The organism is Mesorhizobium sp. M0306, assembly GCF_040321655.1.
GTDB lineage: Bacteria > Pseudomonadota > Alphaproteobacteria > Rhizobiales > Rhizobiaceae > Mesorhizobium.
Window position 1 is genome coordinate 54,784 of the sequence record NZ_JAMYRY010000009.1, and the last position, 56,220, is coordinate 111,003.

Below are 56,220 nucleotides of genomic sequence, written 5' to 3' on the forward strand. Positions count from 1 at the left end.
AGATGTTGCGCGAGCGCGGCGGCAGGTCGTTGACCATGCGGCCGCCGATCTCGATGACCCCGTCGCTGATCGCCTCGAGGCCGGCGATCATGCGCAGGGTCGTCGACTTGCCGCAGCCGGACGGCCCGACAAGCGCGATGAATTCGCGGTCGGCGACCTCGAGGTCGATGCCGTGCACCACCGCCACCGGACCATAGCTCTTGGTGAGTTTCTTGAGCGATACAGTTGCCATGTCAGCCTTTCACCGCGCCGGAAGTGAGGCCGCCGACGAGATGTTTCTGGACGATGAAGGTAAGCGTGAGCGCCGGTATGATCATGACCACGGCCAGCGCGCACATGCCGCGCCAGTCGATGGTGAATTCGGCCGTATAGTCGAGCAGGCCGACCGGCAGGGTCTTGGAGTTGATCGAGCGTGTCAGCTGCGAGGCGAGCGCGAACTCGTTCCAGGAGGTGAGGAAGGCAAAGATGCCGGCCGAGGCGATGCCGGGGCCGGCGAGCGGAAACTCGACCTGCCAGAAGGCCTGCCAGCGCGTGCAGCCGTCGATCTGCGCCGCCTCGGCGAGGTCTTTCGGCACCTGGCGGAAAAAGCCGTCGATCAGCCAGACGGTGAAGGGCACGTTGAGTGCGACATAGACCAGGATCAGCCCGAAATGCGTATCGATGATGCCGAGCCGCGCAAAGACGAAGAACAGCGGCAGCGACAGTGCGATGCCGGGCACCGTGCGCGTCAGCATCAGGCCGAGGAACATCGCCGATTTGGCGCGGAAGCGATAGCGCGCAAAGGCATAGCCGCCGGCCATGCCGATGACGATGGCGATCACCGTCGAGGTCACCGAGATGATCAGCGAATTGCGGAAGTAGTCGAGCACCGGAATGCCGCCCTGGCCGACGCCGCTGAACATGGCGATGTAGGCGTCGAGCGAGAGTTGCTGCGGGATCCACACCGGCGGCTTGGCCATGATCTCGACGGTCGGCCGCAGCGACGAGAGCACGATCCAGATGCCGGGCAGGCAGATGACCAGCATGGCCAGGAACAGTCCGATGCCGTGAACGATGCCGAGCGCTTTGTTGCCGACGCGATGCAGGCTGTTCTGGTCCATCCTCACCACTCCGCCGCGATCTGCGTGCGCGCCGCGGCGAGCTTGCGGTAGAAATAGACGGTGAACAGGATGGACAGCAGGATCGAGAAATAGGCCATGGCGTTGGCCATGCCCATCCTGGCGTCGCCGTAGGCGGTGCGGGCGACCAGCGTCCAGACCAGTTCGGTGCGGCCGGCAGGGCCGCCGTCGGTCATGATCTTGACGATGTCATAGGCGCGCGCGACGTCGAGCGAGCGGATGGTCATGGCGATGAAGGCAAACGGCATGATGAACGGCCAGGTGACATAGCGGAATGTCTGCCACGGCGTGCAGCCGTCGACGCGGGCCGCCTCGACCGGTTCGCGCGGCATCGCCAGCAGCCCGGCAAGGATCAGGATCGCGAACACCGAAGTCGACGACCAGATCTCGGCGGTCAGGATGGCGATGAAGGCGAGATTGCCGTCGATTAGCCACGGGATGGCGCGGTCGGTCAGGCCGAGCCCCTGCAGGGCGTTGTTCACCAGGCCGATATTGTCGTTGAACATGAATTTGAACTGGAAGCCGACGAGGATCGGCGAAAACATCATCGGAAACATCATGATGGTGCGCAGAACCCGCTGGCCGCGCGACGCTTTCTCAACCAGCAGTGCCAGCCCGAGCCCGATCAGCATTTCCAGGTTGAGCGCGACCGTCAGCAGCACCACGGTGCGGGCGAAGGCGATCCAGAAAGCGCGGCTGGTCAGGATGGCGACGTAGTTGCGCGCGCCGATGAAGACCCAGAACGTCTCCGGCCTGGTCAGCCGGAACGGTGTGAAGCTGGAGTAGAGCGATAGCAGCAACGGCACCACCACCACCGCCGCCAGCACGATCACCGCTGGCAGCAGGAGCAGCAATGGTGGCGATGGTCTCCAGCCTTTCATGTCGATCCGGTTCTGGTTGGCGCCCGGACACCGAAGGCCGCCATTGGCGAGCTGGGATCAAGACAAAGCGTGTTGCGCATGGTTCGAAAAAAAATGCGGGGCGCCGCTCTTCGATAAGCGCGGCGCCCCTTGGGAGAATGGTCAAAGCTTGCCGGCGTCCTCGAGGATCTGGGTGGCCTTGGCGGCAGCGTCGTCCAGCGCCTGCTTGGAGGTCTTGTCGCCAAGGATGGCGGCCTGCAATTCGGGATAGACGGCGTTGGAGATTTCGATCCATTCAGGTGTCTGCGGCACGGCAAAAGCGTGCTTTGCCTCTTCCTGGAAAGCCGCCAGCACTTCCTTCTTGTAAGGATCGCTGGCCGCCTGCTGGATGTCCCAGTCCCACACCGCCGTGCGGGTCGGCAGTGGGCCGCTTGCCGCCTCGAGCTTCTGGCTGTCCTCATTGGTCAGGAACCAGACCAGCGACGCCGCAGCTTCCTTGCTGGCGCAGTTTTCGGTGACCGAAAATCCGTGGTGCCCCGACCAGCCGGTGCGAATGCCGGCCGATCCCTTCGGCGCCACCTTCACCCCGACATTGCCGGCGACCTTCGACGACTTTGGATCGTTGAAGAAGCCTGCCCAGCCCGGCCAGTCGAGGTTGATGGCGACGGTGCCTGAGGCAAAGCCCTGGCCGAGATCGTCCCATAGATAATTGGTGGTGCCGGCCGGCACCGCCTTGGCCTTATAGAGATTGACGAACCAGTCGAGCGCGTGCACGCCGGCTTCCGAGTTGAAGGCCGGCTTGCCATCCTTGTCGAGGTATTCGCCGCCGTCGGCGATGAGCATCTCGTAAAAGCGGCCGTTGATCGCCTCTTCCTTGCCGGCGAACTGGGTGCCGTAGAAATCGGGCGGGCTGGCGAAGAATTCCGCCTGCTGGGCGACCTCGTCCCAGGTGTCGGGCGGTGTCAGTTCCTTGCCGTACTTGGCCTTGTAGGCGGCCTTCTTGGCTTCGTCCTGGTAGAGGCTCTTCTGGTAGTAGAGCGCCGAGACGTCGAACTGCGCGCGCGGCAGCATTACCAGCTTGCCGTCGAGCGTCGAGGCCTTGATCGTCGACGGCACGAAGGCGTCGATCTCCTCCTTCGGCAGCAGCTTGTTCAGATCGGTGTAGATATCGGGATATTGCGGCGCGAAGGACGAGTGGTTCGAGCCGACGCACCAGTTGATGCTGCCGGAGGCGATATCCGACTTGATTTCCTTGTCGAGCTCGAAATGGTTTTTCTTCGAGATCACGTTGACCTTGGCGCCGGTCAGTTTTTCCCATTCGCCGATGCGCGCGTAGAGCCCTTCATATTGCTGGCCGCCGATCAGCTTGGCGTCGATGGTGACGCCGTCGAATTTACCGGGCAGGTCGGCAGCAAGGGCAGCACTCGCACCCAGTGCGAGCAGCGTTACGCCGGCCGACAGGCCGCAAAACAGTTTCGTCATTGGTATCCTCCCAAGAGTCTGCGTCGATCCATAGCGAGGGCTGATCGGCAGCTTCATTCATATACAAACAAAATATTTATAGGATCGTCAAGCCGAAAGTTCTTCCGGAAGCAACCATTATGCGTATATGAAATGTGAAATTCACTGGAGAAGCCCAATGGCAGAGGACGAGGAAGACGAGCGCTATCGAGCCCCGGCGTTGGACAAGGGGCTCGACATCCTCGAGCTGCTGGCCGGCGTCGACGGCGGCCTGACGCAGGCGGAAATCGCCAAGAAACTCGACCGCAGCCCGAACGAGTTCTACCGCATGCTGGATCGGCTGGTGCGTCGCGGCTACGTCACGCGCCCGGACGGCGACCGTTACTCGCTGACGCTCAAGCTGTTTGGCCTGGCGCAGCTGCACGCGCCGGTGCGCCGGCTGGCTTCGTATGCGACGCCGCTGATGCGCGAACTGGCCGAAACCACACAGCAGGCAAATCAGCTGGTCGTCTTCGACCGCGGTTCCGCGGTGGTGATCGCACAGCAGGAGGCGCCGGATTACTGGGGCATCTCCATCCGCGTCGGCTCGCATATCAGCCTGTTCCACACCGGGTCCGGCCATGTGCTGCTGGCGTTCCGCCCGCCGGGAGAGCGGCAGATGATGATTTCCGAACATCTGCGCAGCACCGACAAGCCACCGCAATCGCCAGAGTTTTTCGCTCGCCTCGATCAGATCCGGGAACGCGGCTACGAGATGATGGCGTCGATGCAGACCGCCGGTGTGTTCAACCTGTCGACACCCGTTCTCGGCTCGGACGGCAAGGCAATCGCCGCACTGTCGATCCCCTACATAACCCTGGTCAACGCACCCAAGGCGCCCGACATCACCAGGACGATAGAGCTGCTGCTGGCAGCGACCGAAAAGCTGTCGCAACTGGCGGGTTCGACCGTCAAGCAATCGAGATGAATTCTTATTTGAATGAAGAATTTCTCCGTGAGATGATCCCGAACTCGCCAAGGAGGAGCGCCGCCATGATCTTCGACACCCATCTGCACCTGATCGACCAGTCCGCGCTGCGCTATCCCTGGCTCTCCGGCGTGCCGGCGCTCAACCGCGATTTCTCCTACGACGAATATGCAGTCCAGGCCCGCCGCGCCGGCATCGAGGGCGCGTTGCATATGGAGGTCGATGTCGATCCAGCCGACATCGAGGCTGAAACCAGCCGTGTCAAAGCGCTAGCGCGGCACAAGGCCAGCTTGCTACGCGGAGCGATTGCCTCCTGCCGTCCGGAAGAGCCAGGCTTTGCCGCCTATCTCGAGCGCGAGCGCGCCGATCCTTTCGTCAAAGGCTTTCGCCGCGTGCTGCACGTCATGCCGGATGAGCTCTCGGAAGGCGCGCTGTTCCGCGAAAACATCAAGCGGCTAGCCGGCAGCGGCCTGACCTTCGACCTCGTCGTTCTACCTCACCAGATCCCCAAGGCGATTGCGCTCGCCGACCTCGCGCCCGATGTGCAGTTCGTGCTCGACCATTGCGGTGTGCCCGACATCAAGGGCGGTTCCGAGCATCCGTGGCGCGAGCATATGGCGGAGATCGCGCGGCGCCCGAACGTCGTCGGCAAAATTTCCGGTGTTGTCGCCTATGCGGATGCCGGATCCTGGACTGTCGATACGCTGCGTTCCTATGTCGAGCACACCATCGCATGCTTCGGCTGGGACCGCGTCGTCTGGGGCAGCGACTGGCCGGTCTGCACGCTTGGCGGCGGCCTTGCGACCTGGATTGCGGCAACGCACGCGCTGCTTGCCGGCACCAGCGCCGATGAGCGGCAAAAACTGCTGTCAGGCAACGCCAAGCGGCTGTGGAGGTTGTAAGCGCCTCAGATCGTCGCCGACACGTGCCGCTCGCGACCGTAGAGCGAAACCAGGAGCACGATGACCAGGCCAAGTGCCGCCTGCACCGTCGAGGGCCGGAAGCCGAGCCCGATCAGCAGCGTGTTGATCTCCGTCAGCACCAGCACACCGGCAACGGTGCCGAAATAGCTGCCGCGGCCACCGACAAGGGCGGCGCCGCCGACCACCACTGCCGCGATCGTCTGGAACAGATAGGGCTGGCCGACATCGCCATAGGCCGAACCGGTGAAGCCGAGCAGCAGCACGCCGGCAGCGGCGGCAAAGAAGGCGCTCGCGGCATAGGTGACCGTCCACATGCGGACCGGATCGATCAGCGCCAGCGGCGCAGCACCTGGATTGCTGCCCAGCGCATAGAGACGGCGGCCGTATGGCGTGCGCGCCAGCACCAGCGCCACCAGCAAGGTCAGTACCGCGACGCATGGCACCAGCCCCGGCACCGGCAGCGGTCCGACCGAACCGCCGATCGAAACGAAGGCGGAAACCGCTGCAGGCGCCGATCCCGATGGAAAGCCGCCGGTCCACAACAGCACGGCACCTTGCACGATCATGCCGACGCCGAGCGTGACGATCAGCGGGTGGATATCGAGCCCACGCGAGATCAGGCCGTTCAGTGCCCCGATCAGTATGGCGAGCGCGACGACGACCGCGCAGACAAGAGCAAAATTCCAGCCGCCGCCGTAGAGCTGTGCGGCAACGACATTGGCAAAGCCGATGATGAAGGGGATCGACAGATCGATGCCGCCGAGAATGACGACGAGGGTCTGGCCGATCGATGCCACCGCCAGCAGCGAGGCGATCACCAACAGTGCCCGAATGGCGAAGGGCTGGGAGTAGCCGGGGATGAGCAAGGTGCCAAGGAGATGCAAGGCGCCAGCGACGGCAAAGGCACCGGCGACGCGGGCATTGGTGGATTGGAACCAGCTCTGGCGCATGCTTCTCAGCCTTTCCGCCCTGATAGCCGCTCCTGCAGCGCCGTCATGATCACGGCCACAACCAGGATCGCGCCATAGGCGATCTGCAGCACATAGGTGGAGACGTTGAAGGCGGTCAGCACGCTCTGCAGCAGGAAGATGTCGATAGCGCCGATCGCGGCCCCGGCGAGCCCGCCGCGTCCGCCGGCAAGACTGACGCCGCCGAGCGCCACCGCGGCAATCGCTATCAGCGTGTAGGTTGGCCCGATATTGGGGTCGGCCGAACCGATCAAGGCGGTCAGCATCAGGCCGGCACAGGCGGCAAGTATGCCGGTCATGACATAGGCGATGAAACGCACTTTGGTGACTGGAACGCCGGCCGTGTAAGCGGCGCGGTCGTCGCTGCCCACCGCCATCAGCTGGTCGTAATAAGGCGTCTGCCGCACCAGCCACCAGAACAGGAAGATCAGCGCCAGCGGCAGTGCCGACCAGGGTCCAGCCATCGCCTTCAGCCAGCCCGGCGCCGGCCCGATCGGCGCCGGCAGGATGGTCAGCGTCATGCCGGTGAGGATCAGATAGGTGCCGAGCGTCGCAACGATCGGCTGGATGCGGACGATGGTCGCCAGAAAGCCGTTGGCGGCGCCGACGATCGCGCCGATCAAAAGCGCCGCCGGCACGATGACCAGCGGCGAAGACATGCCAAGCCTGAGAAACAGCACCTGGATCACCATCGCATTGACGAAGCCCATCAATGGCCCGACGGAAATGTCGATGCCGCCGCGCCCGGCGAGGATTACTGGAGCCGAGGCGAGCGCTGCGCCGATCAGCGGCGCGGCGAGCCCGATCAGCGCGCCCCAGGCGGCAGGATGGAAGCGCGCCGGATTGAGCAGCAGATTGACCGCGATCAGGATCACCAACAGCACTGCCGCAAAGCCAGCGCCGCGCCATCGCGCCGCCATGCGCCGCAACCCGCTCATGCGGCGCGTCCGAACATGGCGGCGATCACCGCATCGCTTTTCATCGCGTCTCCGGTGATTTCAGCCGCCACCTGCTGTTCGCGGAACACCAGCACACGATGGCAAAGCAGCAGGATCTCCTCGATCTCGCTCGACAGGATGACAAGCGCCATCCCGTCCGCCGCAAGGCTGCGGAACACGTCATAAAGGACATGGCGCGTCGCCACGTCGACACCACGCGTGGGATCATTGAGCAGCAGGATCGCCGGTTCCAGCGCCAGTGCACGGGCCAGCAGGATTTTCTGCTGGTTGCCACCGGAAAGCGTGGTGATCGGGGCGTCCGGCCGTGGCGCGATGATCGACAGTCTGTCCCGATAGCTCTCATAGCGCTGCCGCCGCGCGGCGAAGCTGAGCAGGCCAAAACGCATATCGCGCGACAGCGTCGAGACGGCAAAATTGTCGAGCACCGATTGGGTCGGAAAAATGCCGGTGGTGCGCCGGTCGCGCGGCAAATAGGCGATGCCGCCGGCGACCGCCTTGCGGAAATTGGTGATCGCGCGCGCTCCGGTTGGCGCCTCGACGGTCACCTCGCCGCCAGCCGAGCGTTCCAGACCGGCTAGCACTTTCAGGAACCGCTCCTGTCCATGGCCGTCGAGACCTGCAAGGCCGACGATCTCGCCCGGCGCAATGGTTTGCGTCATGGGGCTTGCGCCCGGCGCGATCACCAGGCCGCGCACCGAAAGGCTGGCGCGATCAGCCATGCGCCAGCACCGCCGCCGTGCGTGGCGCCATCGCCTTGAGAAGCTCGGATGCGGTGGACGTGCCGCGTTCCTCAGTCGTCACCACGCTGCCGCCGCGCAGCACGGAAATCCGGTCCGAAAGCGCCATCACCTCGTCCATGCGATGGGTGATGAACAGGATCAGGCAGCCTTCCGAGGCAAGCTTGCGCATCATGGCAAAGACCGCCTCGCGGTCGGCAAAGTCGAGCGCCGCCGTAACCTCGTCGAGGATGAGAATGCGCGGGCTACGGACCACGGCGCGGGCGAGCACCACCAATTGCTGAACCGCAAGCGGCAATTGCCCGGTCAACTGGTCGAGCGGGATCTCGGTCACAGCGAAGCGCTTCAGCACCGCTTGCGCGCATCGCCGCCGCTCGGCGCGCGGCACGGTGCGCGTCAGCAGGCCGTCGAGGCCGAGCAGGATGTTGTCGGTGACCGAACGGTCAGGCGCGATCAGCACTTCCTGGAACACGGTGGCGAACCCGGCGGCCTGGAACGCCGCCGGCGAGAGGCCGGCAAAGGGCACTCCGTCGAGCAGGATCGCGCCGTTGTCCGGCTGGACGATTCCCGACAGCAGCTTGACCAGCGTGCTCTTGCCCGAACCATTCTCGCCCAGGATGGTGTGGATCGTGCCGGCGCGGAATGCGATTGAGGCATCGGCCAGCGCAATCGTCTCACCGTAGCGTTTCGAGATGGCCTGGACTTCCAGCATGAGCAATCCTGATGGAGAAAGCCGGCACCGCTGGTGCGGAGCCGGCTTTCATATCCTACTTGGCGCAGGCGTCCGGCACCTTCGAATAATCCCAGCCCTTGGTCGGTGCCGGATTGGCGAAGTAGGCATCGAGCCATTCCTCCGGCATCGGGTCCTTCGGCGGGACCGGGAAGATCGAGACGGCGTCTGGCGTCATGCAGTCCTTGTACCAGGCGCCGAGGTCGGCATTGTGCACCGGCGGAATCGGGATCAGCAGCGTGTTGAGCTTGGGCTTCTGTCCATCCAGCATGCGCACGCCGACACGAAACAGCGTCTCGGCCGTCCAGTGCGGCAGCACCGCATGGCCTTCGAAGCGGTATTTGTCGGGATTGGCCTTCCAGTAACCGAGCGCATCGCCGGTGATCGAGCCGGTGATCAGTGGGGCGGGGCGGCCGGCCTCGGCAAAGGCCTCGGCAACGACACGGCTTTCGCTGCCCGTCGTCCACACCGCATCGATCGGCGCCGGATTGGTGGCGATCGCCTGCAGAACCGCCGTCTTGGTGACGTTCGCAGTCCAGTTGCCGTTGACGCTGCGCGAGACCTTGAGCTTCGTGTTCTCGGCCAGTGCCTTGTCGGCGCCCTGGCGCTCCTGCACGACGATCGGGTGACCGGCAATGCCTTCGACCAGAAGCACGCTGCCGCCGTCCGGCATTGCTTTGCCGATCGCCGTCATCATGTCGTAGCCCCAGCGCGCATAGTTGGAATCGACGTTGATGGCATTCGGGCTGGTCACCGACCCGGCTGCCGTGATGAAGGGGATGCCGGCTTTGGCTGCGGCATCGATGGCATCGTCCAGCGCCGTCGCCGAGCCGGGGATCGAGGTGATGATCGAGCATTTCTTGTCGATGAAGGCGCGGATCTGGTTGATCTGCTGACTGGCGTCGTTGTTGGAATCCGACACTTCGAAGCTCGCCACGGTGCCGTCGGCGATCAGCCCGTCGACCAGCCGCTTCAACTCCTTGGTGACGGTGACGCGCCACGGATTGCCCTGGTAGGACTCGGAGTGACACCATTTCCACGGCTTTGGCGGCGGCGTGAAATTATCCCAGGCCGACGGCAGCACCTTCTGAGGCGCGCCGTCATATTGTGCCTTCAGTTCGGTCGGCAATCCAGCAATCACGCCCGAAACGTCTTGAGCGCAGGCTATGGTCGTGACCGATGCAAGTGCGGTTGCGGCCATAAGGCCGCGGATCAGGCTGTTCATGTTCTCCTCCGTTCGGTTGTTTCAGGCTCCTCCGCCGGCAACGCCGGACACCTGCGTCGAAAGATTTTCCCGAAACAGGCGATTGAGATCGGCAACGACGCGAGCGGCATTGTGCCCTTCGCTCAGGCCGAGATTGATGCGATCGGACGCCGCCTGCTGGAACGCCATGTAGCCGTCGTGCCGCGGCCTGACCCAGGCACCTTCGAGCGTGGCCCGCGTGTCCTTGTAGAAATTGCCGGTGGCTGCATTGACGGCGGCATCCTCCCAGGCCGCGGCGTGGCCGGGCTGGCCGCCGGCCGACGCATAGGGGCCGCGCTGCACCTCGCCGCTGGTGATCCAGTAAGCGAAGTCGATTGCTGCCTGCCTGGCCTTCGAAAACGCCGACACGGCAATGCCGGTCCCGCCGAGCGCCGAGCCTTTGGGGCCGGCATTGCCCGCGGCCGGGATATCCGCGAAAGCGAGGCGGTTCGCTCGAAACCCGGCGATGGCATAGGAGACATAGCCATAGATCAGCGGTGCGCAGGCGATCCGCGAGACGGATCCGGCCATTTGCTCCAGAACCGCGATCGGATCCATGTCAAGACAGGCCGGGTCGACGAGGGCCGCGATCTCGCGCATCATCTCGAAGACTTGCTTGCCCGTTGCCGGATCCACATGGTCGCCAGGGCCTTCACCGGCGGGCCGGCCGAGATTGCCGGCAAGCGTGTAGAACACCATCAGCGAATGCGGCGGCCTCAGCGGCAACAACACGCGGCCTTGCCGCGCCAGATCGAGCGCATCGGCCCAGCTCGCCGGCGCAGCCGAAAGCATGTCGGGCCGCCATGCCTGCACCTGGCTGGCCGCGTCGATCGGAAACGCCCACTGCCGGCCTTGCCAGTTGTAGCTCGGAAAGGACCGGCCGACACTGCCCGCCGCAAGTGCTGCACGTTCGGCTTCCCGGCCGGCGACATCGAGCGGCGCCAAGCAATTCTCGGCGGTGATCTGGCCGACATGCGGATGATCGATGACGATCAGATCATAGGTACGGGCCAGTTCCTCGACCGGGAAGGATTCGAAATCCTGCAGCGAGCGCTTGTCCCATTCGATAGTGGCGCCGGTCCGTTCCTTCCACAGCGCCGAACAGGCGACCATTGGGTCATAGCCGCGCGGATGGCTCCAGGTCATGCCTTTGAGCGTGACGTCGCTCACAGCCCGAATTCCTCGCGGATTTTTGCGCTGTGCTCGCCGATGCGTGGCGCGGCCCGCTCGACCTTGGCGCGGATGCCGTCGACCCTGAGCGGCGAGCGCGTGGTGAGGATCGAAACGTCATCCTCGCGCGTCACCGTCTGCAACATGTCGAGGACCTGGAAGCCTTCGCTGGCCATCATTTCCGGCCAGGTCAAAACCTTGGCGCACCAGATGTCGGCGGGCTCGAGGATACCGAGCCACTCATCGACCGTCCTGGTCGCGATTTTTTGCGCGATGATTGCCTTGATCTCGTCGCGTGCGGTGAACCATGTCGACGGCTGATCGCGATAGGGCGCAAGCTCTTCGAGCTCCAGAAGGTCGGCGAGCTTCGAGATCGGCGTCATGGCGATCGCCAGATAGCCGTCCTTGGCTGGATAGACGCCGTAGGGCGCCGACAGATAGGCGTGGGCACTGCGGAAGGCCGATCGCCGCGGCAGGCGGCGCCCGTCATTGAGATGGGTGGTCAGCACCTCGAACTGGAAGTCGACCAGCGCTTCGAGCAGGCTGGTCTCGACATGGCTGCCCGTGCCGGTCACACCGCGCCGCACCAGCGCGGCAAGGATGCCTTGCGCGGCGGCAGAGCCCGCCAGCATGTCGGCGATCGCCAGGCCGAAAGGGACCGGTCCCTGGTCCTCGTCGCCGTTGAGCCACATCACGCCGGAACGGGCTTGCGCCAGCAGGTCCTGCCCGGGTCGCTTGACCCAAGGGCCTTCCTCGCCATAGCCACTGATCGAGGCGTAGACCAGGCGCGGATTGATCTTGCGCACCGCCTCGTAATCGAAGCCCAGTCGTTCGATGACGCCGGGCCTGAAATTCTGGATCAGCACGTCGGCCTTGGCCAGCAGGCCGCGCAGTGCCGCAAGATCGGCCTCGTCCTTCAAGTCGATTGCAAGGCTTTCCTTGGCGCGGTTGATCGCATGGAAAATGGTGGAATCGCCGCCGATCTCGGTGTCGCTGAGATAGAGCCGGCGCGACAGGTCGCCGCCATCCGGCCGTTCGATCTTGATGACGCGGGCGCCGAGGTCGAGCAGTCTGAGCGAGCAGTAGGGCCCGGACAGGAACTGGCTCATATCGACAACGATGAGCCCGGTCAGCGGCAGTTCGGCAATGGCAGCCATTGCCTATTTCTCCGTCTTGCCGGCGAAATCGGCCGGATTGCGGTACTTCACCGTCTGCAGGTGCTCGCAATAAAGCACGAGCTCGCCTTCACCCTTGAAGACTTCATAGCTGGCGCGGATCAGCCCCATCTCCGTGTATTTTGGCTTCTTGTCGAGGTTGGAGCGGATCGAATAAATCGTGTCGCCGATGAACACGGGCTTGATGAAGCGCAATTTGTCGTAGCCATACGAAAAGGCGTTGATGCAATTGGTGGCGACGAGCCCGAGCCCGGCCGAGAACACGAAGGCGCCAGCGACCAGCCGCTTGCCGAAAATGCCTTCCGTTTCGGCAAACATCTGGTCCTGCACGTATGGATGGATGTCGAGCACCAGCGTGTTGAAGAGATGGCTGTCGCCCTCGGCAATGGTCCGGCGCAGCGAACGGATCTTCTGGCCGACCGGCCAGTCTTCGTAGAACCAGTTCTCCGCGTTCCAGACGGGAAGGTCGGCGTGATCCCTAGGCATGTTGGCGGGGTGTGTCGATGCCACGCCAACGGTCGGCGCGAAGCCGCTCATGACGACTTCCTCTGGGAGCGGGAATCGTCCATCAGGGCGCGCCGCAGACCAGCGAAATGCATGATCGATCCTCCCGTCAATCTTCTTTTGTGAATAGTATTTTCACATATGGGGTTGTGTTGCAAGCGAGTCTCGGCGAAATTTTGCCCGCTCCGTCGCGGCCAATGCCGGCGGAACAAGGGAGGAAGTGATGCAGAATGCCTGTCTGGTTTTCGTCGGCAGCCTCAATCGCGACGCCCCGTATTTTCAGGGCGCGCGCGGTGTCGGGCTCAGTGTCTACAGTTTCGACGAGGAGACGCTCGAGACGCGGAAACTGGCCGAGACAGGTGACGTCGACAATCCGACGTTTCTGTCGGTGACGCCGGACGGCTCCCAGATCTATGCCAATTCCGAAGTGTTCGCCTGGCGCGAAGGCGTGGTCTCGGCCTACCGCTTCGACAGGCAGACCGCCGCGCTTTCCTACATCAACAAGCAGCCGACCCTTGGCAGTATCACGGCGCACAACACCATCACGCGCGACGGAACGAAGCTGCTGGTCGCCAATTACGGCATCGGCGAAGGCGGCCCCGATCGTTCGGTCGTGGTTTACGGGCTGCGCGAGGATGGCGGCCTGACCGCGCCATTGTCGAGCGTCGCCCATGCCGGAACTGGTCCCGACACAGCTCGTCAGGAACGCCCCCATGCTCACAGCGTCACCGAGACGATTAGCGGCGGCGTGGCGGTCGTTGCCGATCTCGGCATCGACCGGCTTGTCTCGTACCGCATCGGGCCTGACGGCAGCCTGACCAGACTGGCGGAGTCGGTGCTTGCCTCAGGCGCCGGCCCACGCCATGTGGCGCTGCATCCGGGTGGGCGCTTCGTGTTCGTCATGAACGAGCTGGATTCGACGGTCGTCTCGCTGGCGCTGGACGAAGGATCAGGCAAGCTTACGGTGATCGACAGCAAGCCGGCCGTGCCGCCCGAGGCGCGCGACGGCAATCACTGCGCCGACATCCAGATCTCGCCTGACGGCCGCTTTCTCTACGGCTCCAACCGCGGCCATGACAGCATCGTGGTGTTTTCGATCGACCAGCAAACCGGCAGGCTTGCCCTTGTCGGCTATACGCCTTGCGGCGGTGCCACGCCGCGCAATCTGGCACTGACGCCCTCGGGCGGCCATCTGTTCTCGGCCAACCAGAATGCCGACCGCATCTCGATTTTCGCCCGTGATGCCGCAACCGGCCGGCTGAGCGACACCGGCCGCTCCATCGACATCGGCACACCGATGTGCGTGAGGATCGTGCGTTGACGTGATCTCAGAACTCGAGCGCCTGCCTGAGTGCCGGGCCGCTCCTGACGCGCAGATCGAGGTCGGCTTCGATATGGTCGATGTGGTGCAGCATCAGCGCGCTGGCGCGTTCGGCATTGCCATTTTCCAGCGCCTCGAGGATCTGCGTGTGTTCGTTGTGGCCGCAGCTCGAGATGCCCGAGCGGCCATAGAGTGCGATCACCAGCGATGAACGAGCGACCAGCTCCTCCATGAAGCGCTGCAGGATGACGTTTCCCGCGACCGACGCCAGAAGCAGGTGAAAATCCCCCGACGCCTTGATCTCCGATCGCCTTGCGTTCGGTCCGCGTTCGGCGATGAAACGGCCTTCTTCGTCGAGCTGGGCCTTGAACGCGGCGACATGTGCCGGCGTCATCCGTCCGGCGGCGGCAATCGCGATGCCTGGTTCGATGAGGCGGCGCGAAGCAAAAACCTGCCGCGCCTCCTCCGGCGACGGATTGGCGACGAAGGCGCCGCGATTGCGCTCGGTACGCACCAATCCCTCGAAGGAAAGCATCTGCAGTGCGGCGCGCGCCACGGTGCGACTGACATCGAACAGCGTGCCGACTTCGCCTTCGGAAAGCTTGGTTCCCGGCGCCAGCCGGCGATCGACGATCGCGTCGCGCAACTGGTCGCGGATCGCCTGCGCGCGATCCTCGTTGGCGGCCTCGATAGCAGGGAAAGTCTGGTCGGCAATGTTCATGGCGGTGATCCTGCGTACTTCTACCCTGAATCGCATCGCTTGGACGAGAGACAAAGTGAATACAGGGATGAAAAAGATTGCATACGATTTTTGCGAGGATCGGCGGCAATCGCCTATAATTTGTGCATTGCACAAGGATGCCGTATCGGCAGCCACGTAGATGCAGCCCCGATTTCTTCGAGGATTCAGTCGGTTGGTGCGGCGGCGCGCAACTGGCACGCATGATGCTTTGGCTAATCCGACCAAAGGGGAAGCTGGATGTCCAAAGCCGCCGAAATCGACATTGTGTCCGTTTCGAAAGTCTATGGCGCGACGACTGCTGTCGAAGGGATCAGCCTGAAAATCCCTGCGGGTACCTATTGCTGCCTGCTCGGTCCCTCCGGCTGTGGCAAGACCTCGACGCTGCGCATGATCGCCGGGCACGAGAGCATATCGAGCGGCGACGTGCGTCTCGGCAACACAGTGGTCACCGACCTGCCGCCGGCCAGGCGCGGCACCGCCATGATGTTCCAGTCCTACGCACTGTTTCCGCATCTCGACCTGATCGACAATGTCGCGTTCAGCCTGAAGATGAAAGGCGTCGGCAAGGAGGAGCGCCGCGCCAAGGCACTCGACATGCTGAAGCTGATGCAGATGGAAGCCTATGCCGGCCGCCGTCCGGTGCAGCTTTCCGGCGGCCAGCAGCAGCGCGTTGCTCTCGCCCGCGCGCTGATCACCGATCCCGAGGCGCTGTTGCTCGATGAACCGCTCTCGGCACTCGATCCGTTCCTGAAGATCCGCATGCGGGCCGAACTGAAGAAGCTGCAGACGTCGCTCGGCATCACGTTCGTCCACGTCACCCACAGCCAGGAAGAGGCGATGGCACTGGCCGACCTGATCGTGGTCATGAACGACGGCCGTATCGAGCAGGCGGCGCATCCCCGCATCGTGTTCGAGCGGCCGGCCACCGCCTTCGTCGCTCGTTTCATGGGCGACCACAATGTCATCTCCGGCCGCGTCAGCGGCAGTCGCGACGGCATGGTCGTTTTCGACGTGCCCGGAGGCGTCGCGCTCGCCGCGAGCGGGCAGGGCAGGGAGACCGGGGAACCCATCGACATCGCCATTCGCACCGACCACGTGCGCATCGGTGAGCCGCCGGCAGCCGGGCTCGGCTTCACCGGCATCGTTTCAAACGTCGAGTACCGCGGTTCGACCGTGAAGCTCTCGGTCAATGGCGCCGGCATCGAGGATTTCACGGTGATCGTCGACGACACCAGCTTCTTCGCCAGGCCGGTTGCTGTCGGCGACGCCGTGCCGATCGCCTGGGACGCTGAGGACGCGATCGTCCTTGGCCGTCTCGATTCCTGAAACCCAGCATAACCAATCAAAACAGGGGAACTGAACATGACCAACACCACCGACAAGAAGACTGGAATATCGCGTCGTTCGCTGCTCAAGACAGGTGCCGCCGCCGTCGGTTTCGCCGCCGGTTCCGGCGCCATATCAGGCTTTCCGACCATCTGGGCGCAATCGAACATCACGCTGCGCCAGTTCGGCACCGGCGTGTCCAACCTCAATGCCATCGCCGACAAGTGCAAAGCCGACCTCGGCATCACGCTGGAGATGACGGCAACCGATTCCGACGCCGCCGCGCAGCGCGCCGTGACGCAGCCCGACAGCTACGACATCGCCGACATCGAATACTGGATCTGCAAGAAGGTGTTCCCGACAGGCGTCCTGCAGCCGATGGATGTCACCAAGCTGAAATATTACGACGAGCTCGTGCCGCTGTTCAAAACCGGCAAGCTGACGCCGGACAGCGTCATCGCCCAGGGCACCGCGCCGCATACGGTCGGTTACGTCGAGGCGCAGGACAGCAAGGTCTTCGCCAAGGCACCGACCAATTGGTTCACCATGGTGCCGACGATCTACAATGCCGATACGCTTGGCATCCGCCCCGACCTCGTCGGCCGTGACATCACCACCTGGGCCGACATCATGGATCCTGCCTTCAAGGGCAAGACCGCTATCCTCAACATCCCGTCGATCGGCATCATGGATGCGGCAATGATCATGGAAGCCACAGGCAATATCAAATATGCCGACAAGGGCAACATGACCAAGGAGGAGATCGACAAGACAATCGACTTCCTGATCAAGGCCAAGCAGGACGGCCAGTTCCGTGCCTTCTGGAAGTCCTTCGACGAAAGCGTCAACCTGATGGCTTCAGGCGAAGTGGTGATCCAGTCGATGTGGTCGCCGGCCGTGGCCGCGGTCCGCTCCAAGGGCATCGCGTGCCGGTTCCAGCCGCTCAAGGAAGGCTACCGGTCCTGGGGTGGCGGGCTTGGCCTGGCAGCCCATCTCTCCGGCGCCGAACTCGATGCCGCCTATGAATACATCAACTGGTACACGTCCGGCTGGGTTGGCGGCTATCTCAACCGCCAGGGCTATTACTCGGCCAACATGGTGTCGGCCAAGAAGTTCATGTCCGAGGACGAGTGGGGCTACTGGATCGAAGGCAAGCCGGCAAAGGGCGATATCCTGTCGCCGGACGGCAAGGTCATGGAAAAGGCCGGCGCCGTGCGTGACGGCGGCTCGTTCGAAGAGCGCATGGGCAAGGTCGCCTGCTGGAACTCGGTCATGGACGAAGACCGCTACATGGTGAAGCGCTGGAACGAGTTCATCGCTGCTTGATGCAGCCGGGCAACAACTGAGATGCCTCATTCCTTCCCACCCCCCTCTGTCCTGCCGGACATCTCCCCCGCAAGGGGGGAGATTGCGCCGTCATTTCTGCTTTCGCCAATCTCCAAGGTTTCAAAAGGAGAGCCAGCGGCGAAATTGCTGATCTCCCCCCTTGCGGGGGAGATGTCCGGCAGGACAGAGGGGGGTGGGAAGGATCACGGTTTGCCAGATTATCGGCCTTGTGCGACACCTTTGGGCTGTTCCAGATGACAGTGGCACTCGATCAGCCCGCAACCATTGCCACAAAGCCGGCCAGACATAAGCACTCCTTTGCCGGCGTCGCACCCTATCTCCAGGCGGCACCGCTGGCGCTGATCCTCGGCGCGTTCCTCCTGCTGCCGATCCTGATGATCGCCGTGGTCTCATTCTGGGACTACGATTTCGCGGCGATGTATCCGGATTTCCTGACCACCAACTACGCCGACACGCTCGGCTCCTGGGTCACCTGGAAAACCTACCTGAACACGCTGAAATACGCCGCCATCGTCTGGGCGCTGACGCTGTTCATCGGTTTCTGGGTCGCCTATTTCCTCGCCTTCCACATCAGGACCACGGCCATGCAGATGGTGCTGTTCCTTGTCTGCACGGTGCCGTTCCTGACCTCCAACATCATCCGCATGATCTCGTGGATTCCCGTGCTTGGCCGCAACGGCCTGGTCAACTCGACGCTGGTGCAAATGGGGCTGATCCCGAAGCCGATTGAGTGGCTGCTCTATTCCGAATTCGCCGTGGTTCTGGCCATGGTGCATCTCTACACGCTGTTCATGGTGACGCCGATCTTCAACACGCTGATGCGCATAGACAAGTCGCTGATCGAAGCCGCACGCGATGCCGGCGCTTCCGGCTGGCAGGTGCTCTGGAACGTCGTCATTCCGCTCGCCAAGCCCGGCATGGCGATCGGCACCATCTTCGTCGTGACGCTGGTGATGGCCGACTTTTCGACGGTGCAGGTGATGTCCGGCGGGCAGAGCGCCTCCGTCGCGCTAATGATGAAGAACCAGATGTCGCTGCTGCAGTATCCGGCGGCGGCTGCCAACGCCGTCGTGCTCTTGGTGCTGGTGCTGCTGATGGTCGCGGGTATCCTGCGCATCGTCGACATTCGCAAGGAGCTGTGAGGCCATGAGCCGCGACAAGCGCAGCCTTGAATTCTATGTGTTGGCGGCGTTCTTCGCGCTTTTCGTGCTGTTCCTCTACGGCCCGCTTTCGGCGATCCTGATCCTCTCTTTCCAGGGCGAGAATGGCGGTCTGACATTCCCGCTGAACGGCGTCTCGCTGCACTGGTTTGCCAACCTGTTCGAGCGCCAGGCGGTCGGCGACTTCGGCGGCAGCTTCAGGCGCTCGCTCGTCCTTGGCCTGATGGTGATGGTGGTGACTGTTGTCGTGTCGTTGCTTGCCGGCCTCGCCTTCCGGCAGAAATTTCGCGGCGCAACCGCACTGTTCTATCTGGCCGTCGCCAGCCTCGTCGTGCCCTCGATCATCATCAGCCTCGGCATTGGCGTCGTCTTCCAGCAGATCGGCTTCCGCCCCGCCTGGTACACGTCCGCTTTCGGCGCCCATCTGACCTGGACCTTGCCTTTCGGCGTGCTGATCATGTTTGCTGTCTTCAACCGGTTCTCGCCGGCCTATGAGGAAGCCGCGCGGGATCTCGGAGCATCGTCCTGGCAAACCTTCGCCCATGTCGTGTTGCCGATGATCGCACCCAGCCTGATCGGCGTCGGCCTGTTCGGCTTCACTCTGTCATATGACGAGTTCGCCCGCACGCTGATGACCTCGGGCACGTTCAACACGCTGCCGCTCGAAATCTACGGCATGACGACCAATGTGACGACACCGGTGCTCTATGCGCTGGGCACAGTGACGACCGTGTTTTCCTTCCTGGTGATCTTGCTGACGCTCGGCGCGATCGTCTATGTCGGCCGCCGCCGCGAGCGTGCCTGACAGTGCAGATCCTCGTCGTCAATCCGAACACCACCGCCAGCATGACCGAGACTATTGCGGCGGCGGCCCGATCGGTCGCTGCTCAATCGACGACGATCGTTGCCGTCACCTCGTCGATGGGACCGGTGTCGATCGAAGGCTATTACGATGAAGCACTTGCCGTGCCCGGCCTGCTGGTGGAGATCGCTGCCGGCGAACGCTCGGGCGCACAGGCTGCGATCATTGCCTGTTTCGACGACACCGGCCTCGATGCCGCGCGCGCCATGGCCAACATTCCGGTCATCGGCATTTGCGAGGCATCGCTCAGCACGGCCTCGTTCATCGCCCAGCGCTTTACCGTCGTCACCACCACTGGACGTTCGCGCGTGCCGGTCGAAGGGCTGGTGCAGCGCTATGGCATGGCGGGGCGCGCGCGCGTGCGCGCTGCCGATATCCCGGTTCTTGCCCTCGAAGATCCGGCGTCCGGCGCACTCCCCAGGCTGCGCAACGAGATTGCGCGCGCCATAGACGAGGATCGCGCCGAGGCGATCGTGCTCGGCTGCGCCGGCATGGCCGATCTGGCGGCGGCGCTGCAGCGGGAATTCGGGCTTCCAGTCGTCGACGGCGTCGGCGCGGCGGTGAAACAGGCCGAGGCATTGATCGCGCTTGGCCTGACGACATCCAAGCGCGGCGCCTATGCAAGCCCATTGGCAAAGCCCTATCATGGCGCGTTGAAATCCTTCGCGCCTGGTGCCGCCGAGTGATCGCAATGCCCCGAACGATCCGAACGCTCGCGCTTGAAGAAGTGCAAACCCTTGTCGATTGGGCGGCGGCGGAAGGCTGGAACCCCGGCCTCGGCGACGCCGCGCTGTTCCAGGCAGCCGACCCGCAAGGCTTCATCGGCGCCTTTGTCGACGGCGAACTGGCGGCCGGTATTTCGGCCGTTGCCTATGGCGACGATTTCGGCTTCATCGGCCTCTACATCTGCCGGCCGGACAGGCGTGGCCAAGGCCACGGTAAGGCCGTCTGGGATGCCGGCATGGCGCGGCTCGGCAACCGCACGATCGGCCTCGACGGTGTCGTCGAACAGCAGGCCAACTACCGCAGCATGGGTTTTGCATCGGCCTACCGGACGGTCCGGTGCATGGGGTCGCCCAATGTCCCGGCAGCTGCCGGCAACGACATTCGCGCCATAGGGCCGGAGCTCGTGCCGGACATACTGGACTATGACCGCCGCTTCTTTCCCGGCCCGAGGCGATCCTTCCTGGAACACTGGCTGCGCCCGCCGCATATGGCGCTTGCGATCATCAAGGACGGCGCCATTGCGGGATACGGTGTCGCGCGCCAATGCCGGGACGGCTACAAGATCGGCCCGCTCTTTGCCGACGATCTGGACGCGGCAAGCCATCTCTTTACCGCGCTCGCGCACATGTCCGGTCCTGGAAACGTCCATCTCGACGTTCCCGAAACCAGCGGACAATTTGCAGATTTGCTGTCGTCCGCCGGCCTTCAACCGGGCTTCGAGACCGCTCGAATGTACAAGGGAAGGGCGCCGCAGCTCATGCAGTCCGGGGTTTTTGCGATAACGACGCTGGAGTTGGGGTGAGGCGGTGCAGCCGACGTCTAGCGCGCAAGGTCGAGCAACAGGAATACGTGGTCTATTTTTCCTGAACTGAAATGCCGGTATCGTCGATACGAAGTTCCACGCCTTTCGGCTTAGTCTCCTCGCGATAAACGTAAATGCCCAAGGCAATGACGGCGACGACCAAAGCGCCGATGATGAGATAAAGATAGTTCTGCTTCATCCGCTGTCGTTAACAACATGATTTGAGCGAGTCTAGCAGTTCGAGATCAGGACGGCGGACGGACACGCACGATCAGCCCCGGTAATCCTAAGCGCGCGGCGAGGGCGAGCTAGCCTGCCTCGTCCAGCCGGTCGCGCAGCATGCTCCAGGGGAGCAACACGTTTGGCGCATGCCGCATCAGGCTACGGAACGGGATTGGCGACGGCGGTCCAAACGGTAGCGGCAAATCCTGAGGCTTTGTTCCATCAGCCCAATCCGCAAGCACCTTGCCCATGGCAGTGGTCATGGCGATTCCGCGCCCATTACAGGCAAAGCCCGCGATCAGGCCGGGGCCGAGATCGACGAGGTGTGGCAGGAAGTCGGGCTCGACTGCAGCCATCCCCGACCAGCTGTATTCAAGCGGCGGGATTTCCTGGAGATGGAGCTGCTTCGCTAGCCGCCGCCAGATCGCCCGCGGCACCCGCGTGTCGGCACCGGGGCCAAAAACATGCATGCCGCCGGTGATCAGCCTGTTTCCGCTGTCGAAGCGGAAGGTGAAAAGATTGCGCCTGGTGTCGCCGACGCCTTGCCCGCCCGGAAGCAACCGGGTGCGTACTTCGCGCGGCAGCGGCGCCGTCGCGATCTGGAAGATTTTCAGCGGGATGTAGGTTCGCTGCAGCGTGCGCTCGAGATGTCCGCCATAGGCGTTGGTGGCGATCAACACTTTTCCGGCGCGCACCGAGCCGGAGGCCGTCTTCAAAACCCAGCCATCCCCTGTGCGACCGATCGATGCAACGCGCGTATGCTCGAAGATGCGTGCTCCGGCTTTTTCCGCCGCGTCGGCCAGCCCGCGCGCATATTCGACCGGGTTGAGGACACCGCCCAACCTGTCCATCCAGCCGCCGAGATAGCCGCGAACACCGGTCAGCTCTTCGACCGCCTGACTATCCAGCCCAACAGTCGGTCTTCCGCGTCGTGCCCATTGCTCGGCGCGCGATCTGGTCTTTTGCAAAGCGGCCGGCGAATGGGCTGGTTGTATCCAGCCGCTCTGGACGGCATCGCATTCGATGGCATGCCGCTTGATCAGGTCGAAGACGAGGTCGGCGCTGCCGGCGGCGAAATCGACAAGGCGTTCGCCGCGTTCGGGTCCGAGCTGGGCAATGATATCGTCCGGGTCCCGCTTGGCAAAATTCGGCACCACGAAGCCGGCATTCCTGCCGGTCGCGCCCCAGGCGATGAGTTCCGCTTCGAGGACGACGACCGAGATGCCTTTTTCGGCGGTGTGCAGCGCTGTGGAAAGGCCCAAGAATCCGCCGCCGACAATCGCCAGATCGACATCGAGTGGGCCTTCGAGGGCGGGCCGTTCGCGGCGATTGCGGCCGACGGCGTGCCAGAGGGAAAGGCCGGAAGACCCGGCAACGTCGATCATGACGTTGTTCCGCTCTCACCCGTAGTCACTCGGACACGCTTGCCGAAGCTTGGACGCCGCGGCCTGCCGCCGAACAGGCCATTCGGCCTGACCAGCAGGATGACGCACAGCATCACGCCGATGGCGACGATCTGCAGCGAGGCGGCGCGGGCCTGTTGTTCGGGCGAGAACAACATACTGGTCAAGGCTCCTGATCCGGCCCATATCGCCCAGACCAGGATGCTGCCGGTGACGGCGCCGATATTGCTGCCGGAGCCACCGACGATCAGCATCACCCAGACCTGGAAAGTCAGCGCCGGCAAATAATTGTCCGGAGCGATGAAGCCGGTGAAATGCGCCTGCAGCGCACCGGCAAGCGCCATGATGGCGCCGCCGACGGCAAAGGCCTGGACGCGGTAGAACCGCGCGCTTTTGCCCAGGGATATCGCGGCCCGCTCATCCTCGCGAAGCGCCTTCAACACGCGCCCCCACGGGCTGCGCGACAGATGCTCCAGCGCGAGATAGACGATCAGCGTCACTACCGAGACGACGGCAAGGTTCGACAGATTGAACAGCAACGGCGTTTCGGCGAGGTCGCCGAAGGGACGCGGGATGAAGCCGATGCCGAACGGGCCGCCGGTCAGCGTCTGGGCATTGAGCGCTACCAGTTGCACGACGACGGCGACGCCGAAAGTAGTGATCGCCAGATAGTCCGATCTCAGGCGCAGCGTGGCAATGCCGGTAATGGCGGCCGCGACGCCGCCAACGACCATTGCACCGAGCCAGCCGACAAGGATAGGCAGACCGAAGCCGCCCAGTCGCGCGGCATCGTCGGGCGTGGTCAGCAACGCCGAGGTGTAGGCGCCGATGGCAACGAAGCCGGCGACCCCGACATTGAAAAGCCCGGTCAGCCCCCATTGCAGGTTGAGCCCGAGCGTGATGAGCGAAAAGATCAGCGCGGTGGTCAGGAAGAAGGCGCCGTAGCCGAGCAGATCCATCAGCGTTCCCTCACTCCGAAAAGGCCGATGGGCCGCACGAACAGCACCGCCATCAGGATGATGAACGAGACGGCCGCCCGCCATTCGGCGCCGATCAATTGCACGGCACCCGCTTCGGCCAGACCGATGATCAGGCCGCCGAGAACGGCCCCGGGCACGCTGCCGATGCCGCCGAGGATGGCGGCCGCGAACATCGGCAGCAGCATCTCGAAACCCATGAATGGGCGGATCTGGATGAGAATGCCGATCATGACGCCGGCGACGCAGGCCAGCGCTCCGCCGATGATCCAGGTGACGCGCACCACCCTGGCGACGTCGATGCCGACCATGCGGGCAAGTGCTGCGTTCTGGCTCAACGCCTGCATCGAGCGGCCGGTCTGGGTCCGCGTCATCAGGAGATGCACGCCGAGCACCAGAACGGCGGTCAGCAGCAGCAGCGCGATCTGGTCGGGGGTAATGCGAATGCCGAAGCCTATCGGCATCGCGATCTGGATGGCCCGGCTGAAATAGGTCGGACGCGAGGTGAAGATGAATTCGAGTAGGCTTCTCAGCGCCATCGAGGCGCCGAAGCTCGCCATCACCACGATGATCGCCTGGCCCTTGGCTCGCAGCCGCGCGAACAGCACCATGTCGAGCGCTAGCGCCAGCAGGCCGGTGGCCGCCATGCCGATGATGAGCGCGGCGATCAGCGGCCAGCCGAAGGAGAGGGGAGCGATCGGCGCGATCTTGCCGAACATCGCGCCGATGGCGCCAACCACGGCGAGCGTCGCATAGGCGCCCCAGGCCATGAAGTCGCCATGGGCGAAGTTCGAGAAGCGCAGGATTGAATAGGTGAGTGTCACGCCGATGGCGCCGAGGCCGATCATCGAACCCGCAAGCAGTCCGTCAACGACAAATTGCAGGTTCATGCCGCGCCTCCTTTCCCAAGTTTGGGGCGGCGCTGGCCAAGGTAGAGCTCGGCGACGACAGGATCGTTCCAGAGCTCGGAGGCGATGCCCTGGTGCCAGTCCTTGCCCTCGACCAGCACATAGGCGCGGTCTCCAATGGTAAGCGCTGCCTTGGCGTTCTGTTCGACCAGCAGGATGGTGACGCCGGACTTGCGGATGCCGGCCAGCATCTCGAACACCATCGCCACGAATTTCGGCGACAGGCCGGCCGACGGCTCGTCGAGCACCAGCACCTTGGGATGGACGATCAACGCCCGCGCGACCGCCAGCATCTGCCGCTGTCCGCCCGAGAGATTGCCCGCGGCCGTTCTGCGCTGACGGGCGAGATCGGGAAAGGCCGCATACATTTCCGCGATGCGGGCAGGGACCTCGCGCGGCTTCAGGATGCCGCAGGCGACCTTGAGATTGTCCTCGACGGACATCAGCGGGAAGATGTTCTCTGTCTGTGGCACGAAGGCAAGGCCAAGGCGGACCATGGTGTGGGCGGGCGACGCCGTGATATCTTTGCCGTCCAGCAGAACCGTGCCGCCGGTGACAGGGACAAGGCCGGCGATCGCCTTGATAAGGCTCGACTTGCCGGCGCCGTTGGGACCGAGAACGACGACGATCTCGCCTTGGTCGACGGTGATCGAAGCGCCGCGCACGATCGGAACGCCAGGCTCGTAGCCGGCTTCGAGATCGCGGACATCAAGTACCGTTTGTCTCATGCCGCGCCCCCGAGGTAGGCCTCGATGACGCGCGGGTCGCGCGCCACCTCGTCCGGGGTGCCTTCGCACAGCAGTTGCCCGCTCGCCATGACCAGCACGCGGTGGCACAGCCGCGTCACCATGTCGATATTGTGCTCGATCAGCAGGAAGGTGATGCCGCGCGCATTGATGTCGCGGATGCGGTCGATAATGATCTCGAGCAGGGTTGCGTTGACCCCGGCCGCCGGCTCGTCGAGCAGGATGATCGCCGGGTCGGCCATCATGACGCGGGCGAGTTCGAGCAGCTTGCGCTGGCCGCCGGAAAGCACCCGCGCCGGTTCATGTGCGAGGCGGGCAAGCGTCACGAGTTCGAGCAGCTCGATGGCCCTCGTCTCGGCCGTCCGCTCTTCGGCGGCGACCCGCCGAGGTGTCAGGAAGTTGGCGAGCAGTCTTTCGCCGGCCTGTCCCTGCGCGGCCAGCATGACGTTTTCGATCAGCGTCAAGTTGGGCAGCGGCCGAGGAATCTGGAAGGTGCGGCCAAGGCCGCGGCCGATGCGGCGATGGGCTGCCTCTCCCGAAACGAGTACGCCATTGAGAAAGATTTCGCCGCTGGTCGGCAGGATGCTGCCGGCCAGCAGGTCGAACATCGTCGTCTTGCCGGCACCGTTCGGGCCGATAAGGCCGAGTATTTCGCCCGGCTGGACGTCAAACGAGACATTGTTGACCGCGACAAGGCCGCCAAAACGCCGGACGACATTTCTGGCTGTCAGAACCGGCGTACGGGTGTCCGCCCTCTGTTGTGCGGTTGTGTCACTCATGGAACCCTCTGGCCGAAAGCGATCGTCGCCGCCTTCTGGTTTTGATTTGTGATCACACTTGCTTTGATCACGCTATTCGGCTTTAATTTCTTCCGCAAGCCGAAAACGGCCAAGACCGGGACTGCCCATGCAGAAGGCCGCCATCGAACGGAACAACGAAACGCTCGCAGCCCAGCTTACGCCGGTCGGCCGCGAGACTGTGCAGGATCGCGTCTATTCGGAGCTGCGTCGCGCCTTGATCGGCGGCCTTTTTGAGCCGAGCCAGGTTCTGACCATCCGCGGCCTCGCCGATGCGCTGGTCACAAGCACCATGCCGGTGCGCGAGGCGCTCGGACGGCTGATCACGGAAAAGGCGCTGGAGGCGCTTCCCAACCGCTCCGTGCGCGTGCCGCCGATCACGCTGGAGCGTATCGACGATCTCTTGCGCGCCCGCTCTTTGATCGAGGGCGAAGCGATCGCGCTGGCCGCCACGCGCATGAACCCGCGCCAGATTGCTTCGGTCGAGGCCATGCTCGGCGAGTGGGACGAGATGCGGGCGCTGAAGCACAAGAAGGACATCGACCGCGAGGCGACGCTCAACCAGAGCTTCCACTTCGAGATTTACCGCTGCTGCGGTTCCGCCGTGCTGATCCCGATGATCGAGAGCCTGTGGCTGCAATCAGGACCCTGCATCCGCGTTGCCATCTATGCCTTTTCGGATGCCGGCGAAGTCGATACCGCCCACTACCATCGCAGCATCGTCGCAGCGCTTGCGAGGCAGGATGCGCAAGCGGCGCGCGAGGCGCTGGTGGCCGACATCAGCCGGCCCTTCGCCTTCCTGCGCGACAAGCTGCAATCGGCGAAAGGCCAGACATGACCATGCCCGCTATCAGGATCACCGAGCCACGCTCGGAGCTTTCGGTGACGGCGCTGCTGTTGCCTGAAAAGGCGCCCGACAACGCTGCCTTCCTGCTGGCCTATCTCGACAAGCCGCGCGTCGTTGCCGGCATCCATGCGATGTGGACGGGGCCGGAAATCTCCTGCCCGGTTCCATCAGCGGATATTGAGGGCCAAGCCTATGCCAGGCCGTTGCCGGCGGAGAATGCAACGCTGACGCCGCAGCCGGGCGACATCGTGCTATCCTACGTGCCGCCCCGCATGTGGGGCGGCAGTCCGAATGCGATTTTCGACATCGGCTTGTTTTATGGCCAGGGGGCGCGCCTGCTGTTCCCGATCGGCTGGCTTGCCGGCAGCGTGGTCGCGCAGGTGCGTCCCGAGGAGCGCGACCGGTTCGCCGCCACCTGCGGTGTGATCCGCCGCAACGGCGCTTGCGATATCACCTTCACGCGTGTGGAGATCTGAATGGCCGGACCAGACGACAGTTTTGAACTCTTCGACCTTCGCGTCGAGGCGGTCATTCCTGAGGGCAAGCCGATCTATTGCGGCGCCAAATCAGGTGATTATTTCGAGCTCAAGGGTGAGATGCTGTCGATGCCGGCGGGGCAGGGTTTTTCGATCTATTCCATCGCGGCTGTGTTGCCGCTTCTAGCAGCAAAGCAGCGCCCGACCCACAGGAACGACTGGATGACGTCGGACGCCGAGATCGCCTGTCCCGATCCCAATTGCGCCAGCCGGCTGCGAATCGTCAGGACCGGCAAGCGGCGGTTCAGTCATTCAGAGACCACGGCGGTGCCGCTGCCCAGGGAGAGTGACCAAAGATGACCGCCAAGGCATTCGAGCTCAGCCCCGGCTACACGATCTCGCGCGTCATTCGCGGCGGCTGGCAGCTTGCCGGCGGGCACGGCGCGATCGACCGCCAACAGGCAGTGACCGACCTGATCGCCACGTTCGACGCCGGCATCCAGACCTATGATTGCGCCGATATCTATACCGGCGTCGAGGAACTGATCGGTGCGGCGCGGCTGCGGCTTGCCAATGAGCGCGGCCTTGATGCAGCCGCCAAAATGAAGGTTCACACCAAGCTGGTGCCTGACCTCGAAAGGCTTTCCAGCATCAGCCGTGACTACATCAGAGGCATCGTCGACCAGTCGCTGCGGCGGCTGAAGACGGAGCGGCTCGATCTGGTCCAGTTCCACTGGTGGGATTATGCGCTGCCCGGTTACGTCGATGCGATGGGTTGGCTCAACGACCTCCGGCTCGAAGGCAAGGTGCGCAATGTCGGCACCACAAATTTCGACACGCCACATTTGGCCGACATCCTGGCCGCTGGCGTGCCGCTGGTCAGCCAGCAGCTGCAATATTCCGTGCTCGACCAGCGGCCGGCCAACAGCCTTGCAGCACTCGCGAAGCAAAACAGCGTCAGTTTCCTCTGCTATGGTTCGGTGGCGGGCGGCTTCCTCAGCGAAAGATGGCTTGATGTCGTTGAGCCGCAGACGCCGCTCGAAAACCGATCGCTGGTCAAATACAAGCTGATCATCGATGATTTCGGCGGCTGGGAGCTTTTTCAGGAGCTGCTTCGCGCACTGAAGGCCATCGCAGACCGCCACGGCGTCGACATCGCCACCATCGCCAGCGCCTGGGTGCTGGAGCAGCCGCAAGTGGCGGCCGTCATCGTCGGCGCCCGCAACCAGGCGCACGCCCTTGCCAATGCCAGAATCATGGACGTCGCGCTCGATGCCGAGGACCGGGCGCGGATCGCTGCCGTGATCGCGCAAAGCCGCGGGCCCCTGGGCGATGTCTACACGCTGGAGCGCGACCGCCACGGCCGCCACGGCTCGATCATGCACTACAATCTGAACGCGGGCCGGATATGAGCGCGGCAATGGACGAGAAGTCCTCTCTGTTTTCCCGCGCGAGCGCCGAGGTCGTCGATCTCCACCGCTTCTTCGTCGACTGGTTCGTTGCAGGGAGCGCGGACAGGGCGGATTTCAGCCGCTTCGAACGCGTCATGAACGAGGGTTTCTGCATGGTTGCGCCGGACGGCCAGATCCTCGATCGCGACGGAGTGCTCGACCACGTCAGGGCAAGCCGCGCTACCTGCGATGACGACTTCACTATTTCGATCGAGGATATCCGGGCCGGCTGGCAGGCCGACGACGCGATCGTCGTCTGCTACGTCGAAACACAGCAGCGCGCCGGCAAGCACAGCCGCCGTCGCTCGAGTGTTGTTTTCACCACCAGTTCATCGGCGCCCAACGGCGTTGAATGGCGACATCTGCATGAAACCTGGCTGCAGATGCCTGAAGGCTGAACAGGCTCAAGACATCAATGAGAGTCGTGTAACGAAAGGGGAACAACAATGAAAAAGACCATACTTCAGATCACCACCGCGCTGGCTCTGCTGACAGCGGCCGGCGCAGCGCAAGCCGCCGACTGCAAGATCACCGTCGGCCTCGTCATGGAACTGACCGGCCCGGCCGGCGAATACGGCCAGGCAGGCGCCAAGTCGGTCGAGATGGCCTTCCGCGACATCAACGATGCGGGCGGCGTCCGCGGCTGCGATCTCGCGACCGATACCCGCGACAGCCAGAGCCAGGGCAACATCGCCGTCGATGCCGCGACACAACTCGTGCAGGTCAAGAAGGTGCCAGTGATCATCGGCGGCATCATCTCCTCGGTGTCGATCCCGATCCTGACCTCGGTCACCGCTCCGGCCAAGATCGTCCAGGTCTCGCCAGCCTCTTCGTCGCCGACGCTGACCGCGCTCGGACGCGACGGCAAGACCAACGGCATTTTCTTCCGCACCATCACCTCGGACGCGCTGCAGGGCGTCGCCGCCGCCAAATACGCCATCGACAAGGGTTTCAAGAAGCTGTCGGTCATCCACGTCAACAACGACTTCGGCGTCAACATGGTGGCAGAATTCTCGCGCGCCTATAAGGCGCTCGGCGGCACCATCGTCTCCGACACGCCCTACAATGAAAAGCAGTCGAGCTATGCCTCGGAGGTGACCGCGGCGATGGCCGGCGAACCGGATGGGCTTTATCTCGTCAGCACGCCTGTCGACGGCGCGACCATCGCCCGTACCTGGATTTCGCAGGGCGGTGTCCAGAAATTCCTGCTCAATGACGGCATGAACAGCCCGGACTTCATCGAATCCGTTGGCGCTGACTATTTGAAGGACGCCTATGGCACGTCCTCGGGCACCAGCCCGACCGCATCGACCGAATATTTCACCAAGAACTACAAGGCGTTTTCGGGCATCGAACCTTCGAACCCGGCGGCCGACCGATCCTATGATGCCGGCGCCATTGTCGGCTTGGCCATCGCCATTGCCGGCTCCGAGGATCCGGCCAAGATCAAGGATGCGATGTACAAGGCAGTCGACCCGGCCGGCACGCCGATCTATGCCGGCAAGGACGAGTTCGCCAAGGCGCTCGGCCTGATCAAGGAGGGCAAGCCGATCCGCTACGAAGGCGTCATCGGTCCGGTCGCCTTCGATAAGTATGGCGACATCACCGGCCCGTTCCGGCTCTGGAAGATCGTCGACGGCAAGGTGACGACCGACGGCGAAATGACGACGGATGACGTCAACGCCTTGCAGGCGAAGCTTCAGTAGACTGCCTATGTCTTGTCCGGCATCGATCCCATTTCATTGAGGTTGATGCCGGACACTTGCAGGTCCTGCTGCCGGTTAGGCCGGCCTGGAAACGACTACCGCACCAGCCGCCGGCATGATCCAGGGGCAGGCATAGTAATCAGTGATGCGATTTATGATCCCGCCGGCGGCTTCGATCCGAACGGGATGGGCCGGCTTCCAACCGTCTTTGCCATGGTGGAGCACGAGCAGCACCGCCTCGCCATCAATCTCGCCAATCGCTATTTTCCAGGCCGTCGAGGCTTTTTCGTATTCGACGAAGTAAGGTGATTCCGACAGCCTGCCCTTGAAGCAATCCGCGACCCGCAATTGTGCGTCGGCGCTGGTCAACGCCCGTACCCCGTCCCAGTCGCGGCGGTTGAACAGTTCGACGTAGCGCCTGAGCAATTCCAGAAGTTCCGGATCGCTTTTGGGCTCCGAACGGACGATTGGCTCGCCCGACAAGGCGGCCAATTTCGAGCGGCCACGGTTCAACGCAGCCTTGACGCCACCCACGGTCGAGCCGACGAGATCGGCGATCTCGTCCAACGAATAGTCGAATACATCCTTGAGCAGGACGCAGGCGCGCTCCTTGGGCGGCAGGTGGATCACCAGCCGCTCGATCGCGCGATCCGCGCCCTGGCCCGCCGGCTCGACCGGCAGGATGATCTCGTCCTCGACGAAATTGGCCTCAGCCTGCTGGCGGACCTGCCGGCTTCGCAGGAAATCGATGCAGCGATTATGCGCGATGCGAAACAGCCAGGGGCGAAGGGCGCTCGCATCGTCCAGCTTCTCGATCTTCCGATAGGCCTCGAATTGCGCTTCCTGCATGACGTCTTCGGCGTCAAGCGCCGAACCGGTCATGCGTGCGCAGTAGCGGTGCAGCCGTCCACGCAAATGCGCGACCGTCTCCAGGAAGCCGGCGTAGCGGACGTCGAAAAGCCGGGTCGGGTCAAGTCTTGGCTGCATCTTCATGGTACACGATCATAGCGGGACATAGGTCAGCGTAATCACGCCGTTCTTGAAACGGTGCGTATCTATAAGCTCCAGCTTGACCAGGGACGGGTCGACATCCTGGAAAGCGCGTTTGCCTTGGCCGACGCGGGTCGGCACGATCGAGAGTTGATACTCGTCGACAAGCCTGTTGGCGAGCAGCGTCTGGTCGAGATTGCTCACTCCATACTTCAATATGTTGCCGCCGGTTTGCTGCTTGATCCTGGCGATTTCGGCAGCGACGTCGCCTTCGATCAGCGACGCGTTCCAGCTCACTGCCTTGAGGCTGCGCGACGCGACGAGCTTCTTCAGCCCGTTCATGCGGTCCATGTACTTGCTGCCTTTGACCTGCGGCCAGCGCGCCGAAAACATTTCATAGGTGACGCGGCCGAGCAGGAAAAAATCCGCCTCGCCGGCCTTTTCATAGGAGTGCTCCTTCATCTCCTCGTCGAAGAAGGGTGACGCCCATTCCATTGGTGCCTCGATGACGCCGTCCAGCGAAATGAAGCTGCCCACGATCAATTTTCTCATCGCGTGTCTCCGGTTGCGCAACAGACATCCCGTCGCACCCAAGGAACCGGCGAAAACGAAACCGACCCGATGGATGACCACAGGATGCAGTGTCTAAGACGTTCCCGGTTCGACTTTGGATACGCGTTAGGATCGTTTGAGTTAATAGAGTGGCTTGGCCATGTGCCGGGGCGTCGGCCACTCCGTCGTAATCCCCGGCTGCACCGGCCGCTCGAGATAGGTCGAGAGCACGACGTAGCTTCGCGTCGAGGTGACGCCGGGTGTTTCGTAGAGGCGCGACAGCAGGCCTTCGAGTGCCCGCGTGTCCTCGGTGCGGACCTTGATCAGCATGCATGTGTCGCCGGCCACCGAATGGATCTCCTCGACTTCGGGGTGTTCGGAGATTGCCATCAGCTCGGGCGTCTTTCCCCACCCCTTGGTGTCGATATGGACGAAGGCAAGCAGCGGCTTGTGCACCGCCTTGGGATCGATGATGACCGCGGTGTTGCGGATGGCGCCGCTGCGCCGCAGGCGCTTGACGCGTTCATGGGCTGCCGGCGGTGAAAGGCCGACGCGGTCGCCGAGCTCGGCATAGCTGATCGTGGCGTCGTCGACCAGAACGCCTAATATTTTTCGGTCGGTTGCATCGATATCGCGGGCGGCAGGCCTGTTCTGCGGAATGCCATCTGTTTCTTCATCCATATTAAAATTCCCGATTGATACAGAATTTAATACGGCCATTATTGCCATATGTCGAACAGTGATCAAGTCGCCACATTCGCAGCGGCCCCCAAGCCGCCAATTCCGGCACTCGCTTACCTGCTGACTGGGTGCATCGCCGTGATCGGCTCGAACTCGCTGGTGCTCGGTCCGATCGCACCGGCTGTGGCCGCATCCTTCGGCACAAGCGTGCCGGCAGTCATGATAGCGTCCGCTGCCTTCGGGCTCGGTACGTCGGCAAGCGCCTTGTTCCTGGCGCGCTACATCGACCGGCTCGGCGCCCGCCGCATGCTGCAAGGGGCGTTGCTGCTGCTGGCAATTGCGCTCGTCGCCAGCGCCGCTGCGCCGACCGTGACGGCGCTGGTCGCGGCCCAGCTTCTCGCCGGCATCGCAGCAGGTGTCGCCATGCCGGCGATCTACGCCAGCTCTGCCGCGATTGCGCCGCCCGGTCGTGAAAGCGGCACCATAGGCGTCGTGCTGACCGGCTGGACGCTAAGCATGGTCGCCGGCGTTTCGCTGTCGGCCGTACTTGCCGATCTGGTGCATTGGCGCGCCGTTTTCGCGGCGGTCGCGGTGCTGGCAGCACTCGCATTGGCGAGCCTGTCTCTGACGTCGCTCAGCGATGTCAGGAAGAGCGGTTCGGCGCCGACGCCACTGGGCGCTTTGGCCGTTCCCGGCATAGTGCCGCTTCTGGTTGCCTGCGCCGCCTTCATGACCGCGTTCTACGGTGTCTATGGCTATCTCGGCGATCACCTTCACAACGGCTTGGGACGGCCGGTCAGTGCCAATGGGCTTGCCGCGCTCGCCTATGGCGCCGGCTTTGGTGCGGCGGCACTTCTCGACGGCGTCATCGACCGCCTGGGCGCGCGGCGTGTCATGCCGTTTGCCTACCTGCTCGTCGCGGTCGTCTATGTCGCGATTGCTGCGGCAAGTGGCAGCTTCGGCCTGACCATAGCGATGATAGCCGTCTGGGGCCTTGCCAATCATTTCGGGCTGAACGTCCTGGTGATGCGCCTGTCGGCGCTCGACCCTGCGCGCCGCGGCACGATCATGGGTTTGAACAGCGCGGTGACCTATCTTGCGGTGTTCGTCGGCACCACGGCGTTCGGACCGCTTTATTCCACATTCGGTTTTGCGGCATCGGCGGTGGTTGCAGCCTTGCTCATGCTGATCGCTGCTGCGGCAGCGGCGTGGCGTTCACCGAAGCTGTAGCGCAGCAAGGCTTGCGTCTCGGTCCGGTCCTTCGATAGATGCTCGTTGGATGGACAATACAACGCTTGAGACAACCGGCGATCCCTTGCCGCACGAGCTGGCTTTTCTTGGAGAGCGGCTTACGGCGTTCAACGACGGTGATGTCGGTGCCTCCGGCAGGAAGACACTCGCCGTGTTCGTGCGCGATGAGCGCGGCGCTATTGTCGCCGGCATCTCGGGATACACCGCCTGGGGCTGGCTCTATGTGCAATGGCTCTGGGTCGATGAAAAACTGCGCGGCCAGCATATGGCCGGCAGGATGCTCGAGGCGGCCGAGAGGGAGGCGATCGCCCGCGGCTGTCACGGCGCCTGGATCGACACGTTCAATCCCAAGGCTGCCAAGGCCTATGAGCGCCAGGGCTATCTGCCCTTCGGCGTGCTTGCCGATTTCCCCATTGGCCGCAGCCGTATCTTCCTGCAGAAGAAATTGTCGGCTTAGTTAGCCGGCAAGGCGTCCGCCGCGCATCGGCCGGGCCACGCCGGTCGTACTGGGGAAGCTGATCGGCAAGCCCCTGAGCACGCGCACTGCCAGGAACGCAAAACACTCCGCCTCCACCGCATCGCCCTTCCAGCCGAGCGCCTCGGCCGGAACCGCTTCGACGCCAGCGCGGCTGGCAAGCATGGCCATGATCGTTGGATTGTGGCGACCGCCGCCGCTGACCACCAGCCGCTTCGGCCGGCGCGGCAGAAGATCGAGCGCCTTGCCGACGGCGGCCGCGGTGAAGGCCGTCAGCAGGGCAGCGCCATCCTCGGCATTCATCCCGTCCGCCATCGAGGCGCCGAAATCGAAACGGTCCAGCGATTTCGGGTAGGGTTTGGTCAAATACGGATGCTGCAGGAGCTTGGCCAGCCGTGCCTCGTCGACCGTCCCGACGCGCGCCAGCGCGCCGTCGCGGTCCATTTCGCCGAGCCCCTTCGATTTGATGAAATCGTTCAGCGGTGCGTTGGCGGGCCCGGTGTCGAAGGCAACAACATTGTCCTTGCCGTCCCACCAGGTGATGTTGGCGACGCCGCCGAGATTGAGCACCGCCGTGTCGCCGCTGGCGTCGGCTTCGCGCAGTAGCGCGGCGTGATAGGCGGCCGACAGCGGCGCGCCCTGGCCGCCGGCGCGCATGTCGGCCGAACGGAAGTCATAGGCGACCCTGGTGCCAAGGATGGCATGCATCAGCTCGCCATCGCCGAGCTGGCGAGTCTGGCCGAGCCGGCCGGCATGCGGGGCACGGTGCAGCACGGTCTGGCCGTGGAAGCCGACGACGCCGATGTCGGCCATGATCAGGCCGTGGCTTTCGACAAGATCCTTGACCGCATGAGACTGCGCACGCGTCAGCGCCTCTTCGGCCTCGCGGAAGATTGCCGGTTCCGGCCCGGTGAAATTCCAGCTCCTTGCCTGGCCAAGCGTCTCTTCCAGCAAGGTCCGGATCGACTGCGGGTAGGGGGCCAGCGTGTAGGTGCCGAAATCCGCGATCCGTTCGCCGTCAGTCTTGATCAGCGCGACGTCGATATTGCCGTCCAGCACGGTGCCGGTCATCAGGCCGACGGCCCACATTGGTTCGCCATTTTTCGGATTCATGACTCTCAGGCTCCATTGACGAGATCGCCGACCGCTTGGCGAAGCGCTGCGATCCCGCTGTTGAAATGACGTGTCGGATGGATCCGGTTGGTGAGCAAGGTCCACGCTCTGCCTTTGTCGAAGTCGACCCAAAGCCCGGTGCCGGTGAAGCCGGTATGCCCGATGGTTTCGGGGCTGCACAGCCCGCCGCCGGACCAGCCTTCGTAGGGTCGCTCCCAGCCATGGGTGCGGGTTGCCGACAAGGGCGTGCGCATCAGCGCTATCGAACTCGCGGATGCGCCGGTCCCGTCCAGCAGCCCTCGCGCAAAGTCGAGGACCGAAGCTGCCGTTCCGAACAGCCCGGCGTGACCGGCCCCTTGCAATGCCGAGCAATTGTCGTCGTGGACTTCGCCGCAGAGCACACGACGGCGCCATGTGCAATCTTCGGTCGCCGCCGCTTGATCCGGTTCGGCGGAGAACGCGAAGCCCGGACCGGGATCCATTTCGCGAATGGTCTTGCCGGACAGGCGCTCCAGCACGAAGCCGAGCAGGATGAAGTTGATATCGGAATAGACCGGCTCCCCGACCTGCCACTCGCGCTGCAGGACAAAGGCGCGCAACAGCTCGGGATCGCGGCCGTAGGTGTAGATCGGCGCGACGGCGGGAAACGGTGTCTGATGGCCGAGACACCGGCGAAACGTTACGTTCCGTTCCCAGGCTTTTTCGTCATATTGGCGAAAGTCGGGCAGGACCGAAATCAGCGGCGCGTCGAGGTCGATGACGCCTTCTTCCGCCAGTGCCAGGATACGCGGCGTGGTGAAGATGACTTTGGTCAGCGATGCCAGGTCGAACCATGTCCCGACATGCATCGGCCTTATCTTCGGCACGACTTGGGCTGAGCCGATTGCCCGGACGATGCGTTCGCCGTCCCGGTCGACTATGCCGAGCACGCCGCCCGGAATGCGCGACGCAGCCACGGCCGCTTCGAGCGGGGCGAATGCGCGGTCGAAGAGATCATGGTCGATCAATTGCGGCCTCCGTCTGAAAGGCAGCGAGGGGGCTGTCCGTCTGACTCTGCATGCTTTCGGGTGATAATCATCACACGTCCAACCGTGCTCTATGATCCGGCCCGAATTGCTGCCAATTGGCCGGGCCCGGCTCAAATCCCAGCGGCCGTACAAGCGAGGGGACCTGGCGCGTGTCCAGCTCGAAACGTTCATGCCGCCGGTCTATGGAGGGAACGGCCGCGATAAGCTGTTTGGTATAGGAGTGCTTCGGCTCCGAGAGCACCGATCTGGCATCGCCGATCTCGACGATCTGGCCGGCATAGATGACCGCGATGCGATGGGCGATCCGCTCGACGACAGCCATGTCATGCGAGATGAACAGATAGGCCAGCCCGAATTCACGCTGCAGCTCGATCAAGAGCTCCAGCACCCTGGTCTGCACCGACACATCGAGCGCCGAAACCGCTTCGTCGAGGACGACAACCGAAGGATTGAGCATCAGCGCGCGAGCGATGCACAGGCGTTGCCGCTGGCCGCCGGAGAATTCGTGCGGATAGCGCTGCAGGCTGTTTTCCGGAAGGCCGACGCGTTTCAACAGCGCGGCCATTTTCGCCCGCGTTTCAGCAGTTATCCGTCCGCCGGTGGCGATCACCGGCTCTGCGAGGATGCTTTCGATGGTGAGTCTGGGATTGAGCGAGCCATAGGGATTCTGGAACACCATCTGCACGGGAAGGGCGCTCTGCCCGGCGGCGGCCTTGCGCGCGCTGGCCGAGATTGTGCCGCGCGTCGAGCGCACCAGCCCCAGAATCGCGCGGGCGGTGGTGGACTTTCCGGAACCGCTCTCGCCGACGACCGCCAATGTCTCGCCCGGCATCAGCTCGAAATCCACACCGTCCACTGCGTGCACGGCACCGGTGACACGGCTGAAAAACCCAGCCTTGACCGGAAATCGCACTACGAGGCCATCGACCTTCAGCGCCGGCTCGGCAGCTTTTTGCTTTTCGCGTTGCGCGTCCCTGCGTGTCGCACTGCCGCCGGCGAAATGCGGCACCGCATGCAGCAGATGCCGCGTATAGGGATGCTGCGGATCGTCCAATATCTGGTTCAGCGCGCCCTGCTCGACAGCTTCTCCGCTTTGCATCACCATGATCTTGTCGGCGATGCCCGCAACCAGACCGATGTCGTGGGTGATGAAGATCATCGACATCCCGGTTTCCTGCTTCAACTCGGCGAGCAGCGCCATGATCTGCGCCTGCACCGTAACATCCAGCGCCGTCGTTGGCTCGTCGGCAATGAGCAGGCGCGGGTTGCACGCGAGCGCCATGGCGATCATCACCCGCTGCAGCATGCCGCCCGAAAGCTGGTTGGGCGTGTATTTCAGCCGCCGTGCAGCGTCGGGAATACGCACGCGGTCGAGCGCGTCCTTGGCCGCCGCCGTCGCTTGCCGACCGGTCAGGCCGCGATGCAGGCGAAACGATTCCTCGATCTGCCTGCCGATGGTCAGCACCGGATTGAGCGAGCTCATCGGCTCCTGGAAGATCATGCCGATTTCGCCGCCGCGGATCTTCGTCAGTTGCGGCTCGGCCGCGGCGGTCAGGTCGAAAATGCTGTTGTCGGCCCGTCTCAGCTTGATCGAGCCCGCGGTGATGCGGCCGCCGCCATAATCGACGAGGCGATTGATCGACAGCGCGGTGACCGACTTGCCCGAACCGCTTTCGCCGACGATAGCCAGCGTTTCGCCATCGGCGAGCTCGAAGCTGACGCCGCGCACGACCTCATTGGCTTTCGGGTTGCGGCCGAAGCCGACGCGCAATCCGCTGACGGACAGCAGCGGGATCATGCGATCGATCTCCGCATCTTCGGGTCGAGGACATCGCGCAACGCATCGCCGAGCAGGTTGAAACCGAGGATGCTGATCATGATCGCTACCCCCGGGAAGATCATCAGCCAGGGAGCTGTCTCCATCAGATTGCGGCTGTCGCTCAGCATCAGGCCGAGCGACGCAGCGGGCGGCTGCGTGCCGAGCCCGAGGAAGCTTAAGCCGGCTTCGGTCAGCAGTGCCCAGGCCAGCGCCAGCGTCACCTGAACCGTCAGTGGCGCCACCAGATTGAGCAGCAGATGCCGTGTTACGATATAGCCCGCACTGCTGCCGAACGTGCGGGCCGCGTCGACGAACTCGCGCGCCTTGAGCGACAGAGCCGGACCTCGCACGACGCGCGTGAAGATCGGCGTGTAGACGATGGCGATGGCAATGACGCTGGTCGAGATTCCCGGTCCCGCAACCGCGACGATCAGCAGCGCCAGCAGGATCGCCGGGAACGCCAGCAGAACGTCCATGATGCGCATCACCAGGCCGTCCCAGCGGCGCCCGAACCAGGCTGCCGCCAGCCCGAGCACGGTGCCGGCCAGTGTCGCGAAGGCGACCGAAAAGAAGGCCACGATGAAGGACTGGCCGATCCCGGTCATCAGCCGACTTGCTACATCGCGGCCGAACAGGTCCGTGCCCATCCAGTAGGTGCCGTCAGGCGCATGCAGCCGCTCGACCCGGTGCTGCGTCAGCGGATTGTCCGGCGTCAGTCCCAGCATGCCAAGCATGGCAAGCAGCAGATAAAGCGCAACGATGGCACCGCCGATGCGGCCGCTGGTGTGCGCAAGTATAGCCCGCAATGTCGCCATCAGTGCTCGCTTAGCCGAATACGCGGGTCGAGCGCGACATAGGCGAGGTCGACGAGGAGATTGACGATCATGAAGTTGAAGGCGATGAACAGCACGCTTCCCTGCACCAGCGCGTAGTCGCGCTGCAGGATGGCATCCAGCACCATGCGGCCGAGACCGGGCAGTGCATAGATCTGCTCGACGATGACTGCTCCGCCCAGGAGATAGCCGAACTCTATGCCGCTCAGCGTCACGACCGGGATGAGCGCGTTGGGCAAAGCATGCCGCCAGATGACGTCGCGCGCCGAAACGCCCTTGCTGCGCGCCGTCCTGACATAATCGTCGCTGAGCACATCGAGCATCGCCGAACGCGATATACGGGTCACCGAAGCCGCGAAGGCAAAGCCGAGCGTCACGGCGGGCAGCAACAGCTGGCCGAGATTGCGCAGCGGATCCTGCCACAGCGGCGAAAACTCACCCATCGCCGGCAAAACGCCAAACCCCGCCGACAGCGTGTAGATGATCAGCAGGGCAAGGACAAAGTTCGGCGTCGACTGCCCGATCATTGCGACAACGCGCACGCCGAGGTCGGACAGCTTTTCATTATGAGTGGCGGCAAAGATCCCGGCCGGCATGCCGACAACCAGGGCGATGACCATCGACAGCAGGGCGAGCTCCAACGTTAGCGGGAAACGCTCGAGGATGACGTCGAGCACCGGCCTGCCATAGGTGGACGAAATGCCGAGGTTACCTTGGAAAAGACCAAGCAGCCAGCGCCAGTACTGGATGAACCAGGGCTGGTCGATGCCGAAATAAGCTGCAAGCGCATCGCGCTGCTGCGGCGTCAGCAGGCCGGCTTCGGTCCCCAGCATTGCCGTGATCGAATCGCCCGGAACCATCCGGATCGCCAGGAACACCACGATGGACACGCCAAGCAGGACGAGAGGGAAGGTCGCCAGTCGCCGCATCAGATAGTTCACGCGAAGAATGTCCTCTCGTCCGGCATCGAAGCAGCTACTGGATCGTCACCTTGGCGAGGCTGAACAGCGAACCTGTCGGCACCGGTTCGAATCCTGCGATATTCTTCTGCTGTGCCGTGTAGCTGTAGGACGTGTAGAGCCAGATCCAGGGCGACATCTCAGTGATGTGCTTCTCGAAGTCGGCGAAGATCGCTTTGCGTGCTGCCGGGTCGGTCTCGGTGCGGCCCTTCTGCATAAGGCTGTCCAGCGTATCGTCGATATAGTTCGCCACCTTCTGCAGATTGCCGGTCTTGGTCCAGTAGCGGTTGTACATAGTGTAGGGATCGGCCCTGCCGCCGTTCAGCGCGACGGCCATGTCGAAATCGCCCTTCAGCCAGGCGTCGACGTAGACGTTGAGCTCCATCATCCTGATATCGAGCTTCACGCCGATTTCTGCGAGTTGCGACTGGATGACCTGGGCTTCCGCCGCTGCCGTCGGCGGCTCGCCGGTGGCGCCGATCACGGTCGCCGAAAAGCCGTTGGCATAGCCGGCTTCGGCCATCAACCGCTTGGCCTTCCCAATGTCGCGCTTATAGCAGAACAACTGGTTCGGATCGGTCGCCAGCGCCGGGATGGTCAGCGGGCCGGTGATCTTGCCTTCGCCGAGCGAGGCGGTGTCCAGCACTTCCTGCCGGTCGATGGCGCAGGAAATCGCCTGACGCACCTTGAGTTCGGTCATCGGCTTGCGGGAAGGATTGAGCTGCAGCACGTGATAGGCAAGCACCGGCACGCGGTTCAACTGCAGGCTGGCTTCCTTGGGCACCAGCGTGGCGACAAGCGGATCGTTGAGCAGGGCAAAATCGATCTGCTTGGTGCGCATCGCGGCCAGGATCGCCGTCTCGTCCGGCAGCACGCTGATCTCGATGCCGTCGACACCAGTCGCGCCGCCCGCCCAATCCTTGTTGGCGACAAGCACTTCCTTGGAATTCGGATCCCATTTCTCGAGCTTGAACGGACCCGAGCCGACCGTCGTCGTGCCGATCGAGCCGGCCGTGATTTCGCTTGCCGGGACGATCGCCGCATTGACGTCGCTCATCGCCGTCAGGATCGGCACGTCCGGCTGCGAGAGGTGGAACACGACGGTGGCTGGATCGGGCGTGTCGATGCTGGCGATCGAGAGAAAGTTGGCGCGGGCGGCAGCACCCGTCTTCTCGTCGAGTATGCGCTCGAACGATGCCTTGACGTCGGCCGAGGTCACGGCGGCGCCGTTCTGGAATTTTGCTTTCGGATTGAGCTTGAAGCTCAGCTCCTTGCCGTCCGGCGAGAACTGCCAAGAATCGGCAATCGCGGGCGTGATTTGCAGGTTTGCGTCGAGCCGCACCAGTGGCTCATAGATCAGCTCCAGCAGCCGCAGTGAGGAGAATGCCGTCTGCTTGTGCGGATCAAGACCCGTGGCGTCCTGCGACCACGCCATATGCAGCGTCGCCGCGCTCGCCCGCACCGGTAGCGCGGCGATTCCAATCATTGCCGCGAGCGTCATGCCGGAAAGCAGTTTCTTGCCAATGTGCCGTACCATTGTCGTCTCCCATTATCGTTAACCTGATGCCTTGCAGTTCGCCGGACCGCTTCAAAGGGACACACGCCCCGGAACATCGGCCCAGTATCCATGCGGTCTTACACCGTCTTTTCGCCTATCGCCTTGCGCAGGAAACCTCCCGCGTTGGCAAGCGCCTTACGTGCTTCTTCGACGCCCACGCCGGTGATCGTCACCAGGATTGCCAGTTTTACATCATTGCCGGTCTGATCGAGTGCCTGTCGTGCCTGCTGCGCCGCGCAGCCGGTCGTCTGCATCACGATCCTGATCGCCCTGGCGACAAGCTTCTTGTTGCTCGGATTGAGGTCAACCATCAGGTTCTGATAGCTCTTGCCGATGCGGATCATGCTGGCGGTAGACAGCATGTTGAGCACCAGCTTTTGCGCGGTTCCCGATTTCAGCCGGGTCGAGCCGGTGAGAACCTCCGGGCCAACCACCGGAGAGATGGCAATATCGGCAATGCCGGCAATGGTCGATCGAGGATTGCAGGACAGCGCCACGGTGGTGGCTCCCACCTCCTTGGCATAGGTCAAGCCGCCGATGACATAGGGTGTGCGTCCGCTGACAGCGATGCCAACCACCACGTCGCCGGCGGTCAGCTTGATGTCCTGCAGCGCCTTTATTCCCTGTTTCGGATCGTCCTCGGCGCCTTCCGCAGAGTGCATCAGCGCGTCGACGCCGCCGGCGATCAGGCCCACCACCATGTCCTCGGGTACGCCGAAGGTCGGCGGACATTCCGAGGCGTCGAGGACGCCGAGCCGGCCGCTGGTGCCGGCGCCCATATAGACAAGACGTGCCCCCTTCTGGAACGCACTCACGATCCGGTCCACGGCCGCAGCAATATCGGGGATGACCTTCTCGACGGCTGCCGCAACGCCTTTGTCCTCGTCATTGATCTTGCGCAGCACCTCGAGGGTCGGCAACAGATCGATGTCCATCGTCTTCGGGTTCCGGTCCTCGGAAACCAGCCGCTCCAGCTCCGACATCAACCCTTGTTCGACCACTTCGCTTACTTTCAAGTGCGACTGCGAGCAGGACTGTGATGCCCGCGGCAAGCGGCGTCCAGTGCCTGCACCTGGCCGTCGGCTCCGTACCGGCCGTGCCGGTTCTGTTTCGTTAACTTTTTAGAATTCGATATTCCCTCTGTCAACGGAAAGCAGGAATATTATATTCCTTGCCGCGCAAGGCATCACTGGCGGCAGAGCGATTTTCTGGCCAGGATTATGGCTCCCGAAACCGCATCGCCGTCGGCCGGCTTCAGCCGTCGGCGGACGTCGGGAGCGAGCCATGGCTCAAGCGGGCTGGACAAACCTCCGAGCAGCGTAACCCGCGGCGCGCCTTTTTCGAACAGCACCCGCACGAACGTGTCGATCTGCTCGGCAGCGCCCTGCACGATCCGCCGACCGGCCGGATCGCCCTGGTCGGCATGGCGGATCACCATGGGCGCCATGGCGGCATAGTCCGTCGCGCTGGCGCGGTCCATCCAGGCCACCGCCTCGAACGGATCGTCCTTGAAGCGCTGCATCACCTCGGCCAGCAGCGCCGTCCGCTCATGCCGGCCGTCATGGGCTCGCAAGGCAAGCTGCACTGCCTTCAGTCCGAGATCAGCGCCGCTGCCCTCGTCGGAAATCGGAAAACCGTAGCCGCCGACGCGCAGGTCGCGCCCTTCGACAAAGCCGAGCCCGATCGAACCGGTCCCGGCTATGACGATGGCGCCGTCTTGACCCGAATGCGCGCCAAGGCAAGCCGCGACGCCGTCGCTGACGAAGTCGATGCTCGCAAAGGGATGTCCAATGCCGCGAAACGCCTCAAGCGCACCCTTACGGCCGATGCCGGCAAGACCGACGCCGGCGCGGATCCCGGCGATTTCCGCCGCCGCGAACCCTGCTTCTTCGATAGCCGCGCCAAAGGCCTTGGCAACGGAGGCCCAGGCCGCCTCTATACCGAGCCGCGTTGTCGCCGGGCCCGACAGCCCTTGCCCGAGCACGATTCCTGCTTCGTCTTCGATACGCGCCCGGCAGCCGGTTCCGCCGCCATCGACGCCCAGGAAATAATGCGGAGACGCCGCGCCGGAACTCATCCACTTATCCGCTCGATCTGGGCGCCACACAGCTGGAGCTTGCGGTCCAGTTGCTCATAGCCACGGTCGAGGTGGTACACACGGTTGATCGTCGTCTCGCCCTCGGACACCAGCGCTGCCAGCACGAGCGAGACGGAGGCGCGCAGGTCGGTCGCCATCACTTGCGCGCCCTTCAGCTTCTCGCCTCCGCGCACGAGCGCCATGGTGCCTTGCAGCTTGATGTTGGCGCCGAGCCGCATCAGTTCGGGCACATGCATAAAGCGGTTCTCGAAGATAGTCTCGCGCAACAGCGAAGCGCCCTCGGCACAGCACATCAACGCCATGAACTGCGCCTGGAGATCGGTCGGAAAGCCCGGATAGGGCTCCGTCGTCACATCGACGGCTTTGAGTGGCCCGTCTCTCGATACGATCAGCCCGCGGTCGCCTGGCCATATTTTCACGCCGGCTGCTTCGAGCAGCTGGACGACGGATGCCATGTGCTCGAGCCGGGCATGGGTCAGCTCAAGCTGACCGCCGGTGATAGCCGCTGCGACGGCATAGGTGCCGGCCTCTATCCGGTCCGGGATGATGTCGTGCGTGGCGGCGCGCCAGTCGGTGCTGCCCTCGATCAGGATGCGGTGCGTGCCGGCGCCCTCGATCCGCGCGCCCATGGCGTTCAGGCAGGCGGCAAGATCGGCCACCTCCGGCTCGCGGGCCGCGTTGAATATCTCGGTCTCGCCGTTTGCAGTCGTCGCCGCCATCATCGCAGTTTCGGTCGCGCCGACCGACGGTGAACTCAAGACGATGCGCGCGCCTTTCAGTCCGCTCGGCGCAGACGCGACGATCAGTCCGTTTTCGATCGCGATATCGGCGCCAAGTGCGGCAAGTGCGGCGACATGCATGTCGACCGGCCGTGCGCCGATCGCGCAGCCGCCAGGCAGCGAGACCCGGGCATGGCCGAAGCGGGCAAGCAGTGGGCCGAGAACCAGCACCGTCGCGCGCATGCGCCTGACTGTATCGTACGTGGTTTCCTTGGACACGGCAGCGCTCGTGGCGATCGTGGCAGCATGCGCCGATCGGGTGATCTCGGCGCCGTGGAGCCTGACGACGCCAAGCATGTTCTCGACATCGGTCACGTCAGGCAGGTTGGTCAGCTGCAGCGAATAGGGGCTGAGCAACGCCGCCGCTATTTGCGGCAAGGCCGCGTTCTTGGCGCCGGAGATCGTCACCGCGCCCTCAAGCCTGTGCCCGCCGACGATCCGCAATTTGTCCATGGCTCTGACCTAATCCCGAGCTGTCGCCGAGTCTACGATCTTTCATGGCCGAATCGTCGACATGCCGAAGGCTGGGCCGAAACCGCACCGGTCGAGATTTGATGGTTCATTCTTGGCTGTCAATCAGAGACGGAATAATTTATTCCTTGGCTTTGCATTGTCGATGACAGGCAACGGGGGAACGCATGTCCGTCCTGAAGAAGATCGAGGCCAAGCTCGAAGTCATGGCGCCCGGCGACCGCGAGATCGGGCGGTATATCGTCGATAATCCCGACCAGATGCTCCGCCTATCGACGGCGGGGCTTGCCGCCGAGATCGGCCGCAGCCAGTCGAGCGTCGTCAAGTTCAGCCAGAAGCTCGGCTATGCCAGCTATCAGGAGCTTAAGCTCGCCGTCAGCGAGGCCAAGTCGCAGGAATGGCACGTGCCGGCCGGCATGATCCACGGTTCGATCGAGGTCGGCGACAGCTATCTGGTCATCCTGCGCAAGCTGATCGGCAGCAAGCTTTTGTCGATGCAACAGACCGTCGCGGCCAACACCGAGCAGGAAATCGGCAAGGCCCTGGAAGCGTTGAACGGTGCGCGCCGCATTCATTTGGCCGGCGTCGGCGCATCCTCGCTAGTGGCGCGCGATTTTTCCTACAAGCTGATGAAGCTCGGCCGCAACGTGCTGCACGACAGCGACAGCCATGTGCAAATGGCCAATGTCTCGACGCTTGGACGAGGTGACGTGCTGTTCGCGCTCTCCTATTCCGGGGCGAGCATCGAAACCCTGCGGATAGCTGAACTTGCCCGCAAACGTCGCACCACCGTTATCGCCGTCACCGGACTTCGCGACAATCCGCTGAGCCGGGTTGCCGACATTCGCCTCCACACGATCGCCGATGAAGAGCGCGCGCGCTCCTCATCGATAACCGCGCGTGATGCACAACTGACGCTAACCGACCTGCTGTTCATCCTGCTCGTGCAGAAGCAGCCTGACGCCAACGAATACGTCCACAACAGCGAACTGGCCGTCTCGGTGCTGAAGGCTTAGCGGCCTTCGCAGTTTCGCGTAAAGGCACTCAGTCCTCCCCTGGTCCTGCACGCCGCCAAGAGCAAGTTTCGCCCTCTTTGGTGAAGTACCTTTCTTCAATGCGTCGCAACCGCTCTCCTCGTCAGGCGGCCACGGAGTCCGCTGGCGGGCGCCGGTGGCCAATGCGGCGGAACAAACAAATGTTGACAACAGCATCTGTTGTCTGAATATTGAAAGCCTTGAATTTGACGGGCGGATAAAACAATGGACGACCTTGGAGCACAGGAACAAGCGGTTCTCGACCTCATTGCGGCGAACCCATTCGCCGGTCAGCAGGACATAGCAACGGTGCTCGGGATCGCCCGCTCGACGGTCGCGGCCCACATCGTGCAACTCGTCAACAAGGGCTACATTCTCGGCCGTGGTTACGTCTTGCCGACGTCCAAGCGCATGGTCTGCGTCGGCGGCGCGGTGCTCGACCGCAAATACCACGCCAAGAAGGATCTGATTTTCGAGACGTCGAACCCGGTCGACGGCTATCGCAGCTTCGGCGGGGTTGCCCGCAACGTCGCCGAAAACCTTGCACGCCTCGGCGTCGACATAAGCTTCGTCTCGATCGTCGGCGACGATGAAACCGGCCGCTCGCTGGTGCGGCACCTGCGCGATCTTGGCGCCGATGTCAGTCAGGTCATCACCACCACGGAACGGCCGACGGCCGAATATGCGGCCATCCTCAACCGCAACAATGATCTCGTGCTCGGCATTGCCGACATGGAGATCTTCGATCTGTTTTCGTCGTCCTATCTCGACCGCTTCTGGCCGCATCTGGCTTCAGCGACATGGGTGTTCATCGACTGCAATCTGCCGGCTGCGACCCTCGCAGCACTGATCTCGCGCAAGCAGGGCGCGCGCTTCAAGCTCGCCGTCGACACGGTCTCGTCGCCGAAATCAGCGCGGCTGCCGAAGGACCTGACCGGCATCGACCTTCTGTTCACCAACCATGACGAGGCCAGTACGATGCTCGGCATGACGGATGCCGACAAGCGGCTGACGCCGGAGGAGGCAGCGGCAGCGCTGCGCGCGGCCGGCGCTGGCGAGGTGATCGTGACCGTAGGCGCGCATGGATTTGCCGTTGCGACCGAGAGCGGTGTGACGACCATGCACTCCGTCCCGGCCCAGCCCGTCGACATCACCGGCGCCGGTGACGCGATGATCGCCGGCACTCTGTACAAGGTGCTTTCGGGTGAGCCGCTCGCTCATGCCGTGCGCACCGGCGCGCTGCTTGCCACGCTGACTACCGAGAGCGAATCCAGCGTCCATCCTGATCTGTCGCCGCGCTTCCTTGCCGCCGGCATGTACCGCATTCCTGCCTGAAAGCGAGATGATATGAAACCTTCCCTTGTCCACTTGAACGACGAAGTCGCTGCCGCGCTTGATGAAGGCCGCGCGGTGGTGGCACTGGAATCGACTATCATCACCCATGGCATGCCCTATCCGGCCAATCTGGAAACTGCCCGTGGTGTCGAGACGGTGGTGCGTGAAAACGGCGCCGTGCCCGCCACGATCGCGGTAGTCGCCGGCAAGATTAAGGTTGGCCTCGATGACCGTGAACTGGAAGAGCTGGCAGCGGCAAAGGGCGTGGTCAAGGCTTCCGGGCGCGATCTCGCCGCCATAATGGTGCGTGGTGGCTCGGCCGGAACCACCGTCTCGGCGACGATGCGGATCGCCGCTTTAGCCGGCATCGGCATTTTTGCGACCGGCGGTGTCGGCGGCGTGCATCGCGGCGCCGAAGCCACTTTCGATATCTCCGCAGACCTGACCGAACTCGGCCAGACCGGCACGACCGTCGTCTGCGCCGGAGTTAAGTCGATCCTCGATATTGCGAAGACGCTGGAATACCTGGAGACCCAGCGCGTACCGGTTATCGCATACCGGAGCGACGATTTTCCGGCCTTCTACACCCGCTCCAGCGGGCTCAAGGCCGATCATCGCCTCGACACGCCCGACGAGATCGCGCGAGCGATGCTGCTGCATGATGAGATGGAATCCGGCACCGGCATTCTCGTCGCCAACCCAATCCCCGAAGCGGACGCGCTCGATCCGGCGTTCATCGACGGCACAATCGCAGCGGCCGTGGCTGAGGCAGAGAAGCGCGGCATCGGGCGCAAGGAACTAACGCCGTTTCTGCTCGCCCGCATCAACGAGCTTTCGCAAGGCCGCAGCCTGAGGGCCAACATCGCGCTGGTCCGCAACAACGCCGCGCTCGCCGCCCGCATCGCGGTGGCGCATGCGGAATTGAAGAGCGCGACCAGATAGAGGCAGCACCCCGCCAGCGCTACCGGCCTTCGATTTCAGCCCGGCGCGAGGTCGAAGATGCGCCCGGCATTGAGGATGTTGTTCGGGTCGAAGGCTGCTTTCAAGCGGCGCATAGCCGCGATCTCTGCATCGCTGCGCACCAGATGCAGCCATTCCTTCTTGTCGAGGCCGATGCCATGTTCGGCCGAAACGCCACCGCCAGCGCCGGCGACACCGCGGTAGACGACGCTGTATGCGGCCGCCGGATCCACGGTGCGGACCTGATAATGCAGATTGCCGTCGCCGAGATGGCCGAAGACGTAGATGTCGGCGCCCCAGTCGATGGCCTTGATGGCGGCTTCTGTTTCGCGCAGGAAAGTCCCCATTTTCGCCAGCGGGATGCTGACATCGACGCCAATCAGGCCCGCGATCGAAAACAGGAAACGGTTGGCCTCTTCTCGCACCGCCCAGAGCGCCCGGAATTCGCGCGGCGATTGCGAGACGACCACATCGTCGATCACGCCATCTTCAACCGCCTGCATCAGCACCGCGGCAAAACGTTCGCCGTCGCGATCGGGCTCGCTGCCCTGTATCTCGGCAAGCACATAGACGGGCGAGCCGGCGGGCAGCGGCGCCGGCGCCTCCATTCCGGCGATCATGGCGCCATAGAGCGGTGCGAAATTCACCTCATAGGCCGACAGCAAGGGCCCGAGCTTCCGCCTGAGCAGCGCCAGCAACGTGATCGCTGCGTCCAGCGAAGCAAGCGCGCAGAAGGCGTTGATCTCGGTGGCTGGCTTCGGATGCAGCCGCAGGCATGCGCGCGTGACCACGCCGAGCGTGCCCTCGCTGCCGATGAACAATTGGCTGAGGTCGTAGCCGGAGTTGTCCTTCGCCAAACCCTTGAGCGAGGTCAGGATACTGCCGTCGGCAAGCACCGCTTCCAGGCCAAACACCTGGGCCCGGTACATACCGTAGCGCAGCACGCGCATGCCGCCGGCATTGGTGGCGACATTGCCGCCGACCGTGGCCGTGCCGCGCGCTCCGATGTCGACGCCGAACAGCAAGCCGGCCTCATCGGCGGCGTCCTGCACCGTTTGCAGCGGCGCGCCGGCCTCGGCGATGATGGTCGCCGCCTCGCGGTCGAGAGCTTCAACGGAAGTCATGCGCTCCAGCGACAGCACAGCTTCGCCGGGTTGGATGCGAGCGCCGCCGGCGAGCCCGGTCCGGCCACCCTGGATCACAAGCCTCTGCCCCGCCTCATTGCAGAGGCGCAGTATGTCCGACACCTCGCCGGCAGTGCGCGGTCGCAGCACGACCTCCGGCCGCGCACCGGTCTTGCCGTCGGGGTCTTCCCTGTAACGCGGCCCGGCCTCATCGGCCGAGACGATCGCCGACCGGTCCAGCCGACCCTCAAGTCGCGAGAGAAGCTCGGCGGTTCGCGAGGAGAGGGCGCTCACGGATGCTATTGGCGCGCAGATAGCGATGCGACGCACGCGAAGACCGGCGAGGATTGCAGGAGCGGCTTGACGCGAATTTCGCTGGAAAGAAAAAGTGCGGAAAACCCGCCAAAAATACAGTCAGTTGCTGTCGCCATGCGCCGCTCCTGTAACAGGTCGACCATAGGCGGGGACCGCGTTTTGTCAAACTATGGCAGTTGGTGACGCCTCCGCCTCGGCGCGGACCAGCTTGATATCGGCGGTCGCCGCCCATACTCCGATATCCGCACGGCGCAAGGCCGCAGCCATCATGTCCGGAAACAGATCCGGCGTGCAGGCGAAGACGGGAATACCAACGGCTGCTACCGAGCCTGCCATTGTGGGATCGTAGCCGGGCCGGCCCTGATCAGTCAGCGCCAGAAGCACGACGACATTTACGCCGGATCGAACCAGCGCTGCCAGTCGCCTCAGCAGTTCCTGGCCATCACCGCCTTCATAGAGGTCGGTGATCAGCACCAGATGCGACTTGGTGGGCCGTTCGATACGGTCGGCGCAATAGGCGACCGCCTGATTGATGTCGGTGCCGCCGCCAAGTTGCACGCCGAACAGCACCTCGACGGGATCGCTGAGCTCTTCGGTCAGGTCGACGATCGCCGTATCGAAGCAGACAAGCTTCGTGCGCACAACCGGCAGCGAGGCCATCACCGCCGCGAAGATCGAGGCGTAGACCACCGAGCTTGCCATCGAGCCGGACTGGTCGACGCAGAGAACGACCTCATCCAGATCGACAAGCCGGCGCTGCTTGCGCATGAAGCCGACCAGTTTCTCCGGCACGATGGTCTTGTGCTCGGGTTGATAGTGGCGAAGGTTCGCCGAAATAGTGCGCTGCCAGTCGATATCGCGTGCACGCGGGCGGTTGGTTCGTCTCGATCGATCGAGCGCGCCGCGTATCGCCTCGGCGGTCTTCTGCTCCAGCTTCTGCATCAGCTTGGCGACGATATCGGCAATGATCGTCCGGGCAATGTCCTTGGTCTTGGCCGGCATGACCGAGCGCAGCGAAATCAGGTCGGCGACGAGATTGACGTCCGCCTCGATCGCCTTGAGGAATTCCGGTTCCATCAGCATCTGCTTCAGGTCCAGCCGTTCGAAGGCGTCCTTCTGGACGATCTGGACGACCTGCGCCGGAAAGAAGGAGCGGATGTCGCCCATCCATTGCGCGACGCGCGGCGCCGACCGGCCAAGGCCGCCACGCCGCTTGCGCGGGTCGGCAGAAGCGGCGCTAACGCCGTCGCCGTAGAGAGCGTCGAGTGCCGCCGAAAGCCGTTTGTCGTCGCTGGAAAGTGCCCCAGACGTTTCGTCATCGGCGCCGATCGCCAGTCGCCAGCGGCGCTCCCTTCCGCCATCAGCAGTGAGCGGGCCGGGTTCGTTCATTTCGGCCTCGTCATCCATTGCCGGTTTCTCCGTTGAGCAATGATCCAAGCAGCCCCAGGTGCCGGCGCCATGCCTCGCCGCCATCCGGCGTCGGCGTCAGGCCAGCCGGCAAGCGCGCGGCGCGGCCGAGGACCGCTTCGATCAGCCGGCGGCGTTCCATGCTGTCCAGATTGGAAAAGACGCGGCGCAGCAACGGCAGGTGCGCGATGAAAGCATCTTCGTCCAGGGATCTGAGCCACCCATCGACCGCACTGCGCAGACCCTCGTCATAAATCAGCCGTTGACCGGCTGTGCTGAAGAAGCCTTCGAAGAACCCGGCCGCTTCAGTGACAGGCGTCCCCGGTGACAGGCGTCGCCCGAGCAGCCCGGCAGCGGCTTCGGCGGACAGGCGACCGGCTTCATACAGCAGGTGTGCGGCGCACCCGGCCAGCAGCGCCGTCGACCGTGACGCCTCCAGCACGACCGCCAGCCCGTTGCGCCACCCATCCAGTACGTCTTGGCCGGGTTCGACCAGCCTGATCGCCTCATTGGCCTTGCGCATCGCACCAACCAGTGTCGCGGCGGCCTGCTCGTCCAGATCGCGCGCAGCATAGGGAAGCGCGATCGCACCTTCGACGATCAGCCGCTCCATGAGGCCGGACAGCCGGTCCGTCTGCGTTTTGCGGGCCTCGCCGTAGCGGATGATTTCGGCGAGCGGCGGCACCGACGCCAGGATCTCCAGGCATTCACTGCTGCGCGCCGCGCGTGCCTCCAACGCCGTGAGGCCGGCAGTAGATGCTTCCGACAAGTTTGCCGTGATGGCGCTCTGGACCAGTCCCGCAAGCGTATCGAGCGTCGCCGCAGCATTGATCATCTGGATCAGGCGACCGTTGGCAGCCTTTTCGATGATCGGACCGTAAATCAGGTTCTCGACCAGACGAACGGCATATTCCGGTTCCCACGCTAGGGTCCACCGCTCGCGGAAGGTGCCACGGCTGCGACCGGCATCGGTCAGTCTGCCCCAATGCACACCGAGCACGTTCAGCCGATGCAGCAATGTCGAGCGGAACAGCCCGCTTTCGCTTCGCAGGTCGACCGACAGTTCCCGTTCAGCGCCTCAGGCTTCAGGCGCGCCGCCCTCTGGTTACGCTGGAGATCCTCGATCAGCGGCGCCAGCGGTGTGTCGGGCGGAATTTCCCCGACGTCCGAACCCAGAAGCAGCTCGGCCTCAACCAGCCTCCACAGCAACGCTTCGCCGTTGAAGAGGGCCGCAATCGCGGCGTCGCGCAATTCCTCAAACCCGGGTTTCGGCCGCTCGCGAATGGCGGCAAGCGTCCGGGCGAGCCGCTCCGCTTCGATCAGCGAGGCGGTCGAGATCAGGTGACCCTTCGCCCGCAGCACGGCGGCGATCGTCGCAAGCCACAGGGTCGCCACATCGCGCCGGCCGCGCGTGCGCCAGAGATGCTTACACCAGCCCGGTGCGACGACGCCCGCGCCATAGCCGTATCCCAGCGCCAGGCGCGGTCCCGTCCACGGTGCCCATGTCATTGTGGTCTTGCGCCGCGCAATTCCCTTGATCAAGACCTGATCGTTTTTTTGAGTGTGGGTGGTCTGCAGCGCCGGCACATGCCATGCCCCGCAGACGACGGCGATCGGCCCGTCGAACTCCTTGCGCGCCGCGGCGATTTCGAGCCGCATATGCGCCTCGCGTTTTGCTTCGAGCTGCGCGATCGGACCCTCGCCATCCCGCAGTGTCGTCATCGCATCGGCGATGGCGGCAAATATGGGGCCGGGTTCCGGGTTCTGTTCAATGATGTCCGACCACCAGCTTTCTCCATCCTCATAACCGGCGGCGTGCGCCAGCATGGCTATCGGATCACGCGGTAGCGGAGCCGCGTCACCATTCTCGGGGGCTTGGATAGCTTCGGTCGCATCGGCGTCCTCCGCGCCACCGATCGCAGCAGTGGTGAACCGTGCCGATGACGGCAGGTCGATAAACTGCAACGTCGCCTTATTGCCCACAGCCCAAAGCACCGCCTGGTATTCGGGCGAGAACTCGGCGAAAGGCCAGAAGCTTGTCGAAGCCGGATCCTCCTCCGGATAGCAAAGGAGCGCCACCGGCGGCTGCATTTCGGGGCGGGCCAGCATGGGCAGAAGCTCAGAGGCGTCGATCGGCCCCTCGATCAGCACGGCGACCGGGTTCAAATCCTGCAGTGCCTGCACCAGGCTGTCGGCGGAACCCGGCCCGTGATGGCGTATCCCGAAATAGGCAATGTCGCCGTGGCCCATGGCGTCAGATCGCTGCGTTCAGCGCCGCGTAATAGCCGGCATAGTCGGGCCGCTTCTTGAGCACCGTTTCCAGATATTCCTCCAGCACCACCTTGTCCTGCACCGGATCCTTCACGATCGCGCCGACAAGGCTGGCGGCGAGACCTTCGGCGCCGAGCTTGCCACTGTCGAACCACGCCGCCTGGCTGAGCCCGCCAACCATCGTGGCGATCGCTTCTGCGGTCGACAGCGAGCCGGAAGGCGTCTTCAGCGTCACCTTGCCGTCGGCAGTCGCGCCGGAGCGCAATTCGCGGAAGATGGTCAGCACACGGGCGATCTCCTCGCCGACGTTTTTCGGCACCGGCAGGTCGAGTCCGCCAGCCATCTCGTCGACCCGTTTGGAGACGATCGCCACCTCTTCGGCCATGTCTTCCGGCAATGGCAGCACCACGACATTGAAGCGACGCTTGAGCGCCGAGGAGAGCTCGTTGACACCTTTGTCGCGGTTGTTTGCCGTGGCGATAATGTTGAAGCCGCGCTGGGCGTAGATCGAGGTGTTCAATTCCGGGATCGGCATCATCTTTTCGGAAAGCACGGTGATCAGCGTGTCCTGCACGTCCGAGCCCATGCGGGTCAGTTCCTCCAGCCGGCAGAGCTTGGCGTTCTACATGGCTCGGTAGAGCGGCGTCGGCACCAACGCTTCCTGGCTCGGGCCCTTTGCCAGTAGCTGCGCATAGTTCCAGCCATAGCGGATCTGGTTCTCGTCGGTGCCGGCCGTGCACTGCACGATCAGCGTCGAGTCGCCCATGATGGCGGCGGCAAGATGTTCCGACACCCAGGACTTGGCGGTTCCGGGAACGCCGAGCAGCAAGAGTGCTCGGTCGGTGGCGAGCGTCGCTACCGCGGTTTCCATCAACCGGCGGCGACCGACATATTTTGGCGTTACCAAGGTGCCGTCACCGGCCTTCCCGCCTGGCAGATAGGTCAGCACAGCCTGTGGCGACAGGCTCCAGCCGGCAGGCCTCTGCCGATCGTCATCGCGCGCCAGCGCCTGCAATTCCGAAGCGTAGGCCTGCTCGACCGGGAGGCGGATGGCTGCGTTCATTTTGCTGTTCTCCGGATTGGTCATGTGTTGGTTCCAGGCCCCGCCAGTGATGTGTTGAGACGTAGAAGCCCGAGTGAAGGAGCCGCGGGCGGCACGCCCGCCGCGGCCATGTCGTCGATCAATTTCGCTGCCGTGGTCGCGGTGGCAAGGAAGCCGATCGTCTCCAGTACATCGTCGAGACCCCGCCGCGCGGCGTCGTCTTTTCCGCCGGCGGCGGAACGCAGTGCGGCGAGCGCCTGTCCATTCGTCAGGTCGTCCCATTCCAACCAGTCGGCATCGATGCCTTCCGCCAGGTTGATCATGCCAAGATAAGTCGTCTCCTTGAGGATCAGCCTGATGAGGACACGCTTTCTGCGGCTGTCCAGGCGGGGAATGAGGTGAAGCACGAACAGTGCCGGTTTGCCGCCTTCGGCGATAAGCGTATCCGCCATCTGCGTAAGGGCGGCTTCGCTCCCTGAGGCGGCGACCATTCGTGCGATCAGGATGTCGGCTTTATTGTCGGCGCCGAATTGCCAGCCTCCTATGAATTCGGCTTCCGTAGTGTTGAACCGTTCGGTAAGGTCGACGAGGTTGCATATCTCGAACAGTTCGGCGCGGCGTTGCTCCTGCGCTTGGGATTTTAGTTTTGCCGGAGTGTAGATCGTCCGGCGGCGGATGAAGCCCGATCTGCCTTCAGTGATAAGGGCGGCGAGCTCGGCTACGGGATCGTCCGGTCCACCGTCGCTCGGGCGAACGTGCTCTCCTAATCTTGCCAGCAGCCGGCCAGCCAGTTCGCGCACCTTGCCGGACCTGTCGACGGAAAGGCTTTTCAGGAAAGGCGCGTCCTCGGCACTCAGGCCGAAGCGCATAAGCTCGACCAGCGCAAGCCTGACTTCCGCCGGTTCGCCCGACGCCTTGGCTTCGATCAACATTCGAGCCGATGTCGGGTCGGTACGGCGCATATCGGCAAGGGCCAAGCGTCGCGCGGCGGGATAGAACTCATCCCAGTTTTCCGCCGTCAGTTTCTCTCGTGGGGCATGTCTTTCCCCGTCCACGCTTGCTTGCCAGTCTACCCATGGTGCGTAGACGTCAGGACAGGTCTGATCCGAGGGCATCCAGTCCATGGGATGGAGCACAAAGCCGCGGCTGGCGACGAGCGCCGCCACGCGTGTCTTTCGCCTCGCGTCGGCGGCGTGCTTCAGAGCGGCTCTCAACAACGGGCGAAATCGTGCCGGCAGAATGGGCAGGACAAGTCTGGGCAGCGGCGGACGACGATTGAGTGTCGTCGGCGCGGCCGGCCGCAGCGCGACGTCGAGCGCTTGTGCTGCGATTGCCAGGAGCCGGCGCTCCTGTTCGTCGGGACTTGCACTGCCGGCGATTGCCTTCCATCCGGCCGGAGCCAGATCGAACGTAGCACCGCCGGTGATCCAGCAATCGCGCATTGCCGCCAGGCCTGTTTGCTCGCTTTCGTTCACGCCAGATCAAGCCTCC

At 63.6% G+C, this 56,220-nt stretch carries 55 protein-coding genes and 2 pseudogenes (2 of these 57 cut by a window edge); 20 read left to right on the forward strand and 37 right to left on the reverse strand.

Translation table 11 applies throughout. The annotated features are described in order from the left end of the window. From NKI95_RS15480 to NKI95_RS15495, 4 genes are all read right to left on the reverse strand, one after another. Positions 1-232, reverse strand: the 5' portion of a protein-coding gene (locus NKI95_RS15480; protein WP_352717777.1) for an ABC transporter ATP-binding protein. It extends 866 nt beyond the left edge of the window; 232 of the gene's 1,098 nt are visible here — the first part of the coding sequence; it begins with the start codon at positions 230-232; its stop codon lies off the left edge, out of view. A 1-nt stretch (position 233) separates the two neighbouring features. After that, the gene (locus NKI95_RS15485; RefSeq protein ID WP_352465970.1) at positions 234-1,100 is read right to left on the reverse strand and encodes a carbohydrate ABC transporter permease; all 867 of its coding nucleotides are present in this window, start codon (positions 1,098-1,100) and stop codon (positions 234-236) included. 2 nt (positions 1,101-1,102) lie between these two features. Further along, a complete protein-coding gene (locus NKI95_RS15490) occupies positions 1,103-1,999 on the reverse strand; it encodes a carbohydrate ABC transporter permease (RefSeq protein WP_352717778.1) in 897 nt (298 codons plus the stop codon). Positions 2,000-2,140: 141 nt separating this feature from the next. After that, positions 2,141-3,460 carry a type 2 periplasmic-binding domain-containing protein gene (locus tag NKI95_RS15495; RefSeq protein ID WP_352476491.1) on the reverse strand — a complete coding sequence of 440 codons (1,320 nt, stop codon included), beginning with the start codon at positions 3,458-3,460 and terminating at the stop codon, positions 2,141-2,143. Positions 3,461-3,617: 157 nt separating this feature from the next. Between NKI95_RS15495 and NKI95_RS15500 the strand changes: the two genes are divergently transcribed. Beyond that, a complete protein-coding gene (locus tag NKI95_RS15500) occupies positions 3,618-4,406 on the forward strand; it encodes an IclR family transcriptional regulator (protein WP_352717780.1) in 789 nt (262 codons plus the stop codon). A 65-nt stretch (positions 4,407-4,471) separates the two neighbouring features. Then, the gene (locus tag NKI95_RS15505) at positions 4,472-5,308 is read left to right on the forward strand and encodes an amidohydrolase family protein (RefSeq protein WP_352717781.1); all 837 of its coding nucleotides are present in this window, start codon (positions 4,472-4,474) and stop codon (positions 5,306-5,308) included. Positions 5,309-5,313: 5 nt separating this feature from the next. Here NKI95_RS15505 and NKI95_RS15510 read toward each other — a convergent pair whose 3' ends face one another. From NKI95_RS15510 to NKI95_RS15545, 8 genes are read right to left on the reverse strand one after another with little or no spacing between them, the layout of a single operon-like run. Beyond that, positions 5,314-6,279: an ABC transporter permease gene (locus NKI95_RS15510; RefSeq protein WP_352717782.1), complete on the reverse strand. Its 966-nt coding sequence runs from the start codon at positions 6,277-6,279 to the stop codon at positions 5,314-5,316. Positions 6,280-6,284: 5 nt separating this feature from the next. Then, positions 6,285-7,235, reverse strand: coding sequence for an ABC transporter permease (locus tag NKI95_RS15515; RefSeq protein WP_352717784.1), 951 nt, complete (start codon positions 7,233-7,235; stop codon positions 6,285-6,287). After that, positions 7,232-7,975, reverse strand: coding sequence for an ATP-binding cassette domain-containing protein (locus tag NKI95_RS15520; RefSeq protein ID WP_352717785.1), 744 nt, complete (start codon positions 7,973-7,975; stop codon positions 7,232-7,234). Before NKI95_RS15520 ends, NKI95_RS15515 begins: the two co-directional genes overlap by 4 nt. Further along, positions 7,968-8,705: an ATP-binding cassette domain-containing protein gene (locus NKI95_RS15525; RefSeq protein WP_352717787.1), complete on the reverse strand. Its 738-nt coding sequence runs from the start codon at positions 8,703-8,705 to the stop codon at positions 7,968-7,970. Before NKI95_RS15525 ends, NKI95_RS15520 begins: the two co-directional genes overlap by 8 nt. A 55-nt stretch (positions 8,706-8,760) precedes the next feature. Beyond that, the gene (locus tag NKI95_RS15530; protein ID WP_352717788.1) at positions 8,761-9,948 is read right to left on the reverse strand and encodes an ABC transporter substrate-binding protein; all 1,188 of its coding nucleotides are present in this window, start codon (positions 9,946-9,948) and stop codon (positions 8,761-8,763) included. A gap of 21 nt (positions 9,949-9,969) precedes the next feature. Then, positions 9,970-11,136 (reverse strand): extracellular solute-binding protein, encoded by a 1,167-nt coding sequence (locus NKI95_RS15535; protein ID WP_352717789.1) that lies wholly within the window; start codon positions 11,134-11,136, stop codon positions 9,970-9,972. Next, entirely contained in the window at positions 11,133-12,293 is a 1,161-nt protein-coding gene (locus tag NKI95_RS15540) for a CaiB/BaiF CoA transferase family protein (RefSeq protein ID WP_352717791.1), read from the reverse strand. Before NKI95_RS15540 ends, NKI95_RS15535 begins: the two co-directional genes overlap by 4 nt. 3 nt (positions 12,294-12,296) lie before the next feature. Next, entirely contained in the window at positions 12,297-12,848 is a 552-nt protein-coding gene (locus tag NKI95_RS15545; RefSeq protein ID WP_352717792.1) for a MaoC family dehydratase, read from the reverse strand. A gap of 190 nt (positions 12,849-13,038) precedes the next feature. Here NKI95_RS15545 and NKI95_RS15550 point away from each other — a divergent pair, with 190 nt between their 5' ends. Further along, positions 13,039-14,136, forward strand: coding sequence for a lactonase family protein (locus NKI95_RS15550; protein ID WP_352717793.1), 1,098 nt, complete (start codon positions 13,039-13,041; stop codon positions 14,134-14,136). A gap of 7 nt (positions 14,137-14,143) precedes the next feature. On the opposite strand, the gene NKI95_RS15555 is transcribed toward NKI95_RS15550, so the two are convergent. Continuing rightward, entirely contained in the window at positions 14,144-14,857 is a 714-nt protein-coding gene (locus NKI95_RS15555; RefSeq protein ID WP_023676076.1) for a GntR family transcriptional regulator, read from the reverse strand. Positions 14,858-15,115: 258 nt separating this feature from the next. On the opposite strand from NKI95_RS15555, the gene NKI95_RS15560 reads away from it, so the two are divergent. The 6 genes from NKI95_RS15560 to NKI95_RS15585 all read left to right on the forward strand — a co-directional run bounded on the left by NKI95_RS15560 (position 15,116) and on the right by NKI95_RS15585 (position 21,101). Further along, on the forward strand, positions 15,116-16,204 hold the full coding sequence (locus tag NKI95_RS15560; RefSeq protein ID WP_352717795.1) for an ABC transporter ATP-binding protein: 1,089 nt from the start codon (positions 15,116-15,118) through the stop codon (positions 16,202-16,204). A gap of 36 nt (positions 16,205-16,240) precedes the next feature. Continuing rightward, positions 16,241-17,530, forward strand: a complete 1,290-nt coding sequence (locus NKI95_RS15565) for an ABC transporter substrate-binding protein (protein WP_023716671.1) — start codon at positions 16,241-16,243, stop codon at positions 17,528-17,530. Between the two features lie 254 nt (positions 17,531-17,784). Further along, positions 17,785-18,693 carry an ABC transporter permease gene (locus tag NKI95_RS15570; protein WP_352717796.1) on the forward strand — a complete coding sequence of 303 codons (909 nt, stop codon included), beginning with the start codon at positions 17,785-17,787 and terminating at the stop codon, positions 18,691-18,693. A 4-nt stretch (positions 18,694-18,697) separates the two neighbouring features. After that, positions 18,698-19,516, forward strand: a complete 819-nt coding sequence (locus NKI95_RS15575; protein WP_352717797.1) for an ABC transporter permease — start codon at positions 18,698-18,700, stop codon at positions 19,514-19,516. A gap of 2 nt (positions 19,517-19,518) precedes the next feature. Further along, positions 19,519-20,259 carry an aspartate/glutamate racemase family protein gene (locus NKI95_RS15580; RefSeq protein ID WP_352717798.1) on the forward strand — a complete coding sequence of 247 codons (741 nt, stop codon included), beginning with the start codon at positions 19,519-19,521 and terminating at the stop codon, positions 20,257-20,259. Positions 20,260-20,264: 5 nt separating this feature from the next. Next, positions 20,265-21,101, forward strand: a complete 837-nt coding sequence (locus NKI95_RS15585; RefSeq protein ID WP_352717800.1) for a GNAT family N-acetyltransferase — start codon at positions 20,265-20,267, stop codon at positions 21,099-21,101. Positions 21,102-21,153: 52 nt separating this feature from the next. Here the strand turns inward: NKI95_RS15585 and NKI95_RS15590 are convergent, their stop codons facing one another. The 6 genes from NKI95_RS15590 to NKI95_RS15615 form a co-directional block, all read right to left on the reverse strand. Further along, positions 21,154-21,300: a hypothetical protein gene (locus NKI95_RS15590; protein ID WP_352717802.1), complete on the reverse strand. Its 147-nt coding sequence runs from the start codon at positions 21,298-21,300 to the stop codon at positions 21,154-21,156. A gap of 109 nt (positions 21,301-21,409) precedes the next feature. Then, entirely contained in the window at positions 21,410-22,708 is a 1,299-nt protein-coding gene (locus NKI95_RS15595) for an NAD(P)/FAD-dependent oxidoreductase (protein ID WP_352717804.1), read from the reverse strand. Then, the gene (locus NKI95_RS15600; RefSeq protein ID WP_352717998.1) at positions 22,705-23,688 is read right to left on the reverse strand and encodes a branched-chain amino acid ABC transporter permease; all 984 of its coding nucleotides are present in this window, start codon (positions 23,686-23,688) and stop codon (positions 22,705-22,707) included. Before NKI95_RS15600 ends, NKI95_RS15595 begins: the two co-directional genes overlap by 4 nt. Continuing rightward, entirely contained in the window at positions 23,685-24,593 is a 909-nt protein-coding gene (locus NKI95_RS15605; RefSeq protein ID WP_352717805.1) for a branched-chain amino acid ABC transporter permease, read from the reverse strand. The genes NKI95_RS15600 and NKI95_RS15605 overlap by 4 nt, the downstream gene beginning before the upstream one ends. Beyond that, positions 24,590-25,339, reverse strand: a complete 750-nt coding sequence (locus NKI95_RS15610) for an ABC transporter ATP-binding protein (protein WP_352717806.1) — start codon at positions 25,337-25,339, stop codon at positions 24,590-24,592. The genes NKI95_RS15605 and NKI95_RS15610 overlap by 4 nt, the downstream gene beginning before the upstream one ends. Continuing rightward, a complete protein-coding gene (locus tag NKI95_RS15615) occupies positions 25,336-26,136 on the reverse strand; it encodes an ABC transporter ATP-binding protein (protein ID WP_352717807.1) in 801 nt (266 codons plus the stop codon). Before NKI95_RS15615 ends, NKI95_RS15610 begins: the two co-directional genes overlap by 4 nt. Positions 26,137-26,263: 127 nt before the next feature. Here NKI95_RS15615 and NKI95_RS15620 point away from each other — a divergent pair, with 127 nt between their 5' ends. Genes NKI95_RS15620 through NKI95_RS15645 form a run of 6 tightly spaced genes read left to right on the forward strand, consistent with a single transcriptional unit; the run spans position 26,264 to position 30,634 of the window. Further along, complete coding sequence (locus NKI95_RS15620; RefSeq protein ID WP_352717809.1) at positions 26,264-26,992, forward strand: GntR family transcriptional regulator; 729 nt, start codon at positions 26,264-26,266, stop codon at positions 26,990-26,992. Next, complete coding sequence (locus NKI95_RS15625; protein ID WP_352717810.1) at positions 26,989-27,477, forward strand: DUF3830 family protein; 489 nt, start codon at positions 26,989-26,991, stop codon at positions 27,475-27,477. The genes NKI95_RS15620 and NKI95_RS15625 overlap by 4 nt, the downstream gene beginning before the upstream one ends. Further along, complete coding sequence (locus NKI95_RS15630) at positions 27,478-27,837, forward strand: TIGR04076 family protein (RefSeq protein ID WP_352717811.1); 360 nt, start codon at positions 27,478-27,480, stop codon at positions 27,835-27,837. Then, positions 27,834-28,889 (forward strand): aldo/keto reductase, encoded by a 1,056-nt coding sequence (locus NKI95_RS15635; protein WP_352717813.1) that lies wholly within the window; start codon positions 27,834-27,836, stop codon positions 28,887-28,889. Before NKI95_RS15630 ends, NKI95_RS15635 begins: the two co-directional genes overlap by 4 nt. Before the next feature lie 8 nt (positions 28,890-28,897). Beyond that, the gene (locus NKI95_RS15640) at positions 28,898-29,326 is read left to right on the forward strand and encodes a DUF4440 domain-containing protein (RefSeq protein ID WP_352717815.1); all 429 of its coding nucleotides are present in this window, start codon (positions 28,898-28,900) and stop codon (positions 29,324-29,326) included. 48 nt (positions 29,327-29,374) lie between these two features. After that, positions 29,375-30,634 (forward strand): ABC transporter substrate-binding protein, encoded by a 1,260-nt coding sequence (locus NKI95_RS15645; protein WP_352717817.1) that lies wholly within the window; start codon positions 29,375-29,377, stop codon positions 30,632-30,634. A gap of 75 nt (positions 30,635-30,709) precedes the next feature. On the opposite strand, the gene NKI95_RS15650 is transcribed toward NKI95_RS15645, so the two are convergent. From NKI95_RS15650 to NKI95_RS15660, 3 genes are all read right to left on the reverse strand, one after another. Next, positions 30,710-31,627, reverse strand: a complete 918-nt coding sequence (locus NKI95_RS15650) for a sigma-70 family RNA polymerase sigma factor (protein ID WP_352717819.1) — start codon at positions 31,625-31,627, stop codon at positions 30,710-30,712. A 9-nt stretch (positions 31,628-31,636) separates the two neighbouring features. Then, positions 31,637-32,176, reverse strand: a complete 540-nt coding sequence (locus NKI95_RS15655; RefSeq protein WP_352717821.1) for a dihydrofolate reductase family protein — start codon at positions 32,174-32,176, stop codon at positions 31,637-31,639. Positions 32,177-32,317: 141 nt separating this feature from the next. Then, positions 32,318-32,857 carry an Lrp/AsnC family transcriptional regulator gene (locus NKI95_RS15660; protein ID WP_352452390.1) on the reverse strand — a complete coding sequence of 180 codons (540 nt, stop codon included), beginning with the start codon at positions 32,855-32,857 and terminating at the stop codon, positions 32,318-32,320. A gap of 48 nt (positions 32,858-32,905) precedes the next feature. Between NKI95_RS15660 and NKI95_RS15665 the strand changes: the two genes are divergently transcribed. Both NKI95_RS15665 and NKI95_RS15670 read left to right on the forward strand, forming a co-directional pair. Beyond that, a complete protein-coding gene (locus NKI95_RS15665) occupies positions 32,906-34,087 on the forward strand; it encodes an MFS transporter (RefSeq protein ID WP_352717823.1) in 1,182 nt (393 codons plus the stop codon). A 49-nt stretch (positions 34,088-34,136) separates the two neighbouring features. Continuing rightward, complete coding sequence (locus tag NKI95_RS15670; RefSeq protein ID WP_352717825.1) at positions 34,137-34,565, forward strand: GNAT family N-acetyltransferase; 429 nt, start codon at positions 34,137-34,139, stop codon at positions 34,563-34,565. On the opposite strand, the gene NKI95_RS15675 is transcribed toward NKI95_RS15670, so the two are convergent. From NKI95_RS15675 to murA, 9 genes are all read right to left on the reverse strand, one after another. Further along, positions 34,566-35,696, reverse strand: coding sequence for an anhydro-N-acetylmuramic acid kinase (locus NKI95_RS15675; RefSeq protein WP_352717827.1), 1,131 nt, complete (start codon positions 35,694-35,696; stop codon positions 34,566-34,568). It lies immediately after the preceding gene. 5 nt (positions 35,697-35,701) lie between these two features. Next, complete coding sequence (locus tag NKI95_RS15680; protein WP_352717829.1) at positions 35,702-36,703, reverse strand: serine hydrolase domain-containing protein; 1,002 nt, start codon at positions 36,701-36,703, stop codon at positions 35,702-35,704. 70 nt (positions 36,704-36,773) lie between these two features. Beyond that, complete coding sequence (locus NKI95_RS15685) at positions 36,774-38,522, reverse strand: ABC transporter ATP-binding protein (RefSeq protein WP_352717831.1); 1,749 nt, start codon at positions 38,520-38,522, stop codon at positions 36,774-36,776. Continuing rightward, positions 38,519-39,358, reverse strand: a complete 840-nt coding sequence (locus NKI95_RS15690; RefSeq protein ID WP_352717833.1) for an ABC transporter permease — start codon at positions 39,356-39,358, stop codon at positions 38,519-38,521. The genes NKI95_RS15685 and NKI95_RS15690 overlap by 4 nt, the downstream gene beginning before the upstream one ends. Further along, on the reverse strand, positions 39,358-40,317 hold the full coding sequence (locus NKI95_RS15695) for an ABC transporter permease (RefSeq protein ID WP_352717834.1): 960 nt from the start codon (positions 40,315-40,317) through the stop codon (positions 39,358-39,360). The genes NKI95_RS15690 and NKI95_RS15695 overlap by 1 nt, the downstream gene beginning before the upstream one ends. A 34-nt stretch (positions 40,318-40,351) precedes the next feature. Continuing rightward, positions 40,352-41,872, reverse strand: a complete 1,521-nt coding sequence (locus NKI95_RS15700) for an ABC transporter substrate-binding protein (protein WP_352717836.1) — start codon at positions 41,870-41,872, stop codon at positions 40,352-40,354. A 98-nt stretch (positions 41,873-41,970) separates the two neighbouring features. Then, the gene (gene murQ, locus NKI95_RS15705; RefSeq protein ID WP_352718000.1) at positions 41,971-42,894 is read right to left on the reverse strand and encodes an N-acetylmuramic acid 6-phosphate etherase; all 924 of its coding nucleotides are present in this window, start codon (positions 42,892-42,894) and stop codon (positions 41,971-41,973) included. A 185-nt stretch (positions 42,895-43,079) separates the two neighbouring features. Then, positions 43,080-43,970, reverse strand: coding sequence for a glucosamine kinase nucleotide-binding domain-containing protein (locus tag NKI95_RS15710; protein ID WP_352717838.1), 891 nt, complete (start codon positions 43,968-43,970; stop codon positions 43,080-43,082). Beyond that, entirely contained in the window at positions 43,967-45,223 is a 1,257-nt protein-coding gene (murA, locus tag NKI95_RS15715; protein WP_352717840.1) for a UDP-N-acetylglucosamine 1-carboxyvinyltransferase, read from the reverse strand. The genes NKI95_RS15710 and murA overlap by 4 nt, the downstream gene beginning before the upstream one ends. A 185-nt stretch (positions 45,224-45,408) precedes the next feature. Here murA and NKI95_RS15720 point away from each other — a divergent pair, with 185 nt between their 5' ends. From NKI95_RS15720 to NKI95_RS15730, 3 genes are all read left to right on the forward strand, one after another. Then, positions 45,409-46,257 (forward strand): MurR/RpiR family transcriptional regulator, encoded by an 849-nt coding sequence (locus NKI95_RS15720; RefSeq protein ID WP_352717842.1) that lies wholly within the window; start codon positions 45,409-45,411, stop codon positions 46,255-46,257. Between the two features lie 243 nt (positions 46,258-46,500). Continuing rightward, positions 46,501-47,610, forward strand: coding sequence for a carbohydrate kinase (locus tag NKI95_RS15725; RefSeq protein ID WP_352717844.1), 1,110 nt, complete (start codon positions 46,501-46,503; stop codon positions 47,608-47,610). 12 nt (positions 47,611-47,622) lie between these two features. Further along, positions 47,623-48,552, forward strand: coding sequence for a pseudouridine-5'-phosphate glycosidase (locus tag NKI95_RS15730; protein WP_352717845.1), 930 nt, complete (start codon positions 47,623-47,625; stop codon positions 48,550-48,552). 35 nt (positions 48,553-48,587) lie between these two features. Here the strand turns inward: NKI95_RS15730 and NKI95_RS15735 are convergent, their stop codons facing one another. The 6 genes and pseudogenes from NKI95_RS15735 to NKI95_RS15760 all read right to left on the reverse strand — a co-directional run. Beyond that, the gene (locus tag NKI95_RS15735; protein WP_502909166.1) at positions 48,588-49,988 is read right to left on the reverse strand and encodes an FAD-binding oxidoreductase; all 1,401 of its coding nucleotides are present in this window, start codon (positions 49,986-49,988) and stop codon (positions 48,588-48,590) included. Positions 49,989-50,171: 183 nt separating this feature from the next. Then, positions 50,172-51,416: a VWA domain-containing protein gene (locus NKI95_RS15740; protein WP_352717847.1), complete on the reverse strand. Its 1,245-nt coding sequence runs from the start codon at positions 51,414-51,416 to the stop codon at positions 50,172-50,174. Continuing rightward, a pseudogene (locus tag NKI95_RS15745) lies at positions 51,409-53,666 on the reverse strand (DUF5682 family protein). The gene NKI95_RS15740 and the pseudogene NKI95_RS15745 overlap by 8 nt, the downstream one beginning before the upstream one ends. A 4-nt stretch (positions 53,667-53,670) precedes the next feature. Next, a pseudogene (locus NKI95_RS15750) lies at positions 53,671-54,750 on the reverse strand (ATP-binding protein). Between the two features lie 20 nt (positions 54,751-54,770). Then, positions 54,771-56,204, reverse strand: coding sequence for a DUF5691 domain-containing protein (locus tag NKI95_RS15755; RefSeq protein WP_352717848.1), 1,434 nt, complete (start codon positions 56,202-56,204; stop codon positions 54,771-54,773). Next, positions 56,201-56,220, reverse strand: partial view of an SWIM zinc finger family protein gene (locus tag NKI95_RS15760; RefSeq protein WP_352717850.1) — the 3' end only. The gene runs 1,381 nt beyond the window's last position; 20 of the gene's 1,401 nt are visible here — the last part of the coding sequence; the start codon falls outside the window, past its right edge — the gene reads right to left on this strand; its stop codon occupies positions 56,201-56,203. The genes NKI95_RS15755 and NKI95_RS15760 overlap by 4 nt, the downstream gene beginning before the upstream one ends.

Excerpts from the sequence above, each read along its gene's own strand:
- NKI95_RS15485 (WP_352465970.1), bottom strand. The coding sequence starts at position 1,100 with ATGGACCAGAACAGCCTGCATCGCGTCGGCAACAAAGCGCTCGGCATC.
- NKI95_RS15490 (WP_352717778.1), bottom strand. The coding sequence starts at position 1,999 with ATGAAAGGCTGGAGACCATCGCCACCATTGCTGCTCCTGCTGCCAGCG.
- NKI95_RS15495 (WP_352476491.1), bottom strand. The coding sequence starts at position 3,460 with ATGACGAAACTGTTTTGCGGCCTGTCGGCCGGCGTAACGCTGCTCGCA.
- NKI95_RS15500 (WP_352717780.1), top strand. The coding sequence starts at position 3,618 with ATGGCAGAGGACGAGGAAGACGAGCGCTATCGAGCCCCGGCGTTGGAC.
- NKI95_RS15505 (WP_352717781.1), top strand. The coding sequence starts at position 4,472 with ATGATCTTCGACACCCATCTGCACCTGATCGACCAGTCCGCGCTGCGC.
- NKI95_RS15510 (WP_352717782.1), bottom strand. The coding sequence starts at position 6,279 with ATGCGCCAGAGCTGGTTCCAATCCACCAATGCCCGCGTCGCCGGTGCC.
- NKI95_RS15515 (WP_352717784.1), bottom strand. The coding sequence starts at position 7,235 with ATGAGCGGGTTGCGGCGCATGGCGGCGCGATGGCGCGGCGCTGGCTTT.
- NKI95_RS15520 (WP_352717785.1), bottom strand. The coding sequence starts at position 7,975 with ATGGCTGATCGCGCCAGCCTTTCGGTGCGCGGCCTGGTGATCGCGCCG.
- NKI95_RS15525 (WP_352717787.1), bottom strand. The coding sequence starts at position 8,705 with ATGCTGGAAGTCCAGGCCATCTCGAAACGCTACGGTGAGACGATTGCG.
- NKI95_RS15530 (WP_352717788.1), bottom strand. The coding sequence starts at position 9,948 with ATGAACAGCCTGATCCGCGGCCTTATGGCCGCAACCGCACTTGCATCG.
- NKI95_RS15540 (WP_352717791.1), bottom strand. The coding sequence starts at position 12,293 with ATGGCTGCCATTGCCGAACTGCCGCTGACCGGGCTCATCGTTGTCGAT.
- NKI95_RS15545 (WP_352717792.1), bottom strand. The coding sequence starts at position 12,848 with ATGAGCGGCTTCGCGCCGACCGTTGGCGTGGCATCGACACACCCCGCC.
- NKI95_RS15550 (WP_352717793.1), top strand. The coding sequence starts at position 13,039 with ATGCAGAATGCCTGTCTGGTTTTCGTCGGCAGCCTCAATCGCGACGCC.
- NKI95_RS15555 (WP_023676076.1), bottom strand. The coding sequence starts at position 14,857 with ATGAACATTGCCGACCAGACTTTCCCTGCTATCGAGGCCGCCAACGAG.
- NKI95_RS15560 (WP_352717795.1), top strand. The coding sequence starts at position 15,116 with ATGTCCAAAGCCGCCGAAATCGACATTGTGTCCGTTTCGAAAGTCTAT.
- NKI95_RS15565 (WP_023716671.1), top strand. The coding sequence starts at position 16,241 with ATGACCAACACCACCGACAAGAAGACTGGAATATCGCGTCGTTCGCTG.
- NKI95_RS15570 (WP_352717796.1), top strand. The coding sequence starts at position 17,785 with ATGACAGTGGCACTCGATCAGCCCGCAACCATTGCCACAAAGCCGGCC.
- NKI95_RS15575 (WP_352717797.1), top strand. The coding sequence starts at position 18,698 with ATGAGCCGCGACAAGCGCAGCCTTGAATTCTATGTGTTGGCGGCGTTC.
- NKI95_RS15585 (WP_352717800.1), top strand. The coding sequence starts at position 20,265 with ATGCCCCGAACGATCCGAACGCTCGCGCTTGAAGAAGTGCAAACCCTT.
- NKI95_RS15590 (WP_352717802.1), bottom strand. The coding sequence starts at position 21,300 with ATGAAGCAGAACTATCTTTATCTCATCATCGGCGCTTTGGTCGTCGCC.
- NKI95_RS15595 (WP_352717804.1), bottom strand. The coding sequence starts at position 22,708 with ATGATCGACGTTGCCGGGTCTTCCGGCCTTTCCCTCTGGCACGCCGTC.
- NKI95_RS15605 (WP_352717805.1), bottom strand. The coding sequence starts at position 24,593 with ATGAACCTGCAATTTGTCGTTGACGGACTGCTTGCGGGTTCGATGATC.
- NKI95_RS15610 (WP_352717806.1), bottom strand. The coding sequence starts at position 25,339 with ATGAGACAAACGGTACTTGATGTCCGCGATCTCGAAGCCGGCTACGAG.
- NKI95_RS15615 (WP_352717807.1), bottom strand. The coding sequence starts at position 26,136 with ATGAGTGACACAACCGCACAACAGAGGGCGGACACCCGTACGCCGGTT.
- NKI95_RS15620 (WP_352717809.1), top strand. The coding sequence starts at position 26,264 with ATGCAGAAGGCCGCCATCGAACGGAACAACGAAACGCTCGCAGCCCAG.
- NKI95_RS15625 (WP_352717810.1), top strand. The coding sequence starts at position 26,989 with ATGACCATGCCCGCTATCAGGATCACCGAGCCACGCTCGGAGCTTTCG.
- NKI95_RS15630 (WP_352717811.1), top strand. The coding sequence starts at position 27,478 with ATGGCCGGACCAGACGACAGTTTTGAACTCTTCGACCTTCGCGTCGAG.
- NKI95_RS15635 (WP_352717813.1), top strand. The coding sequence starts at position 27,834 with ATGACCGCCAAGGCATTCGAGCTCAGCCCCGGCTACACGATCTCGCGC.
- NKI95_RS15640 (WP_352717815.1), top strand. The coding sequence starts at position 28,898 with ATGGACGAGAAGTCCTCTCTGTTTTCCCGCGCGAGCGCCGAGGTCGTC.
- NKI95_RS15645 (WP_352717817.1), top strand. The coding sequence starts at position 29,375 with ATGAAAAAGACCATACTTCAGATCACCACCGCGCTGGCTCTGCTGACA.
- NKI95_RS15650 (WP_352717819.1), bottom strand. The coding sequence starts at position 31,627 with ATGAAGATGCAGCCAAGACTTGACCCGACCCGGCTTTTCGACGTCCGC.
- NKI95_RS15655 (WP_352717821.1), bottom strand. The coding sequence starts at position 32,176 with ATGAGAAAATTGATCGTGGGCAGCTTCATTTCGCTGGACGGCGTCATC.
- NKI95_RS15660 (WP_352452390.1), bottom strand. The coding sequence starts at position 32,857 with ATGGATGAAGAAACAGATGGCATTCCGCAGAACAGGCCTGCCGCCCGC.
- NKI95_RS15665 (WP_352717823.1), top strand. The coding sequence starts at position 32,906 with ATGTCGAACAGTGATCAAGTCGCCACATTCGCAGCGGCCCCCAAGCCG.
- NKI95_RS15670 (WP_352717825.1), top strand. The coding sequence starts at position 34,137 with ATGGACAATACAACGCTTGAGACAACCGGCGATCCCTTGCCGCACGAG.
- NKI95_RS15675 (WP_352717827.1), bottom strand. The coding sequence starts at position 35,696 with ATGAATCCGAAAAATGGCGAACCAATGTGGGCCGTCGGCCTGATGACC.
- NKI95_RS15685 (WP_352717831.1), bottom strand. The coding sequence starts at position 38,522 with ATGATCCCGCTGCTGTCCGTCAGCGGATTGCGCGTCGGCTTCGGCCGC.
- NKI95_RS15690 (WP_352717833.1), bottom strand. The coding sequence starts at position 39,358 with ATGGCGACATTGCGGGCTATACTTGCGCACACCAGCGGCCGCATCGGC.
- NKI95_RS15700 (WP_352717836.1), bottom strand. The coding sequence starts at position 41,872 with ATGGTACGGCACATTGGCAAGAAACTGCTTTCCGGCATGACGCTCGCG.
- NKI95_RS15710 (WP_352717838.1), bottom strand. The coding sequence starts at position 43,970 with ATGAGTTCCGGCGCGGCGTCTCCGCATTATTTCCTGGGCGTCGATGGC.
- murA (WP_352717840.1), bottom strand. The coding sequence starts at position 45,223 with ATGGACAAATTGCGGATCGTCGGCGGGCACAGGCTTGAGGGCGCGGTG.
- NKI95_RS15720 (WP_352717842.1), top strand. The coding sequence starts at position 45,409 with ATGTCCGTCCTGAAGAAGATCGAGGCCAAGCTCGAAGTCATGGCGCCC.
- NKI95_RS15725 (WP_352717844.1), top strand. The coding sequence starts at position 46,501 with ATGGACGACCTTGGAGCACAGGAACAAGCGGTTCTCGACCTCATTGCG.
- NKI95_RS15730 (WP_352717845.1), top strand. The coding sequence starts at position 47,623 with ATGAAACCTTCCCTTGTCCACTTGAACGACGAAGTCGCTGCCGCGCTT.
- NKI95_RS15740 (WP_352717847.1), bottom strand. The coding sequence starts at position 51,416 with ATGGATGACGAGGCCGAAATGAACGAACCCGGCCCGCTCACTGCTGAT.